At 73.8% G+C, this 56,703-nt stretch carries 52 protein-coding genes (1 of these 52 only partly in view); 15 read left to right on the plus strand and 37 right to left on the minus strand.

Annotated elements, in window-relative coordinates; translation table 11 throughout:
* The 16 genes from MCM47_RS00005 to MCM47_RS00080 form a co-directional block, all read right to left on the minus strand.
* The coding region (locus tag MCM47_RS00005) for a nitroreductase family protein (RefSeq protein WP_238739841.1) at positions 1–2,433 on the minus strand (2,433 nt) is incomplete at its 3' end.
* A 557-nt stretch (positions 2,434–2,990) separates the two neighbouring features.
* Positions 2,991–4,286, minus strand: a complete 1,296-nt coding sequence (gene cbiE / locus MCM47_RS00010; RefSeq protein WP_238739842.1) for a precorrin-6y C5,15-methyltransferase (decarboxylating) subunit CbiE — start codon at positions 4,284–4,286, stop codon at positions 2,991–2,993.
* Between the two features lie 212 nt (positions 4,287–4,498).
* Positions 4,499–5,164, minus strand: coding sequence for a GNAT family N-acetyltransferase (locus MCM47_RS00015; RefSeq protein ID WP_238739843.1), 666 nt, complete (start codon positions 5,162–5,164; stop codon positions 4,499–4,501).
* Positions 5,165–5,370: 206 nt separating this feature from the next.
* Positions 5,371–6,198, minus strand: a complete 828-nt coding sequence (locus MCM47_RS00020) for a MetQ/NlpA family ABC transporter substrate-binding protein (protein WP_238739844.1) — start codon at positions 6,196–6,198, stop codon at positions 5,371–5,373.
* 74 nt (positions 6,199–6,272) lie between these two features.
* Positions 6,273–7,010, minus strand: coding sequence for a methionine ABC transporter permease (locus tag MCM47_RS00025; RefSeq protein WP_238739845.1), 738 nt, complete (start codon positions 7,008–7,010; stop codon positions 6,273–6,275).
* On the minus strand, positions 7,007–8,047 hold the full coding sequence (locus tag MCM47_RS00030) for a methionine ABC transporter ATP-binding protein (protein WP_238739846.1): 1,041 nt from the start codon (positions 8,045–8,047) through the stop codon (positions 7,007–7,009). Before MCM47_RS00030 ends, MCM47_RS00025 begins: the two co-directional genes overlap by 4 nt.
* A gap of 554 nt (positions 8,048–8,601) precedes the next feature.
* The gene (locus MCM47_RS00035) at positions 8,602–9,105 is read right to left on the minus strand and encodes a GNAT family N-acetyltransferase (protein ID WP_238739847.1); all 504 of its coding nucleotides are present in this window, start codon (positions 9,103–9,105) and stop codon (positions 8,602–8,604) included.
* 409 nt (positions 9,106–9,514) lie between these two features.
* Complete coding sequence (locus MCM47_RS00040) at positions 9,515–9,772, minus strand: hypothetical protein (protein WP_308222261.1); 258 nt, start codon at positions 9,770–9,772, stop codon at positions 9,515–9,517.
* Positions 9,773–9,884: 112 nt separating this feature from the next.
* Positions 9,885–11,324 (minus strand): argininosuccinate lyase, encoded by a 1,440-nt coding sequence (gene argH, locus MCM47_RS00045; protein ID WP_238739848.1) that lies wholly within the window; start codon positions 11,322–11,324, stop codon positions 9,885–9,887.
* Positions 11,325–11,408: 84 nt separating this feature from the next.
* The gene (locus tag MCM47_RS00050; RefSeq protein ID WP_238739849.1) at positions 11,409–12,602 is read right to left on the minus strand and encodes an argininosuccinate synthase; all 1,194 of its coding nucleotides are present in this window, start codon (positions 12,600–12,602) and stop codon (positions 11,409–11,411) included.
* A gap of 265 nt (positions 12,603–12,867) precedes the next feature.
* On the minus strand, positions 12,868–13,416 hold the full coding sequence (locus MCM47_RS00055) for an arginine repressor (protein WP_238739850.1): 549 nt from the start codon (positions 13,414–13,416) through the stop codon (positions 12,868–12,870).
* Positions 13,417–13,433: 17 nt separating this feature from the next.
* The gene (locus tag MCM47_RS00060) at positions 13,434–14,642 is read right to left on the minus strand and encodes an acetylornithine transaminase (RefSeq protein ID WP_238739851.1); all 1,209 of its coding nucleotides are present in this window, start codon (positions 14,640–14,642) and stop codon (positions 13,434–13,436) included.
* Complete coding sequence (gene argB, locus MCM47_RS00065) at positions 14,639–15,571, minus strand: acetylglutamate kinase (RefSeq protein ID WP_238739852.1); 933 nt, start codon at positions 15,569–15,571, stop codon at positions 14,639–14,641. The genes MCM47_RS00060 and argB overlap by 4 nt, the downstream gene beginning before the upstream one ends.
* Positions 15,572–15,627: 56 nt before the next feature.
* Positions 15,628–16,800, minus strand: coding sequence for a bifunctional glutamate N-acetyltransferase/amino-acid acetyltransferase ArgJ (argJ, locus tag MCM47_RS00070; RefSeq protein ID WP_238739853.1), 1,173 nt, complete (start codon positions 16,798–16,800; stop codon positions 15,628–15,630).
* Positions 16,797–17,825, minus strand: a complete 1,029-nt coding sequence (gene argC / locus MCM47_RS00075; protein WP_238739854.1) for an N-acetyl-gamma-glutamyl-phosphate reductase — start codon at positions 17,823–17,825, stop codon at positions 16,797–16,799. Before argC ends, argJ begins: the two co-directional genes overlap by 4 nt.
* Positions 17,826–17,967: 142 nt before the next feature.
* Positions 17,968–19,170, minus strand: a complete 1,203-nt coding sequence (locus tag MCM47_RS00080; RefSeq protein ID WP_238739855.1) for a methyltransferase — start codon at positions 19,168–19,170, stop codon at positions 17,968–17,970.
* A 97-nt stretch (positions 19,171–19,267) separates the two neighbouring features.
* On the opposite strand from MCM47_RS00080, the gene MCM47_RS00085 reads away from it, so the two are divergent.
* Positions 19,268–19,669 (plus strand): VOC family protein, encoded by a 402-nt coding sequence (locus MCM47_RS00085; RefSeq protein WP_238739856.1) that lies wholly within the window; start codon positions 19,268–19,270, stop codon positions 19,667–19,669.
* Between the two features lie 111 nt (positions 19,670–19,780).
* Positions 19,781–20,155, plus strand: a complete 375-nt coding sequence (locus MCM47_RS00090) for an RNA-binding S4 domain-containing protein (protein WP_238739857.1) — start codon at positions 19,781–19,783, stop codon at positions 20,153–20,155.
* 179 nt (positions 20,156–20,334) lie between these two features.
* Here the strand turns inward: MCM47_RS00090 and MCM47_RS00095 are convergent, their stop codons facing one another.
* Positions 20,335–20,847, minus strand: a complete 513-nt coding sequence (locus MCM47_RS00095) for an FBP domain-containing protein (protein ID WP_238739858.1) — start codon at positions 20,845–20,847, stop codon at positions 20,335–20,337.
* 254 nt (positions 20,848–21,101) lie between these two features.
* On the minus strand, positions 21,102–21,995 hold the full coding sequence (locus MCM47_RS00100) for an SAM-dependent methyltransferase (RefSeq protein WP_238739859.1): 894 nt from the start codon (positions 21,993–21,995) through the stop codon (positions 21,102–21,104).
* A 562-nt stretch (positions 21,996–22,557) separates the two neighbouring features.
* Here MCM47_RS00100 and MCM47_RS00105 point away from each other — a divergent pair.
* Complete coding sequence (locus tag MCM47_RS00105) at positions 22,558–23,187, plus strand: polysaccharide deacetylase family protein (protein WP_238739860.1); 630 nt, start codon at positions 22,558–22,560, stop codon at positions 23,185–23,187.
* 136 nt (positions 23,188–23,323) lie between these two features.
* Positions 23,324–24,322 carry a ketopantoate reductase family protein gene (locus MCM47_RS00110; protein WP_238739861.1) on the plus strand — a complete coding sequence of 333 codons (999 nt, stop codon included), beginning with the start codon at positions 23,324–23,326 and terminating at the stop codon, positions 24,320–24,322.
* 81 nt (positions 24,323–24,403) lie between these two features.
* Here MCM47_RS00110 and MCM47_RS00115 read toward each other — a convergent pair whose 3' ends face one another.
* The gene (locus tag MCM47_RS00115; RefSeq protein ID WP_238739862.1) at positions 24,404–25,222 is read right to left on the minus strand and encodes an SDR family NAD(P)-dependent oxidoreductase; all 819 of its coding nucleotides are present in this window, start codon (positions 25,220–25,222) and stop codon (positions 24,404–24,406) included.
* A 279-nt stretch (positions 25,223–25,501) separates the two neighbouring features.
* Here MCM47_RS00115 and MCM47_RS00120 point away from each other — a divergent pair, with 279 nt between their 5' ends.
* A complete protein-coding gene (locus MCM47_RS00120) occupies positions 25,502–26,371 on the plus strand; it encodes a 3-hydroxybutyryl-CoA dehydrogenase (RefSeq protein ID WP_238739863.1) in 870 nt (289 codons plus the stop codon).
* Positions 26,372–26,548: 177 nt separating this feature from the next.
* Here the strand turns inward: MCM47_RS00120 and MCM47_RS00125 are convergent, their stop codons facing one another.
* The 9 genes from MCM47_RS00125 to infC form a co-directional block, all read right to left on the minus strand.
* Positions 26,549–27,640: a sugar ABC transporter substrate-binding protein gene (locus MCM47_RS00125; RefSeq protein ID WP_238739864.1), complete on the minus strand. Its 1,092-nt coding sequence runs from the start codon at positions 27,638–27,640 to the stop codon at positions 26,549–26,551.
* A 241-nt stretch (positions 27,641–27,881) separates the two neighbouring features.
* On the minus strand, positions 27,882–28,718 hold the full coding sequence (locus MCM47_RS00130; protein ID WP_238739865.1) for a chitosanase: 837 nt from the start codon (positions 28,716–28,718) through the stop codon (positions 27,882–27,884).
* A 188-nt stretch (positions 28,719–28,906) separates the two neighbouring features.
* On the minus strand, positions 28,907–31,408 hold the full coding sequence (pheT, locus tag MCM47_RS00135; protein WP_238739866.1) for a phenylalanine--tRNA ligase subunit beta: 2,502 nt from the start codon (positions 31,406–31,408) through the stop codon (positions 28,907–28,909).
* Entirely contained in the window at positions 31,408–32,529 is a 1,122-nt protein-coding gene (pheS, locus tag MCM47_RS00140) for a phenylalanine--tRNA ligase subunit alpha (RefSeq protein WP_238739867.1), read from the minus strand. The genes pheT and pheS overlap by 1 nt, the downstream gene beginning before the upstream one ends.
* A gap of 304 nt (positions 32,530–32,833) precedes the next feature.
* A complete protein-coding gene (locus tag MCM47_RS00145) occupies positions 32,834–33,937 on the minus strand; it encodes an ATP-binding protein (RefSeq protein ID WP_238739868.1) in 1,104 nt (367 codons plus the stop codon).
* A 181-nt stretch (positions 33,938–34,118) separates the two neighbouring features.
* Positions 34,119–34,988, minus strand: a complete 870-nt coding sequence (locus tag MCM47_RS00150; RefSeq protein WP_238739869.1) for an RNA methyltransferase — start codon at positions 34,986–34,988, stop codon at positions 34,119–34,121.
* Between the two features lie 153 nt (positions 34,989–35,141).
* A complete protein-coding gene (rplT, locus tag MCM47_RS00155; protein ID WP_030055649.1) occupies positions 35,142–35,537 on the minus strand; it encodes a 50S ribosomal protein L20 in 396 nt (131 codons plus the stop codon).
* A gap of 108 nt (positions 35,538–35,645) precedes the next feature.
* Positions 35,646–35,840, minus strand: a complete 195-nt coding sequence (gene rpmI / locus MCM47_RS00160; protein WP_030286227.1) for a 50S ribosomal protein L35 — start codon at positions 35,838–35,840, stop codon at positions 35,646–35,648.
* A 140-nt stretch (positions 35,841–35,980) separates the two neighbouring features.
* Positions 35,981–36,685 (minus strand): translation initiation factor IF-3, encoded by a 705-nt coding sequence (infC, locus tag MCM47_RS00165; protein ID WP_238741389.1) that lies wholly within the window; start codon positions 36,683–36,685, stop codon positions 35,981–35,983.
* A gap of 448 nt (positions 36,686–37,133) precedes the next feature.
* Here infC and MCM47_RS00170 point away from each other — a divergent pair, with 448 nt between their 5' ends.
* Positions 37,134–37,511, plus strand: coding sequence for a DUF1844 domain-containing protein (locus tag MCM47_RS00170; protein WP_238739870.1), 378 nt, complete (start codon positions 37,134–37,136; stop codon positions 37,509–37,511).
* A gap of 96 nt (positions 37,512–37,607) precedes the next feature.
* Here the strand turns inward: MCM47_RS00170 and MCM47_RS00175 are convergent, their stop codons facing one another.
* Positions 37,608–38,351 (minus strand): SseB family protein, encoded by a 744-nt coding sequence (locus MCM47_RS00175; RefSeq protein ID WP_238739871.1) that lies wholly within the window; start codon positions 38,349–38,351, stop codon positions 37,608–37,610.
* Positions 38,352–38,465: 114 nt separating this feature from the next.
* Here MCM47_RS00175 and MCM47_RS00180 point away from each other — a divergent pair, with 114 nt between their 5' ends.
* The 3 genes from MCM47_RS00180 (at position 38,466) to MCM47_RS00190 (ending at position 41,481) form a co-directional block, all read left to right on the plus strand.
* Positions 38,466–39,692 carry an alanine racemase gene (locus MCM47_RS00180; RefSeq protein WP_238741391.1) on the plus strand — a complete coding sequence of 409 codons (1,227 nt, stop codon included), beginning with the start codon at positions 38,466–38,468 and terminating at the stop codon, positions 39,690–39,692.
* A 161-nt stretch (positions 39,693–39,853) separates the two neighbouring features.
* Positions 39,854–40,282: a hypothetical protein gene (locus MCM47_RS00185; RefSeq protein WP_238739872.1), complete on the plus strand. Its 429-nt coding sequence runs from the start codon at positions 39,854–39,856 to the stop codon at positions 40,280–40,282.
* A 248-nt stretch (positions 40,283–40,530) separates the two neighbouring features.
* Positions 40,531–41,481 (plus strand): lytic polysaccharide monooxygenase, encoded by a 951-nt coding sequence (locus MCM47_RS00190; RefSeq protein ID WP_238739873.1) that lies wholly within the window; start codon positions 40,531–40,533, stop codon positions 41,479–41,481.
* A 170-nt stretch (positions 41,482–41,651) separates the two neighbouring features.
* On the opposite strand, the gene MCM47_RS00195 is transcribed toward MCM47_RS00190, so the two are convergent.
* From MCM47_RS00195 to MCM47_RS00205, 3 genes are all read right to left on the minus strand, one after another.
* Positions 41,652–42,755, minus strand: coding sequence for a DUF2510 domain-containing protein (locus MCM47_RS00195; protein ID WP_238739874.1), 1,104 nt, complete (start codon positions 42,753–42,755; stop codon positions 41,652–41,654).
* A 101-nt stretch (positions 42,756–42,856) separates the two neighbouring features.
* Positions 42,857–43,711: a 3-oxoacyl-ACP reductase gene (locus MCM47_RS00200; RefSeq protein ID WP_238739875.1), complete on the minus strand. Its 855-nt coding sequence runs from the start codon at positions 43,709–43,711 to the stop codon at positions 42,857–42,859.
* Between the two features lie 93 nt (positions 43,712–43,804).
* On the minus strand, positions 43,805–45,250 hold the full coding sequence (locus tag MCM47_RS00205) for a glutamine synthetase family protein (RefSeq protein ID WP_238739876.1): 1,446 nt from the start codon (positions 45,248–45,250) through the stop codon (positions 43,805–43,807).
* Between the two features lie 154 nt (positions 45,251–45,404).
* On the opposite strand from MCM47_RS00205, the gene MCM47_RS00210 reads away from it, so the two are divergent.
* On the plus strand, positions 45,405–46,148 hold the full coding sequence (locus tag MCM47_RS00210) for a gamma-glutamyl-gamma-aminobutyrate hydrolase family protein (RefSeq protein WP_238739877.1): 744 nt from the start codon (positions 45,405–45,407) through the stop codon (positions 46,146–46,148).
* A 110-nt stretch (positions 46,149–46,258) separates the two neighbouring features.
* On the opposite strand, the gene chrA is transcribed toward MCM47_RS00210, so the two are convergent.
* Positions 46,259–47,407: a chromate efflux transporter gene (chrA, locus tag MCM47_RS00215; RefSeq protein ID WP_238739878.1), complete on the minus strand. Its 1,149-nt coding sequence runs from the start codon at positions 47,405–47,407 to the stop codon at positions 46,259–46,261.
* 188 nt (positions 47,408–47,595) lie between these two features.
* On the opposite strand from chrA, the gene MCM47_RS00220 reads away from it, so the two are divergent.
* Entirely contained in the window at positions 47,596–48,714 is a 1,119-nt protein-coding gene (locus MCM47_RS00220; protein ID WP_238739879.1) for a cation diffusion facilitator family transporter, read from the plus strand.
* Between the two features lie 59 nt (positions 48,715–48,773).
* Positions 48,774–49,676, plus strand: coding sequence for a 5'-3' exonuclease (locus MCM47_RS00225; protein WP_238741393.1), 903 nt, complete (start codon positions 48,774–48,776; stop codon positions 49,674–49,676).
* Here the strand turns inward: MCM47_RS00225 and MCM47_RS00230 are convergent.
* Positions 49,663–50,097, minus strand: coding sequence for a hypothetical protein (locus tag MCM47_RS00230; RefSeq protein ID WP_238739880.1), 435 nt, complete (start codon positions 50,095–50,097; stop codon positions 49,663–49,665). The two genes, MCM47_RS00225 and MCM47_RS00230, sit on opposite strands and share 14 nt — an antisense overlap.
* A 142-nt stretch (positions 50,098–50,239) precedes the next feature.
* Between MCM47_RS00230 and MCM47_RS00235 the strand changes: the two genes are divergently transcribed.
* Positions 50,240–50,713 (plus strand): NUDIX hydrolase, encoded by a 474-nt coding sequence (locus tag MCM47_RS00235; RefSeq protein ID WP_238739881.1) that lies wholly within the window; start codon positions 50,240–50,242, stop codon positions 50,711–50,713.
* Positions 50,714–50,798: 85 nt separating this feature from the next.
* Here MCM47_RS00235 and MCM47_RS00240 read toward each other — a convergent pair whose 3' ends face one another.
* A complete protein-coding gene (locus MCM47_RS00240; RefSeq protein WP_238741399.1) occupies positions 50,799–53,654 on the minus strand; it encodes an RNA helicase in 2,856 nt (951 codons plus the stop codon).
* A 270-nt stretch (positions 53,655–53,924) separates the two neighbouring features.
* Between MCM47_RS00240 and MCM47_RS00245 the strand changes: the two genes are divergently transcribed.
* On the plus strand, positions 53,925–54,299 hold the full coding sequence (locus MCM47_RS00245; protein WP_238739882.1) for a hypothetical protein: 375 nt from the start codon (positions 53,925–53,927) through the stop codon (positions 54,297–54,299).
* A 29-nt stretch (positions 54,300–54,328) separates the two neighbouring features.
* The gene (locus tag MCM47_RS00250) at positions 54,329–54,667 is read left to right on the plus strand and encodes a metalloregulator ArsR/SmtB family transcription factor (RefSeq protein WP_238739883.1); all 339 of its coding nucleotides are present in this window, start codon (positions 54,329–54,331) and stop codon (positions 54,665–54,667) included.
* A gap of 75 nt (positions 54,668–54,742) precedes the next feature.
* Here the strand turns inward: MCM47_RS00250 and dacB are convergent, their stop codons facing one another.
* Positions 54,743–56,311, minus strand: a complete 1,569-nt coding sequence (dacB, locus tag MCM47_RS00255) for a D-alanyl-D-alanine carboxypeptidase/D-alanyl-D-alanine-endopeptidase (RefSeq protein WP_238739884.1) — start codon at positions 56,309–56,311, stop codon at positions 54,743–54,745.
* Positions 56,312–56,534: 223 nt separating this feature from the next.
* Positions 56,535–56,703, minus strand: the 3' end of a protein-coding gene (locus MCM47_RS00260) for an aminotransferase class V-fold PLP-dependent enzyme (protein ID WP_238739885.1). Its footprint extends 1,106 nt past the window's final position; only the last 169 of its 1,275 coding nucleotides appear in the window; the start codon falls outside the window, past its right edge — the gene reads right to left on this strand; its stop codon occupies positions 56,535–56,537.

The following is a 56,703-nucleotide window of genomic DNA, read 5'->3' on the forward strand; positions in this document are numbered from 1 at the left end:
GGGGAGCGTGTCCGCGTACGCCTCGCGCTGGCGCTCGGCCAGTTCGTGCATCTTGCGGCGGGTCTTTGCCGAGCGGATCACCACGAAGTCCCACGGCTGGGAGAAGCCGACGCTGGGCGCGGTGTGGGCGGCCTCCAGGACGCGGATCAGCACCTCGTGCGGGATCGGGTCCGGGCGGAAGCCGTTGCGGATGTCGCGGCGCTCGCGGATGACCTGGTGGACGGCCTCGCGGCCGGCGTCGTCGAAGCCGACGGCGGCAGGGCCGCGCGGCTCGGCGGGCTCCTCGGGCGCGGTCTCCTCGGGCGCGGTCTCCTCGCCCGGGGCCTCCTCGGCGGCGGGCTGCTCGGCGGGCGCGTCCGGGCCGGCCTCGGCGGCGACGGCCTCGGCGGCGCTGTCAGGCTCGCCGGCGACGGCCTCGTTCACGGAGGACTCGACGGGGGCACCGGTGCCGGGAGCCTGGTCCGCCGGGGCGGCCTCGGGCTGGGCCTCGGCCCCGGCCTCGGCGACGGGCTCGGTGGCCGGCGTGGGCTCGGGCGCGACGGCCGGCTCGCCGGCCGCCTCGCCGGCCGGTGTCTCGGGCTGACCCGCGGGCTCGATGGTCTCGACGGTCTCCGGTGTCTCCGCGGTCTCCGCGGCCGGGGTGGCGGCGTCGGCCGGAGCCGGCTGGACCTGCTCGGCCTCCGGGCCGGCGACGACCTGGCCGGACGGCATCTCGCCGGTGCCGACAGCCGTCTCGGCGGCGGCCTCCGGCAGGGCCTCGGACTGCTCCGCGGGCTGCTCCACGACCGCAGCGTCCACCGGCTCGGCCACGGGTTCGGCGCCGGGGGCGGACTGCACGGACGGCCCCTCCTGCGCGGCCCCGGCCGGCTGGGCCGCCTCGGCGGTCACGACCTCGTGCTGGTCGGCGGGCGCTATGGGCACGGACTGCTCCACAGCCGCGTCCTCGCCGGACCGGACCGGCTCGGTGGCCTCGACCTGCGGGAGGCCGTGCGGGGTGGGCGCCGCCAGGAAGGCGGAGATCCGACGGGGCTGGCCGGCCTGGCCGGCCTGCTGCTCGGCCTGGGCGGCGGGCTCGGCCGGCGCCGCCTCCGCGGCAGCGGCGGGAGCGCCGTGGGCGTCGCCGGGCACGGCCTCGACGGCGGCGTCGACGGCGGCGGGCTCGCCGGGGACGGTCTCGACGGGGACGGTCTCGACAGGAGCGGCGGACACGTCGACCGCGACCGGCCCGGCCGGCGCGTCGGCGGCCTCCGGGGCCACCGCGAGCTGCTCCACGCCGCCCGACGCGTCGACGACCGGAGCGGCGCCCGGCGCGGCCACGACCGCCTCCGGTGCCACCGGCGACCCGGCGACGGGCACGGCCTCGGCGGCAACCGGCTGCACACCCGGCACGCCCTCGACCGCCTGGCCGCCGTCGACCTGCCCGCCGTCGACCGGCTGGGGGGCCTGCGGAGCGTCCTGGACCGGCTGCTCGACGGGGACCGGCTGGGCGACCGGGGTCGGCTGGGCCTGCACGGGCACGGCGGCCTGCGGCTCAGGCTGGCCGACGACGACCGGGATGCCGTGCGCCGGCGTGCCGCCCAGCGAGGGACCGCGGTCGGCGAGCGAGCGGACCGGCACCTGGCCGGTCATCAGCGACGGGTCCGGGATCGGCGGACCGGCGTGCAGCGGGCGGCGCGGCGGCTGAGCCGCCGTCACCGGTTCCTGACCCTGCGGCTGGACCGGGACGTGGATGCCGTGGCCCTGGGTCTGGAGGGGCTGGACCATCGGCTGGCCGGACACCGGCTGGCCCGGCACCGGCTGGGCGGCCTGGTCGGCGCCGAGCGCCGGGGGGTCCAGCGGCGGCCAGGACGGCTCGACCGGGGTGCCGGGCAGGCCCTGCTCGGGGCTCTGGTCGGCGGGAGCGGCGACGGGCTCGCCCCAGGAGCCCTGCGGGCCGGGCATCAGCAGGACGTCGTCCTCGTCGTCCAGCAGGTCCGGCTGGTCGTCGTCGGGCTGGTCGAGGAAGTGGAAGGCGGGACGCGGCGCGCCCGGGTCGACGGCCCAGCCCTCGCCGGGAACGCCGGCGACTCCGGCCACGCCCGGGGCACCGGGCACGCCGGCGCCGGGCACACCGGGGACCGGGGCGAACTGGCCGGGCACGCCGATCGGCTGGCCGTGGCTCTGGAAGTCCTGCGAGGGCACCCCCCCGGTCAGGCCGCCGTCCGGCACACCCGGGTTCGGCATCAGGGGGCTCTGCATCGCGGGGTTCGGCATCGCCGGATCGGGCATCGCCGGGTTCGGGACCACGCCGCCGTCCACCGCGGCACCCTGCACGGGTACGACGCCCTGCGCGGGGGCGACGGCCGCGACGCCCCCCGGGCCGCCGAGCGGGTCGGGCCCGGCGAGCAGGTGCTCCGGGTGTCCCTCGTTCGGGACGTGGCCGCCATCGGTCATGTCAAAGCTCCTTCCAGGCCGCTGCCGCGCCCTCGGCGACGCGATCACCGACCGCAGCGCCCATCCGCACGGGTCGGGCCTGCACCGGCCCGCCCCTCAACCACACGCGGCCGCCGCGCCGAGGCGCTGCGGCCGAAGTCCTTCCGGCGCGCTGCGGCACCCCGGCCCGCGCACCGCCCGACGGGGCGGCGCGTCAACTGAAACAACGACAGGCCGGGGCAACCGGCACGACCGCACCGGACCCTACGGCATTCTCCCGGTCCGGCGGGCGGCCCGTCGAATCGCCCACACTCCGAGCCGGACGGGGTTGCGTCGCGTCAGGAAAGGCGACAAACCGACCGGATCGGGCGGGCTGCCGGACGCCGCCTGCGTCCCGGACGCCACACTACCGGCCCGGCGGCGCCGCCTCTCGAATCAGTGTCCGGATGCGACCTGGATCACCGCTTCGCGGCGGCCCGGGCCCCGTCCGGACCGGGCCCGGCGCCCCGCCGCCACAGGTCCGGCGGCCGAACCCTCACCGGATTCGCCAGCGGGCCACCACCGGCGGCACCGTGCCTTCACACGATCTGCTCACCCCAGAGCAGCAGCACGCCGGCGGCGCCCGCCCCGAGCCGCAGGCCGGCGCTCGCGCCCGCGCCCGCCGGCTCGGCCGTCGCAGTCTCCAGGGGCTCCAGGGGCGTGGACTGCAGCAGTGCGCCGTCCGCCCGGTAGCCGGCCTCGGCGATGGCGCGGCGGACGTCCTCCGCCTCGGCGAACGTACGGGCCACCGCCACGAAGCGGTCGGGGCGGCGGGCGAGGGCGGCGCGCACCACCGCCGGGCCGCCCGCCTCGACCACGACGGCGTCCGGCTCCGGCAGGCCGCCGAGCACCTCCGGGCCGCCGCCGTGGACGGTCTCCACCTCGACGCCGTAGCGGCGGGCGTTGACGGCCAGCCGGGCGCAGGCCGAGCGGTCGGCCTCGACGGCGACCACGGCCGCGCCGAACCGGGCCGCCTCGACCGCGAGGGCTCCGTTGCCGGCGCCGACCGACCAGACCAGGTCGCCGGGACGGGCACCCAGACGGGCCAGCACGAAGGCACGGACGTGCGCCGGGAGCGTGTCGGATGCGCCCAGCGCGTCCGCCGCGCTCCCGGCGCCCGCGTACGCCTCCGCCGGAAGCGCCCAGCCGCGCTCCGGGCCGGGGTAGCCGACCGGGCGCCCGGCCAGCCAGCCGGCCGCCTCGGAGACCGCGCCGTTCTGCGGGCCGCCGCTGTTGCCGCCGATCACGAGCACCACGTTGGGGTCGCGCCAGTCGTGGTCGGCGACCCGGTCGGAGGTGAGGACGGTGACGTCCTCGTCATCGGTACCGAGCGCCTCGCAGACGACGAAGGTGCGGTGCACCCCCCGGAGCATCAGGGCCAGCTCGCTCGGGCCGGCACCGGGCGCGGTGAGCACGGCGACCTTCTGGTGGGCCCGGCAGATGTTGGCCGCGCGGCGCAGTCGGCCGCCGTGTGCGCTGACCACCTGGGCGTCCTCCCAGGGCATGCCCGCGCGGGCGAAGGCGGCGGCGACCGAGGAGACCGCGGGCAGGACCTCCAGTTCGAGGCCGTACTCGGGGCGGCGCAGGGTGCGGACGACGCCGAAGAAGCCGGGGTCGCCCTCGGCCACGACGACGACGGCGCCGCGGTGTTCGGCGATCCGCCGGGCGGCGAGCTGGACGTTGCCGAGGACGAGCCGTTCGGCGGCGGCGGGGACCGGGAGGGCGCTGAGCTGGTAGGGCGCTCCGGCCACCAGGGTCGCGGCGGCGAGGGCCGCGCCGGCGGCCTCGGTCAGCGGGGTGCCGTCCCACCCGATGACCGTGATCCGGTCAGCCATCTGCGGCCGCTCTCCCTCGCCTCGTGCCCCGACATGCCGCGCCCGCGTTCGGCGCCGGTGGAGAGGTTACCGGGTGTGATCCCCGGTACGCCGACATCTCGCACACCTGTCCGGCGCACGCCGGCGCGCGGGTGGCTCCGCAGGCCCGGCGCCCCCGGTCCGGCGCGCGCGGTGGACCGGCTGCCCGTCGGCTGCAGCCGCGACGGGCGGCGTCAGTCGCGCAGGACGTAGCGGTGGTGGTCGCCGTGCCAGCCGATCTCCCGGTCGGCCGGCTGCTCCAGGTCCTCCGGCAGGAGGCTCCACAGGATGAGGTCGCTGCGGCTCTCTCCCCCGGTCCGGCGGTCGGCCGCCGCGCCGATCGCCTCCCCGGCCTCGCCGCGCACTATCCAGGCGCTGCGCAGCACGCCCTCGCTGATGCCGCCGATCTTCTGGGCGACCTGCTGGGCGGCGGTGTTGCCGGCGGCGGTGCGCATCTCCAGGCGCAGGAAGCCGCGGTCCTCGAAGAGCCACTGGGCGACGCCGAGGACGGCCTCCGGCGCGTAGCCCTCGCCGCGCGCCCAGGCGGCGGTGACGTAGGCGATCTCGGTGGAGCGCAGCCGCCAGTCGGTGTTCCGCAGTTCGACGAGGCCGACCAGACGCTGGGTCAGGTGCTCGACGACGGCGAAGACGATGCCGCGGCCGGCCGCCCGGTGGTCGGGGGCGAGGGTGCGGGCGAGCTCTCGCGCGTGCGCCTCGGTGAAGGGCTGCGGCTGGTCGGTCCAGGCGAGGACGAGGTCGTCGGCCATCATCGCGACCAGGCCGGGGGCGTCGTGCTCCGCAAGGGGGCGCAGCAGCAGCCGCTCGGTGCTGATGGCGGTCTCGGGGAAGCTCGCTGCCATGCCGTCTCTCCTCGCCGGGTCGTGGACACACCGTACGCCTCGCCGGTCCCCCCGGTGTCACGCGGTGCGCGGACCGGACGACGGTACGTCAGAACACGGTCTGTCAGGGCGTCACTCGTGCATACTGCCCGACCGGGCCCCCGCCGAGGTGCGGCGGGGGCCCGGTCGAGAGGTGCGGGTGCCCGTGCGGGGGTCGCGCGTCCCGGTCAGAAGGCCGGGATGACGGAGCCCTGGAAGGTGTCGTCGATGTACTTCTTGACCTCGGCGGAGCGCAGCAGCTCGGCGAGCTTCTTGACCCGCGGGTCGTTCTCCTTGCCCTTCTTCACGGCAAGGATGTTGGCGTACGGGTTGCCCTCGGCCTTCTCCAGGACGATCGCGTCGGTGGCCGGCTTGAGGCCGGAGTCGAGCGCGTAGTTGCCGTTGATGACGGCGGCGTCGAGATCGGCGACGGAGCGGGGCAGCTGGGCGGCCTCCAGCTCCTTCCACTTGAGGTTCTTGGGGTTGGCGGTGATGTCGGCCGGGGTGGCCGCGGTGCCGGCGCCGTCCTTGAGGGTGATCAGCTTGTTGTCGGCGAGCAGCTTGAGCGCGCGGCCCTCGTTGGTGGCGTCGTTGGGCAGGCCGATGGTGGCGCCGTCGGGGATCTCGGTGACGGACTTGACCTTCTTGGAGTAGACGCCCAGCGGCTCCAGGTGCACCGGCGCGACCGAGACGATGGCCGTGCCGTGCTTCTTGTTGAAGTCCTCCAGGTACGGGACGTGCTGGAAGTAGTTGGCGTCGGCCGAGCCGTCCTGGACCGCGGTGTTGGGGGTCACGTAGTCGGTGACCTCCTTGATGTCGAGCTTGAGGCCGGCCTTCTCCGCCAGGTGGTCCTTGACGTACTTGAGGATCTGGCCGTGCGGGGTGGGGCTGGCGGCGACGGTGAGCGGCGCGTTCGGGTCGGAGGAGCCGGACGAGCCGGAGCTGCCGCAGGCGGCCAGGGAGAGGGCGATGCCGGCGGTGGCGAGGACGCTGGTGAACTTCAGGGCGTTGCGCACGAAAAGTGCCTTTCTGCGTGGTGCGGGGAGCCGCGGCCCGGGTCGGGCGCGGGAGGTCCGGGGGGTGCCGAGGTCTAGGAGGTGACCAGGTCCTCGTCGAGGGCCGTCGCGCGGGTGCGGCGCCCGCGGAGCAGCCGGGTGCGGCCGGCGACGCCGCCGCGGTGGGAGAGGCGGCGGACGGCGTAGTCGCCGATCAGCTGGACGGCGGTGACGATGATCGCCAGCTCGGCGACGATGACCCACATGAAGGTGGTCTCGAAGCGCAGGTAGCCGTAGGTGATGGCGAGGTTGCCGAGGCCGCCGCCGCCGACGGTGCCGGCCATCGCGGAGTAGCTGATCAGCGTGATGACGGTGGTGGTCAGCGAGGCGGTGAGGCCGGGCAGGGCCTCCGGGATCATCGTCTTGCGGACGATCGTCCAGGTGTCGCCGCCCATGGCGCGGACCGCTTCGATCAGGCCGCCGTCGACCTCGCGCACGGAGGTCTCGACCAGGCGGGCGAAGAACGGGATGGCGCCGATGGTGAGCGGGACGGTGGCGGCCTGCCAGCCCAGGGAGGTGCCGACGATCAGCTTGGTGAAGGAGAACAGCGCGACCATCAGGACCAGGAACGGCAGCGAGCGCGCGATGTTCACGACGGCGCCGATCACCCGGTTGACCACGACGTTCTCCAGTGCGCCGCCCCTGGCGGTGAGCACCAGCAGGATGCCGAGCGGGAGGCCGAACAGCACGCTGCCGAGGGTGGAGACGCCGACCATCTGGAAGGTCTCCCAGGTGGCGGGCCACAACAGTGTCTGCATCTGGTCCCAGGTCATGCCGCCGCTCCGCTCGCCTCGTCGTCGCCGTTCGCCTCGATCACGTCCACCTGCAGGCCCTGCTCGCGCAGGAAGCCGATCGGCACCACGTTGTCCGCACGGCCGCCGGGAAGCTCGACCCTCATCCGGCCGACCGTCCGGCCGGCGATGGTCTCGACAGCCGCGCCGAGGATGTTGATGTCGATCTGGTAGGTACGGGCCAGCTGGGAGACGAAGGGCCGGGCCGAGGTGTCGCCCTGGAAGGTGATCTCCAGCACGGTGGCGCCCGGGTGGCCGGTGCCGAACTCGCCGAGCGGGAAGAGCTCGCGGGCCAGTTCGGAGTCGGTCCTGGTGAGCAGGTCGGTGAGCTCGCCGGACTCGACCACCTTGCCGCCGCGCATCAGGGCGGCGGAGTCGCAGACGGACTTGATGACGTCCATCTCGTGGGTGATCAGCAGGACGGTGAGGCCGAGCTGCTGGTTGAGATCGCGCAGCAGCTTCAGGATGGAGCGCGTGGTCTCGGGGTCGAGCGCGGAGGTGGCCTCGTCGGAGAGCAGCACCTTGGGGTCGCCGGCGAGGGCGCGGGCGATGCCGACGCGCTGCTTCTGGCCCCCCGAGAGCTGGCTCGGGTAGCTGCGGGCCTTGTCGGCGAGGCCGACGAGGTCGAGCAGTTCCGCGGCCTTGCGGCGGCGCTCGGTGCGGTCCAGGCCGATGATCTCCAGCGGGAGCTCGACGTTGTCCTGCACGGTGCGGGAGGCCAGCAGGTTGAAGTGCTGGAAGACCATGCCGATGCGGCGGCGGGCCTCGCGCAGTTCGCGGCCGGCGCGGTTCTCGCCGCCGGAGAGCGCGGTGAGTTCGACGCCGTCCACCGTGACGGTGCCGGAGCTGGGGCGCTCCAGCATGTTGACGCAGCGGATGAGGGTGGACTTGCCGGCACCGCTGGTGCCGACGACTCCGTAGACCTCGCCGGGTCGGACGTGGAGGTCGACGCCGGCGAGGGCGGTCACCTCGCGGCCGCGGGAGCGGTAGACCTTGGTGAGGTCCGTGGTGGTGATCACAGCTGTTTCCGTTGGTCGGGGGCGGGCGGCGTGCCGCCGCCGGACCGGGTTGCGGTCGACGGCGAGGACGGCGTTGTGCCGGAGGACGGCGTTGTGCCGGGGGGATCCGGACCTGCCACCCCTCGTTCACCACCGCCGGACGGGCGGGCCGCGCGACGGCGCGGCCCCGACGGGTCGTCAGGGAGCGCCACCGGCCCGGGGACGGGCAGGCGGGGGGAGGGGGGTCGGGCTACTGGCAGGCGCGGCGCTCACGCAGGGCGCGGGAGGCGGGGTCTCGCTTCGGGGCGCGAGGAGGGAGGCGGTGGCCCTCAGCAGTGACACATTCGACGACACATGGCACGCTCACCTGCCGGCATGGTGCCGGTGGGGGTGCAGTTCGTCGTCGCAGTCATGTGAGCCAGTAAATCAGATGGGCGTATTTGCGCCCAATTCTTGGCATCCGCTGTCCGCAATGCGGACACACAACGCCCCTACCTGCAACGATACGGCCCGGCACCGCCTCCGGAGCGTCCGGATGGTGGCGGTGCCGGGCCGGATGGGGCGGCCGCGCGAGGTCAGGCGGTGGCGGCGAGCGGGGCCGGGACGGGCTTCTCCAGGTGGACCAGGGTGAGCCGCCCGCTGATCTGCTCGACGGCGGTCTGCCGGTAGCCCTGCCGGGCGTAGAGGCGCAGGTTGCCGAGGCTGCGGTGGCCGGTGAAGAGGCGGAAGGCGGTCACCGGGCGGCCGTCCTCGGCGAGACGGCGCTCCAGCGCCTCCAGCAGGCGTCCGCCGAGGCCGTGCCGCTGCATCCGGGGGTGGACCACCAGACGCCCTATCCGGGCGACGCCGTCGGTGCCGATCCGGCCCCGGACGGTGCCGACCACCTCGTCGCCGAGCCGGGCCACGAGGAACTGCTGCTCGGCCAGTTCGGCGCGCAGGCTCTCCAGCGTCTGCGTCAGCGGGTCCAGGGTCCAGTCGCCGTACAGCTCGGCCTCGCCCTGGTAGCCGAGGTACTGGAGCTTGAGGATCTGCTCGGCGTCCTCGGCGGCGGCCGCCGAGATGATCACGCTCATGCCCATGTGCTGGGGCCTCCCCATCGTCGTGCCCGGCGCGCGGATGTGAGGGTGTCGCACCGGATGCCCTGCCGGAGGTGTCCCGGCCGGGGATCGGCCCTGGCCGGGGTGGCGCACGAACGTACCAGCCGCCCGGGCCCTGGTGGGGCCGACGGGCCGGCAGCGTCGTTCACGCCCGGTGTCCGAGCGCTCGCTCCGCCGTCAGGAGCTACGTTCGCCAGCGCTCTACCCGCGCGTCAGCTGCTCTCAACCTTTCGACCGCCGGACGTGGCGAGGGTCACGTCGCTCGACGGGCGGCTGTCACGTCGCTTGACGGGCGGGGGTCACGTCGGGCCCGCCGGACGGGCGCCGGAGCGGGCCTGCGGCACAGCGGACCAGGCACAGCGGACCAGGCGCAGCGGACCAGGCGCAGCGCTCAGGCGTAGCGCTCGGCGTGGAGGAGGACGCGCAGACAGGCGAGGCAGCGGGCGCGGGTGGGTCCGATGGAACCGCGGGGCATGCCCAGGCGTTCGGCGATCTCCCGGTAGGTGGGCGGCGGGTCGTCGGTGAGGGCCGTGACGAGTTCGGGGCAGCGGCCGGGCAGCGCGGCCACCGCCTCGCGGACGAGGCGGCGCCGGAGCTCGGCGAACACCTCCTCCTCGGCGGAGCGGACGGAGGGAAGGTTGGTGCACATACCGGGGATGACCGGGCGCGGGCGGGACCGGTTACGGGCGGGCGGTGGCGTGCACGCGGGAGGGGCGCGGCGATCGGTCTGCCGCGCCCCTCCCCCGGGTGCTGTCGACGGGTCAGCCCCGGACCCACTCCTGCTGGACGGCCAGGTCGGCCTTGACCTCGGCGAGCTGGACCGCGACCGCCGAGGGGGCGGTGCCGCCGCGCCCGTTGCGCGAGGCGATCGCGCCGTGGACGCTGAGCACCGACCGCACCTCGGGCGTGAGGTGCTCGGAGATGGCGGCGAACTGCTCGTCGGTCAGGTCGCCGAGCTCGATGCCCTGCTGCTCACAGAGCTTGACGCAGGCGCCGGCCACCTCGTGCGCGACGCGGAACGGCACGCCCTGCCTGACCAGCCACTCGGCGATGTCGGTGGCGAGCGAGAAGCCGGCCGGGGCGAGCTCCTCCAGCCGCTCCCGGTGCACGGTGAGGGTGGCCATCATGCCGGTGAAGGCGGGCAGCAGCACCTCCAGCGTGTCGCAGGAGTCGAAGACCGGCTCCTTGTCCTCCTGGAGGTCCCGGTTGTAGGCCAGCGGCAGCGCCTTGAGGGTGGCGAGCAGTCCGGTCAGGTTGCCGATCAGCCGGCCCGACTTGCCGCGGGCCAGCTCGGCGATGTCCGGGTTCTTCTTCTGCGGCATGATCGAGGAGCCGGTGGAGAAGGCGTCGTGCAGCGTGATGAAGCCGAACTCCTTGGTGTTCCAGATGATCACCTCCTCCGCGATCCGGGAGAGGTTGATCCCGATCATGGCGGTGACGAAGGCGAACTCGGCGACGAAGTCGCGCGAGGCCGTGCCGTCGATGGAGTTGCCGACCGAGCCGCCCTCGAAGCCGAGGTCGGCGGCGACGGCCTGCGGGTCGAGGCCGAGCGAGGAGCCGGCCAGGGCCCCGGAGCCGTACGGCGAGACGGCGGTGCGGGCGTCCCACTGGCGCAGCCGCTCGGCGTCCCGGCCGAGGGCCTGCACGTGCGCGAGGACGTGGTGGGCGAAGAGGACCGGCTGGGCGTGCTGGAGGTGGGTGCGGCCCGGCATGGCGGTGTCGGGGTGCGCCTCGGCCAGGCCGACCAGGGCGTGCTGGAGGTCCAGGACCAGGGCGCCGATGATCCTGGCGTGGTCCCGCAGGTACATCCGGAACAGCGTGGCGATCTGGTCGTTGCGCGAGCGGCCGGCCCGGAGCTTGCCGCCGAGGTCGGCGCCGAGCCGCTCCAGCAGGCCGCGCTCCAGCGCGGTGTGGACGTCCTCGTCGGCGACGGTACCGGTGAAGGTGCCGGCCTCGACGTCGGCGAGCAGCTGGTCCAGCCCGGCGAGCATGGCGTCGAGCTCGGCGTCGCCGAGCAGGCCGGCCCGGTGCAGGACGCGGGCGTGGGCCTTGGAGCCGGCGATGTCGTACGGCGCCAGGCGCCAGTCGAAGTGCACCGACGCGGAGAGCCTGGCCAGCGCCTCGGACGGGCCGTCGGCGAAGCGCGCGCCCCAGAGGCGCAGCTCAGGACTGTTACTGGCGGCGGTCCGGTCGGCAGGCATCGCTCGGGCTCCTTGCGCGTGAGGGGGGTGGTGGGGGCGGGCCCCGGCCGGGCGGTGGTGCGGCCGGGGCCCGGGGCGGACCGGTCAGGCCAGGTCGCGCCGGGCGGCGATCTTCGAGGAGAGGCCGAAGATCTCGATGAAGCCCTTGGACATCGACTGGTCGAAGGTGTCGCCCGTGTCGTAGGTGGCGAGGTTGAAGTCGTACAGCGACTGGTCCGACTTGCGGCCGTTGACGACGGCCCGGCCACCGTGCAGGACCATCCGGATGTCGCCGGAGACGTGCTGGTTGGCCTCTTCGACGAAGCCGTCCAGGGCGCGCTTGAGCGGCGAGAACCAGAGGCCGTCGTAGACCAGCTCGGCCCAGCGCTGCTCCACCTGCCGCTTGTAGCGGGCGAGTTCGCGCTCGACGGTGACGTTCTCCAGGGCCTGGTGGGCGGTGATCAGGGCGATCGCGCCGGGGGCCTCGTAGATCTCCCGGGACTTGATGCCGACCAGCCGGTCCTCGACCATGTCGAGGCGGCCGACGCCCTGGGCACCGGCCCGCCGGTTCAGCTCCTCGATGGCCTGCAGGACGGTGACCTTGCGGCCGTCGACGGCGACCGGGACGCCGGCCTCGAAGGTGATGACCACCTCGTCGGCCTCGCGCGGGACGGCCGGGTCCTGGGTGTACTCGTAGACGTCCTCGATCGGGGCGTTCCAGATGTCCTCCAGGAAGCCGGTCTCGACGGCGCGCCCGAAGACGTTCTGGTCGATCGAGTACGGCGACTTCTTGGTGGTGGCGATCGGCAGGCCCTTGGACTCGGCGAAGGCGATCGCCTTGTCCCGGGTCATCGCGTAGTCGCGGACCGGGGCGATGCACTTCAGGCCGGGGGCGAGGGAGTTGATGCCGACCTCGAAGCGGACCTGGTCGTTGCCCTTGCCGGTGCAGCCGTGGGCGACGGTGGTGGCGCCGTGCTTCTGCGCGGCGGCGACCAGGTGCTTGACGATGACCGGCCGGGACAGGGCGGACACCAGGGGGTACTCGCCCTGGTAGAGGGCGTTGGCCTTGAGGGCCGGGAGGCAGTACTCGTCGGCGAACTCCTCCCGGGCGTCCGCGACCTCGGCCTCGACGGCACCGCAGTCCAGCGCACGCTGGCGGATGACGTCCAGGTCCTCGCCGCCCTGGCCGACGTCGACGGCGACGGCGATGACCTCGGCGCCCGTCTCCTCGGCGATCCAGCCGATGCAGACGGACGTGTCCAGACCGCCCGAGTAGGCGAGTACGACGCGCTCGGTCACGGCTTTCTCCTTCACAACTGTGCGAACAGGCTTACGGCGATAGGCATAAGTATGCACTACTCCGTATGAATCTCAAAACCCGGCCCGCTCCGGCCGCCGGAGCGGGCCGGCGACGGCCGCGGGAACGGCCGTGGGCCCGGCTCCGGCCCCCGAGGGGACCGGTTCCGGGCCCACGCGGGGACGGTCTGTACGGTCTGCTGCTCCTTGCGCCTCGGCCGGGGCCGACGCCGCGGCCCCGGCGCCACGAGCACCCGGGGCGAAGGCGCTACTGCGCCTTGGCCTGGGCGAGTTGCATCAGGTGGTCGGCGAGTGCCTGGCCGCCGACCGGGTCACGGCTGATCAGCAGCACGGTGTCGTCGCCGGCGATGGTGCCGATGATCTCGAAGACCTCGGCCTGGTCGATCGCCGAGGCGAGGAACTGCGCCGCACCCGGCGGGGTGCGCAGCACCACGAGGTTGCCGGACGCGGTGGCGGAGACCATGAGCTCGCCGGCCAGCCGGGCCATCCGGCCCTCGGTGGCCGACTCCCCCATCGGTGCCCGCGGCGTGCGGTCGCCGCCCTCGGCGGGGACGGCGTAGATCAGTGCGCCGTCCCGGTTGCGGATCTTCACCGCGCCCAGCTCGTCCAGGTCCCGGGAGAGGGTGGCCTGGGTGACCACCAGTCCGTCATCGGCGAGCAGCTTGGCGAGCTGGCTCTGCGAACGCACGGGCTGGCGGGTGAGCAGGTCCACGATCCGCCGGTGGCGCGCGGTGCGGGTCTGCGGGACCTGCGGCGTCGGGCCGGCGGAGGACTGGCCGGAGTTGGGAACGGTCATGTGATTATTCTCCCGGACTACGCTCGAATCGCATCGGCCGGGGCGTTCTCCCGCACCGTCCGGAGGATGTCCGGCAGCGCGGCCAGGAAGGCGTCCGCCTCCTGCTCGGTGAGCACCAGCGGCGGGGCGAGCCGCACGGCGTCCGGGACGGCGGCGTTCACCAGGAAGCCCGCCTGCTGGGCGACGGCCTGCACCTCGGCCGAGACCGGCTCGGTGAGCACGATGCCGAGCAGCAGCCCGGCGCCGCGCACGTGCGAGACCAGCGGGTCGCCGATCGCCTCGATGCCCTTGCGCAGCCGCTCGCCGAGCTTGCGGGTGTGCTCCAGCAGGCCCTCGGACTCGATGGTGTCGAGCACCGCCAGGGCGGCCGCGGCGACGACCGGGTTGCCGCCGAACGTGGTGCCGTGCTGGCCGGGGGTGAGCAGGTCGGCGGCCTCGCCGAAGGCGAGGACGGCGCCGATCGGCAGCCCGCCGCCGAGCGCCTTGGCGAGGGTGACCACGTCCGGGTCGACGCCCTCGTGGGCCTGGTGGGCGTACCAGTGGCCGGTGCGGCCGATGCCGGTCTGGATCTCGTCCAGGACCAGCAGGGTGCCGGTGGCCCGGGTGATCTCGCGGGCGGCCCGCAGGTAGCCGTCGGGCAGCGGGACCGCGCCGTTCTCGCCCTGGATCGGCTCCAGGAAGACGGCGGCCGTCTCGGTGGTGACCGCGGTGCGCAGCGCCTCGACGTCGCCGAACGGGACGTGCGTGACGTCGCCGGGCAGCGGCAGGAACGGGGCCTGCTTGGCGGGCTGGCCGGTGAGCGCGAGGGCTCCCATGGTCCGGCCGTGGAAGCCGCCCTCCAGCGCCACGAGGTGGGTGCGGCCGGTCCGCCGGCTGATCTTGAACGCGGCTTCGTTGGCCTCGGCGCCGGAGTTGCAGAAGAACACCCGGCCGGGGCGACCGGCGAGCGCGATCAGCCGCTCGGCCAGGGCGATGGTCGGCTCGGCCATGAAGAGGTTGGAGACGTGGCCGAGGCTGGCGATCTGCCGGGTGACGGCCTCGACGACGGCCGGGTGGGCGGTGCCGAGGGCGTTGACGGCGATCCCGCCGAGCAGGTCGGTGTACTCCCTGCCGTCGGCGTCCCACAGCTTCGCGCCCTCACCGCGGACCAGGGGGATCCGCGGGGTGCCGTAGTTGTCGGTGAAGGCGTGCTGCCACCGGTCGGTGAGCTGGTCGTTCGATGTCATGCGAGTCCCCCGGTCACGGTCGGTTCGTCGTCCGGCACGACCATCGTGCCGATGCCCTCGTCGGTGAAGATCTCCAGCAGCAGGCTGTGCTGCACCCGGCCGTCCAGGACGCGGGCGGTGCCGACGCCGGAGCGGACGGCGCGCAGGCAGCCCTCCATCTTGGGGAGCATGCCGCTGGCGAGGCCCGGCAGCAGCTCCTCCAGCTCGCCCGCGCTGAGCTGGCTGATCACGTCGTCGGAGTTCGGCCAGTCCTTGTAGAGACCCTCGACGTCGGTGAGGACCACGAGCATCTCGGCGCCGAGCGCGACCGCGAGGGCGGAGGCGGCCGTGTCGGCGTTGATGTTGTAGACGTGGCCGTCGGCGCCGCGGGCGATCGAGGAGATCACCGGGATGCGCCCGTCGGCGATGAGCGCCTTCACGGCGCCGGCCTCGATGTTGACGATGTCGCCGACCAGGCCGATGTCGACCTGCTCGCCGTCGACGACCGCGTAGCGCTTGATCGCGGTCATGGTGTGGGCGTCCTCGCCGGTCATGCCGACGGCGAACGGGCCGTGCTCGTTGAGCAGGCCGACCAGCTCGCGCTGGACCTGGCCGGCCAGCACCATCCGGACGACGTCCATGGTCTCGGGGGTGGTGACCCGCAGACCGTTGGTGAAGTTGGACTCCAGGCCCAGCTTGTCCAGTTGGGCGCTGATCTGCGGGCCGCCGCCGTGCACGACGACGGGGTGCAGGCCGGCGTAGCGCAGGAAGACCACGTCCTGCGCGAAGGCCGCCTTGAGGCTCTCGTCGACCATGGCGTTGCCGCCGAACTTGATCACGACGGTCTTGCCGTGGAAGCGCTCCAGCCAGGGCAGCGCCTCGATGAGGGTCAGGGCCTTGGGCAACGCGGTGTTGTTGCGGGCCTGTTCGCCCTTGGGTGCGATCTGCACGGGTGTCCCTCGTCGGATCCGGCTCGGTGGAGTGAACGGTCGGGTGGAGTGCGCGCTCAGGTGGAGTAGGCGCTGTTCTCGTGCACGTAGTCGGCGGTGAGGTCGTTGGTCCACAGCGTCGCGGAGGCCTCGCCGGCGTTGAGCCGGGCGGTGATGACGATCTCGCGGCCGGTCATGTCGACCAGGTCGCGGTCCTCCCCCACTCCGCCGTCCCGGCAGACCCAGACGCCGTTGATGGCCACGTCGAGGCGGTTCGGGTCGAACGCGGCGGCGGTGGTGCCGATGGCGGCCAGTACCCGGCCCCAGTTCGGGTCCTCCCCGTGGAGGGCGCACTTGAGCAGGTTGTTGCGGCCGATGACGCGGGCGACGTCGACGGCCTCCTCCTCGGTGGCGGCGTCGGTGACGTCGATCCGGATCTCCTTGCTCGCCCCCTCGGCGTCGCCGATCAGCTGACGGGCGAGGTCGGCGCAGACCGTGCGGACGGCCTCGTCGAACTCCGCCCGGTCGGGGACGGTCCCGGAGGCGCCGGAGGCGAGCAGCAACACCGTGTCGTTGGTGGACATGCAGCCGTCGGAGTCGATCCGGTCGAAGGTCGTGCGGGTGGCGCCGCGCAGGGCCTCGTCGAGCGCCGGGGCGTCCAGGTCGGCGTCGGTGGTGAGGACGACCAGCATGGTGGCGAGGCTCGGCGCCAGCATGCCGGCGCCCTTGGCCATGCCACCGACCGTCCAGCCGGCCGGGCTGGTGACCTGGGCGGTCTTGTGGACGGTGTCGGTGGTCTTGATGGCGATCGCCGCGGCCTCGCCGCCGGTGGCGCTGAGCTCGGCGGCGGCGGTGGCGACGCCGGGCAGCAGGACGTCCATCGGTAGGCGGACGCCGATCAGGCCGGTGGAGGCGACGGCGACCTCGCCGGCGTTGAGCTTCAGCTCCTCGGCGACCTTCTCGGCGGTGGCGTGGGTGTCCTGGAAGCCGAGCGGACCGGTGCAGGCGTTGGCGCCGCCGGAGTTGAGGACGACGGCGGAGACCAGGCCGCCCTTGAGGACCTGCTCGGACCAGAGGACGGGGGCGGCCTTGACCCGGTTGGCGGTGAAGACGCCGGCCGCGGCGAGCGAGGGGCCGTCGTTGACGACCAGCGCGAGGTCGGGGGTACCGGAGGCCTTGATCCCCGCGGTGATCCCGGCGGCGCGGAAGCCCTTGGCGGCCGTCACTCCGAGGTTCTGATCGTCGGTCACGGTGCGACTCCGTTCACGGGAAGGCCGAGCTCCTCGGGGAGGCCGAGGGCGATGTTCATGCTCTGCACCGCGCCGCCCGCGGTGCCCTTGACCAGGTTGTCGATCGCGCTGATCGCCACGATCCGCCCGGCCGTCTCGTCCAGGGCGACCTGGACGAGGGCGACGTTGGAGCCGTAGACGCTGCTGGTCTGCGGCCAGTGCCCCTCGGGCAGCAGGTGGACGAAGGGCTCGCCGGCGAACGCCTCGGCGTATGCGGCGCGCAGGCTCTCGCCGGTCACGCCGGGCTGGGCCTTGGCGGAGCACGTGGCGAGGATGCCGCGCGGCATCGGGACGAGGGTGGGGGTGAAGGAGACGGTGACCGGCTCCCCGGCGAGCGGGGTGAGGTTCTGCGACATCTCCGGGGTGTGCCGGTGGACGCCGCCGACGCCGTAGGCGCTGACGCTGCCCATGACCTCGCTGCCGAGCAGGTGGGTCTTGGCGGCCTTGCCGGCGCCGGAGGTGCCGGAGGCGGCGACGATCACGGCCTCGGGCTCGGCGAGCTGCGCGGCGTAGGCCGGGAAGAGGGCGAGCGAGACGGCGGTCGGGTAGCAGCCGGGGACGGCGATCCGGTTGACGCCCTTGAGCGCGGTGCGGTGGCCGGGCAGTTCGGGCAGGCCGTAGGGCCAGGTCCCGGCGTGCGCCGAGCCGTAGAACTGCTCCCAGTCGGCGGCGGCCCTGAGCCGGAAGTCCGCGCCGCAGTCGACGATCAGCACGTTCTGGCCGAGGGCCTCGGCCACTGCGGCGGACTGGCCGTGCGGCAGCGCGAGGAACACCACGTCGTGATCGGCCAGCACCTCGGGGGTGGTCGGCTCCAGGACGCGGTCGGCCAGCGGGATCAGGTGCGGCTGCAGGGCGCCGAGCCTGGTGCCCGCGTTCGAGGCGCCCGTGAGCGCCCCGATCTCCACCTCCGGGTGGCCGAGCAGCAGTCGCAGCACCTCGCCGCCCGCGTAACCGCTCGCACCGGCGACGGCGACTCGCAATGCCATGGCAGTCCTCCTTGGTCGTGGCATGAATATACGCAGCACGGAACATTCATGCAAGGAGTATGCGGAGAACCTGCCGGGCCCCCGGCGGGCCGAGGGCCGAGGCCGGGGAGGGCCGAGGGCCGAGGACCGGGGAGGGTGGCCCTCAGCGCTTGACGGCCTTGAGGACGACGAACTTGGGGTTTCCGGCCACGAGTCGGCAGTTGCCGAAGAGGCGGCGCAGCTTGACGTGGTAGCCGAGGTGCCGGTTGCCGACCACCCAGAGCTCCCCGCCCGGGCGCAGGGCGCGTCGGGCGCCCGTGAACATCCGCCACGACGTGGCGTCGGTGGTGGCCTGGTGGGAGTGGAACGGCGGGTTGTTGAGCACCAGGTCCACCGAGCCGGGGGCGACGGTGCCCTCCGCGAGCGCGTCGGCGGTGAGGAACTCGGCCGGCACGTCCGGGCCCAGGTTGGCCCGGAAGGTGGCCTCGGCCGAGGCCACCGCCTGGTGGGACTCGTCGATGAAGACCAGTTCCGCGCCGGGGCTCGCCAGCGCCGTGGCGGTGCCGACCACGCCGTTGCCGCAGCCGAGGTCGACCACGCGGGCGCCGGGGGCGGCGGTCGGCAGGTGACCGAGGAAGAAGCGGGTGCCGATGTCGAGGTGCTCGGCGCAGAAGGTGCCGGCGTGGTTGACCACGAGGTGCCCGGAGGCCGGGCCGATGTCGTCGGGGAGGGCGTAGGTGTGCGGCCAGGGGTTGGGGCCGGGGTCGAGCGCCGGGTCGGGCGTGCAGAGGATCAGCCGGGCCTTGCGGACCGCGAGCGAGGTGCGGGTCGGTCCGAGGATGCGCTCGAAGAGCCGGAGCGTGGAGGTGTGGATCTCGGTGACCATGCCGGTGCCGACCACCACGCTGCCCGGGTGGAGCGCCGGGGCCAGCCGGTGCAACTGGTCCTCCAGCAGCGCAAGGCTCTTGGGCACCCGGACCAGCAGGACGTCGATGCGCTCGGGCGGGGTGTCCTGGGTGGTGAGCAGCCGCGCCGCGTCGGGGGCGGCGCCGGCCCGGGCGAGGTTGGCGCGGGTGGCCCGGCGGCCGAGGTGCGAGTCGCTGATCTGGATCGGCCCGTGGGCGGCGAGTGCCGTGGTGAGGGCGCCCCAGCGGTCGCCGAGGACGGCGACGGTACGGCCGGTGAGGTCGGTGGCGGCGCCCGCGGCGCTGTCGGCCTCGCCGGCGAGGTGGCGCAGCAGGTACTCGTCGGCGGCGTCCCAGGCGCGCAGCCGCTCGCGCGGGTCCTCCGGGTAGCGGGTGAGGTCGAAGGTGCCCCACGGGGTCGTGAAGGGGGTGGCGGCGGCGGGCGTGCTGAGGCGGTTCATCGTGATCTCAGGCTAGCCGACCGCCGGGCGCGGGCCGCCCGGGCGGCCGATACTGGAGGGGCCCGACCGGAAGGGACCGACCGGAAGGGGTCTGGGCATGGACTGGAAGCTCGAAGTCGTCGTGGTGCCGGTTTCGGACGTGGACCGGGCCAAGGTGTTCTACGAGGAGCAGACCGGTTTCACGGTGGACCACGACACCCGGATCCGTGACGGGGTCCGGGTGGTGCAGCTGACGCCGCCGGGCTCGGGGTGCTCGATCGTGGTGGGGACCGGGGTCACCGAGGCGCCGCCGGGCTCCTTGAAGGGACTGCAGCTGGTGGTGCCGGACATCGACAAGGCACACGGCGAGCTGGTCGCGCGGGGCGTCGAGGTGAGCCCGGTGCAGCACTTCGAGGCGGGCGCCCGGGTGGACGGGCGCGGCGGGGACTGGAACTCGTTCGTCTTCTTCAACGATCCCGACGGCAACGGCTGGGCGGTCCAGGAGTCGCCGGCCCGCTGAGCCCTGTCCGGCCGAGGCCGCACGCAGGCCCGGAGTGCGTGCGGGCCGGGTCCGCGCCCGGCGTACGCGCCGGGCCGGGTGGGCCGGGAACCGCCTCGGTAGGCTCGGAGGATGGTCGAAGACGAGGGAAGCGTCCGGGTCGACAGCTGGATCTGGTCGGTCCGGCTGGCCAGGACGCGCGCGCTGGCCGCGGCCGCCTGCCGGGCCGGTCACGTGCGGGTGAACGGGGAGCGGGCCAAGCCGGCGCAGGCGCTGAGGCCGGGGGACGAGGTCCGGGTCCGCGAGGAGGGCTACGAGCGGGTGGTCGTGGTGAAACGGCTGATCCGCAAGCGGGTCGGGGCCGGGGTCGCCGCCGAGTGCCTGGTCGACAACAGCCCGCCCAGGCCGCCGCGCGAGCTGACGCCGGCCGCCGGCGTGCGGGACCGGGGCGCCGGGCGCCCCACCAAGCGGGACCGCCGCGAACTGGACCAGCTGCGGCGGTCGTAGCGCGTTGCCGGGTACGGGTGGGCCCGGTGCCCACCCCTGCCGCCGGCGCCCACCCCTGCCGCCGGTGCCCACCCCTGCCGCCGGCGCCCACCCGTACCGCCGGCGCCCACCCGTACCGCCGGCGCCCACCCGCACTGCCTGCCTCCAGCGACGTCCACCGGACCGCAGCCCCGGCCGGTTCAGGCAGCGGCCGCGGAGTCGGTGAGGACCTTGGCCAGGAACGCGTCCAGGTTGCCCGTCATACGGGCGACCTGCTCCTCGACCGACAGCGACTCCTCGGGCCGGCTGACCAGCGCGGACTTCTTCAGCCCGCGCAGGTAGAGCGAGCAGGCGAGGTCCGCGCAGACGTAGGTGCCGACGGTGTTCCCCTCGCGCCCGGCCGCGCCCGCGCGGCGGGCGGCCAGCAGCGCGACGCCGGAGCCGGCGTGGGTGCAGATGCAGAGCGAGCAGACGTTGCTCATCCGCAGGCTGCGGCGCACCGAGGGCACCCGCAGCGTGATGCCGACCAGTTCCCCGCGGTGCTCGGCCACCAGGTATCCCCGGTCGGGCGCGCCCTGGTCCCGCCAGCCGAGGAAGTCCAGGTCATCCCAGGGGAGTTGGTCGAATCCCCGGGGCAGGTTGAGCCGACGGGCCTCACCCTTGGAGCAGTTGACGAAGCAGGCGCGGATCTCGTTCTCGCTCAGGGGTCTCATGCTTCGGACGCTAACACCGGCCCGTGCCGGCCGTCGCGCCGATTTCCGCCCGTCGTACCCGTGTCCACCCCCGGCTGCGCCCCGGCGCTGACCGGTTGTCAGTGGCGGGGGCTAACGTCATGGGTGGACGGGGGCGGCCCGGTCCCGGCGCTCGGAGGGAGGCGCCGGGGCCGGTTCACCGTGCCCCGGCGCCTCTTCACCGGCCGCACGGACAACGAGCGGGCCACTGCCGGGACGAGCGCGCCGCGAGGCCGTCAGCGCTTGACGGCGACGCCGGCGTAGGCGGAGACGTCCTGCCAGCCCTCGGGCAGGTCCGTGGTGGGGACGTGACCGGCTTCCGGCCGCCAGAGCGGGAGTTGGACCAGGCCCGGTCCCGCGAACTCGAAGTCGCCGAAGAACGGCTCCACCGCGGCGCGGGGGCGCAGCACCAGCGGCGCGCTCGCGCTCCTGTAGATCCGGGCACCCTCGGCCGCGCTCTCGCGCGAGGCGAAGTCGGGGCTGCCGTGGGAGAGGATCAGCACGCTGCCGGGCGCGAGCGCGTCGCGCAGGGTGCGGACGATCGCCTCGGCGCCGTCCTCGTCCCGGATGAAGTGCAACACGGCGACGAGCATCAGGGCGACCGGCTGCCCCAGGTCGACGGCGGCGCGCAGGCCGGGGTGGTCGAGGATCGAGGCCGGGTCGCGCAGGTCGGCCTCGACCACCGAGGTGTGGCCGGCCTTGTGGCTCGCCAGCAGGGCGCGGGCGTGGGTGGCGACGATCGGGTCGTTGTCGACGTAGACGACCCGGGCGTCCGGGACGGCCCGCCGGGCCACCTCGCTGGTGGAGCCGACGGAGGGGATCCCGGTGCCGATGTCGATGTACTGGCGGATGCCCCGGCCGGCCGCGTACTGGACGGCGCGGCCGAGGAACTCGCGGTTGGTGCGGGCCAGCAGCGGCAGCGCGGGGTAGGCGGCGATGGCGGCCTCGGCCGCCTTGCGGTCGGCCTCGAAGTTGTCCTTGCCGCCGAGGTAGTAGTCGTACATCCGGGCGGTGTGCGGAACCCCGGTGTCGAGCTCGGTCGGCGGCTCCCAGTCGTCGGCCCTGGCCCAGTCCCAGTCGCTGCCGATGTCCGTACCGGTGGCCGCCGAAGCGGTGCTGTCCTCGTGCATCCTGTTCCGTCCCCCTGTACTCGCTTCCGGTAATCCGTCGCCGGATCGGCTGCCGCCGCGGCCGATTCCCCCGGAGCACGCGGCGCGCCGTGATCGTATCCGACGGCCTGCCGTGGAAACAGCGGTAGTTCGGGTTTGTCCGGTGCTGCAGGGCGCGCGTGTGTGCACGATGTGTGTGCGCGCCGACGGGCGGCCGGGGGGCCGCGCCCTCGAATCGCCCCCGGAGCTGTGCCGTCTCTATGCTGGCTGCCGATGACTGCCGACCGGATGATCGCCGACCGCCGCACCTTGCTGCGCACCACCGCCAGGCTCGCCGTGCTGACCGCCGGGGGCGGGCTGCTCGCCGCGTGCGGCGGCACCGGCCCGCGCCGGGCCGACCCGGGAGCGCTCGCCGTGCACCCCGGCACCGTCGACCCGGCGGGCGGGGACCCGGCCGCGGTGGACCCGGCCTGGTCGGGCGGCGAAGGGCCCGCCCCCCCCCGCCCCGACCGCCTCCCCCTCCGCGGATCCGCAGCCGAGCGTCGCGGCGGCCGCCGCGACGGCCGCGCCGCCGAGCCCGCCGGTGCTGCCGCCGCTGCCCCCGGGCACCCCGCTGGAGGTCGTGTACGGTCCGCGCACCGGCAAGAACGTCGCCCTCACCGTCCACGGCAGCGGGGACCCGAAGCTGGCCACCGCACTGCTGGAGATCGCCGAGCAGCGCGGCGCCGGGCTGACCGTGATGGTCGTCGGCAGCTGGCTGGACCAGCAGCCGCAGATGGCCCGGCGGATCCTGGACGGCGGCCACGAGCTGGGCAACCACACCCAGAACCACCAGAACATCTCGGCGATGAGCCCCGACCAGGCGCGCGCCGAGATCGCCCAGTGCGCGGAGCGGCTGCAGCGCCTGACCGGCTCGATCGGCCGCTGGTTCCGCCCCTCCGCCGCCCAGTACGCCACCCCGATGGTGCGAGAGCAGGCCAAGGCGGTCGGCTACGAGCACGTGCTCTCCTTCGACGTCGACCCGCGCGACTACAGCGACCCGAGCGCCGCGGAGCTGCAGCGCCGGGTGCTGACGTCGGCCAAGGGCGGCTCGGTGGTCGCCCTGCACATGGGCCACCAGTGCACGGTCGACGCGCTGCCCGGCATCCTGGACGGCCTCGCCAAGGCCGGGCTGAAGCCGGTCACGGCCAGCCGGCTCTTCACGCCGGCCTAGGTCCTCCGCCGGCCCGGCCGGGACTCACGCGAGCCCGCGACCCCCCGCCGGGGCCCCCGATCAGGCCGCCGGGGCGGGGCGGCGGGCGTCCCGGGAGTGCCTGCCCCGGCGCCCGCCGCCGTGCCATGCTTCCGCCATGCGCTACATCATCGTCGGGGCGGGTGCGGTGGGCGGCACGATCGGTGCCCGGCTGCACGAGGGCGGCCACGAGGTCGTCCTGGTGGCACGTGGCGCGCAGCTCGCCGCGCTGCGCGAGGACGGTCTGCGGTTCGGCACGCCGGAGGGCCTGCGGACGCTGCGCGTCCCGGTGGCGGACGGCCCCGGGGGTGTGGCGCTGCGCGAGGACGACGCCCTGGTGCTGGCCGTGAAGACGCAGGACAGCGCCGCCGCGCTGGCGGCGTGGGCACCGCGCCCGGTGGCCGGCGGCGGCACGGCCGGCGAGCGGCTGCCGCTGCTCTGCGCGCAGAACGGGGTCGAGAACGAACGCCTCGCGCTGCGGCTCTTCCGCCAGGTGCTGGCGGTGTGCGTCTGGCTGCCGTCGGGGTTCGTGGAACCGGGCCTGGTCACCGCCGCCGGGACGCCGGTGAGCGGGGTCCTGCGGATCGGCGGCTACCCCGCGGGCGACGGTGGCGCGACGGCCGCGGCGGTGGCGGCCGACCTGGCGGCGTCCGCGTTCAGCGCGTCCGTCGACGCCGCCACGATGGACTGGAAGCACACCAAGCTGCTGGGCAACCTCGGCAACGCGCTGGACGCGGTGGCCGGCCCGGTCGAGGGCGACCCGCTCGACGGCCTGCGCCACCGGGCGATGGCGGAGGGGGCCGCGGTGCTGGCCGCGGCGGGCATCGCGCACCACGACCCGCAGGAGCAGGCCGCGCTGGCCGGGAAGGCGATGACGATGGGGCCGGTGCCGGGGGTCGGGCGCAGCGGCAGCTCGTCCTGGCAGAGCCTGGCGCGCGGCACCGGCTCGATCGAGGCGGACCACCTCAACGGCGAGATCGTGCTGCTCGGCCGGCTGCACGGGGTTCCGACGCCGCTCAACGAGGCGCTGCAGCGGCTGGCGAACGCCTTCGCGCGGGCCGGGCGCGCGCCCGGTTCGCTCACCCCCGCGGAGCGGCGGGCGCTGCTGGACCTCTGACGCCGGCCGGCCTGCCGCGACGCCCCCGAAACCCGGGGCTCCCTCCGTGGCTCCCGTACCGCCCCGCCCGTCCCCCCGCCGTCAGCCCATCGGGTCCTCCGGCCCGTACGGGCGCAGCCGCAGGGTGCGGGCGTCCGCCTCGCGGATGCCCTCGGCACGCCCGACCAGCTCCTCCAGGTTGTCCCGCCCGGCGTGGATGAACCGGCCGTGCAGCGCGTCGAAGCGTCCGCGGGCGGCGTCGACGGCGACCGCGACCACGTACGGGACGGAGCCCCAGGACTTCATGTCGCGGAACATCGGCATCCCCGCGGTCATGTCGGTGGCGACGGCACCCGGGCTGATGTCCAGGACGACCACGTGGTGCTCGGCGAGCGAGTCGGCGATGTTGTCGGAGAGCCGCAGCAGCGCGGCCTTGGAGGTGGCGTACGCGGTGTAGTGCGGGTCGGGGCGCAGCGCGAAGCCGGAGTTGAGGTTGACCACCCGCCCGCGGCCGCGTTCGACCATGCCGGGCAGGACGGAGCGCAGCAGGTTGTAGGGGCCGCGCAGGTTGGTCTCGACGACCTGCCACCACTGGTTCGCGTCGGTCTCCCAGAGCGGGGCCTCGCTCGCGTCGACCTGGCCGGCGTTGTTGACCAGCAGGTCGATCGGGCCGAGGTCGTGCCGGACGACGCGGACCGCCTCGCGCACGGCTGCGGGGCGGGTGACGTCGGCGGCGACGGCGACGCCCCGGGCGCCGTGCCGGGCGCACTCCCGGAGGGTCTCGGCGAGGGTCTGGTGGGTACGGCCGACAAGGCCGACGGCCATGCCCTCGGCGGCGAGGCCGATGGCGATCTCCCGCCCGATCCCGCGGCCGGCACCGGTGACCAGGGCGACCTGTCCCGTGAGCGATCCCGTCGGCATCCCGTGCTCCCTTCGCCTGCCGTCCGGCCGCCGCGGGCGGCCGTCCCGCATTCTGTCCGGCCGGGGGCGGGGCGGGACCCGGGCGCACGGGCGGGAACGGCCGCCTCACCCGTCCGGCCCATCCGGGGAGGGGATGACCTACCGGCCGGTACGGAGTAGTAACGTCGTCGAGGCGGTTCACGGGTGCCCGGATTCCGGTGCTCCCCACCGCTGAACAGCAGCTTGCTGGGCCACCTGTCGCTGGGGCCGCACACCCCAGCACCATCGAAGGGCAACTGAGTGAGTGACATCGCGCGCGTCGGAGTGATCGGCTGCGGTCTGATGGGGTCGGGCATCGCGGAGGTGTTCGCCCGGGCCGGGCTGGACGTCCTGGTGTCGGAGGCCAGCGGGGAGGCCCTGGAGTTCGGCCGCAGCCGGGTGACCAACTCCCTGGAGACGGCCGTCAAGCGGGGCAAGCTGACCGTGGAGCAGCGCGACGAGGCGCTCGCCCGGCTGACCTTCACCACCGACCTGGCCGACTTCGCCGACCGTGACCTGGTCGTGGAGGCGGTCGCCGAGCGCGAGGACGTCAAGGTCCAGATCTTCCAGACGCTGGACCAGGTGATCGAGCGCCGGGACGCGATCCTCGCCTCCAACACCTCGTCGATCCCGATCGTGAAGCTGGCCGCCGCCACCACGCGCCCGGAGCAGGTCGTCGGCCTGCACTTCTTCAACCCGGCGCCGGTGCAGAAGCTGGTCGAGGTGATCCCCACCCTGACCACCTCGGCCACCACCACCGAGCGGGTCGAGGCGTTCGCCACCGAGGTGCTGGGCAAGGAGCCGATCCGTGCCCGCGACCGCGCCGGCTTCGTGGTGAACGCCCTGCTGGTGCCGTACCTGCTCTCGGCGGTGCGGATGTTCGAGTCGGGCGTGGCCACCGCCTCCGACATCGACAAGGGCATGGAGGCCGGCTGCGCCCACCCGATGGGCCCGCTGCGCCTGTGCGACCTGATCGGCCTGGACACCATCGTGTCGATCGCCGAGTCGATGTACGACGAGTACAAGGAGCCGCTGTACGCCGCTCCCCCGCTGCTGTCCCGGATGGTCGACGCGGGCCTGCTGGGCCGGAAGTCCGGCCGCGGCTTCTACGACTACACCGCGAGCGCCTGACCGGCTGCGGCGCCCCTCCCGGATCGACCGGGAGGGGCACCGGCCACGCGGCACCGGGCACCGGCCACGCGGCCCCGGGCACGGCCACTCGACGCCGGGCACGGCCACGCGGCACCGGACACGGCCACTCGACGCCGGCGGCCGGCACCGGCCAGGGCCGGGCGGCGCCGGCCGCGGCTACTTGACGCCGGCCGCCGCGCAGGCGTCCGCGTACTCCGCGGTGCAGATGTCGGCCGCCTTGTAGAGGCCGCCGCCGACCACGGTCACCTGGACCTTCGGCTTGGTCACCACGATCGGCGTCAGCAGCAGCGAGGGGATGCGCTGCCCGCCGCTCTCGGTGAGCGAGCTCGCGGAGGAGCTGATGTCCATGCCCTCCAGCAGCTGGACGGCGATGCTGCCCGCCGCTTCGGCCTCGGGCTTGTAGGGCTTGTAGATCGTGTAGGTCTGCTCGCCGGTGAGCACCCGGCGCACCGCGTCGATGGACGCGTCCTGGCCGCCCACCGGCACGTTCTTGAGGCCGGCCGCCTTGAGGGCGTCGACGACCGCGGCGGCCATGCCGTCGTTGGCCGCGTAGACCGCCTGGATGCCGTCCTTGCCGAGGGCCTTGATGGCCTCGTTCATCTTCGCGGTGGCCACCTCCGGCTTCCACTCGCCGGACTGCTCGTAGGCGATCTTCTTGACCCGCCCGTCCAGCGCCCGGTGCGCGCCGGCCTTGAACATCGCGGCGTTGGGGTCCGTCTCGGCGCCGTTGATCATCACCACGTTGGCCGCGGCGGCCTTCGGCCCGAGGGCGTCCAGCAGGGCCTGGCCCTGGAGCTCGCCGGTGCGCTGGTTGTCGAAGGAGACGTACGCCGCGACCTTGCCCTCGGCGAGCCGGTCGTAGGCGACGACCTGCACGCCCTTGGCGGCGGCGGCCTCGACCCACGGGGCGGTGACCTTGGCGTTGACCGGGTCGAGCAGGATCACCTTGACGCCCTTGGCCAGCAGCTGGTCGAACTGGCTCTTCTGGGCGGTCTCGCTGCCGTTCGCGTTGGCGTAGTCGACCGTGCACTTGGGGCAGAGGCCGGTGACGGTGGACTCGATCAGCGGCCGGTCGAAGGCCTCGTACCGGGTGGAGGAGGCGTTCTCCGGCAGCAGCAGGCCGATGGTCTTGTTGCCGCCGGCGGACGGCTTCTGCGCGCCGTCGTCCTGGCCGCAGGCCGCGAGGGTGAGCGCCAGCGACAGCGCGACCGCCGTGCCGGCGACCGCTCGACGGGTGGGTCTGTTCATGGTGGGTGATGCCTCCTGTACTGCGCCGCGTCATACGGCAGAGGACGGAGTCTCCGTGCCACTACACCGCGCCGTCAATAAGTGAAGGCTTCTTCGAGATCTGTTCTGCCCGATTCGTTATGGAGTGAAGGAAGCGTGCACATCCTCCCAGCTCGGCGTCCAGCCCTTGCCGTCCCGTTCTCCACATGCCGAAGGGGTGGGAGGGCCCGCGCCCTCCCACCCCTTCGCCGGCCGCCCGGCCTCAGCTGTTGATGGCGTAACTGTCGCCGTAGACCTTCCACTTCAGCGGCGGGTTGAGGTCGAAGTTCTTCGCGTTCAGGAAGACCGCCTGCTCGGTGTCGACCCGGCTGGTGTCGGCGTGGGCCTCCTCCTGCTTCATGATCACCTTGCGGGCCTCCAGGAACGCCTTCAGGTAGGTGGCCTCGTCGCCGCCCTGGGCCGGGGTCTTGGCCTTCTTCATGGCCGCCTTGCGGATGCCGCCGAAGCTGTCCGAGCTGCTGCCGGGGCCGTGCATGACGATGGCGTCGTAGTAGACGAACTGGCCGAGCGCGCGCAGCCCGTCGGCCTTGGCCTGGCTGACCGCCGGGTTGAAGTAGACGCGGTCGCGCTCGTCGTCCTGCGCCTTCTGGAACACGCCGTCCTTGGCGGCGGCGGCCCAGTCGCGCTCGAAGGCGGAGCCGAGGCCGGCGTGCGAGTCGGTACCGTTGACCTTGCGGAGCGCCGGGAGGTACTTGGCCAGGACGTTGCCGGGCTTGAGGTCGGTGTAGTGCTCGACCAGCTCCAGCATGTCGCCGGTGCCGGAACAGAAGCCTATGATGCCGGCCGTGTAGCCGCGGCCGTCCTTGATGTCCTCGATGTACTTGTACTGGGCCTTCCAGTCCAGCGAGGAGTTCTCGGCGCTGGACACCAGCTGCATCGCGATGTCCTTCTTGTGCGGGTCGTCGAGGCCGACGGCCTTGACCTGGACGGCGGCCGGGGCGGGGGCGGCGGTCGCGACGTTGGCCGCCGCCAGGGCGGTGGGGGCGGCGATCAGCAGGGCCGCCAGGGCGACGCGGACGGTGCGGTGCTTGAGTTGCATCTGACGCTCCGTGGTTTCCGTGGGCACGCGGGCAGGGGGTACCCGGCGCCGGGGTGTTAGGAAACTTTCCTAACGAGATTGAAGCGAACACGCCCAGCCCCGCGCAAGGGGTCTGCCCCTTAAGGCATGCGAAAGGCCCCGACCGGACTCACCGGTCGGGGCCCTTCGAGGCCGTGTCGGAGGCTGCGTCAGGCGCCGCGCAGCACCGCGCCCGTACGGGCCACCGCCTCGGCGACTGCGGCCTCGCGGGCACCACTGGCCTCGTCGGCGGTCAGCGTCCGGTCGGCGGCGCGGAAGCGCAGCGCGTACGCCAGCGACTTCTTGCCCTCGCCGACCTGCTCACCGGTGAAGACGTCGAACAGCCGGATGTCCTCCAGCAGTTCGCCGGCGCCGGCCTTCAGCGCGGCCTCGACCTGGGCGGCCGGGACGGCGGCGTCCACGATCAGTGCGACGTCCTGGGTGGCCACCGGGAAGGCGGACACCGACGGGCCGGAGACCCGCTCGGCGCCGTCCTCGGTGAGCAGGTCCAGGTCGATCTCCATCGCAGCGGTGCGCTCCGGCAGACCCAGCGCCTTGACCACGCGCGGGTGCAGCTCACCGGCGTGACCGACCACGCGGTCGGTGCCGGCCACCACCAGCTCGGCGCAGCGGCCCGGGTGCCACGGGGCCAGCTGGCCCTGGCGCACGGTCAGCTCCACGCCGGCCGCGCGGGCCACCGTCCGGCCGGCCTCGACGGCGTCGGCCCAGCTCGCCTGAGCGCCCTTGCCCCACCAGCCGGACGGCAGCCGCTCGCCCGCGAGGGCGACGGCGACCCGGCGCGGCTGGTGCGGCAGCGCGGCGTCCAGCGCGGCCAGCTCCTCGGCGCTCGGCCGCCGGTCCACCGCCGGGCGCGGCGCGACCGACAGCTCGTCCTTCGGCAGGAAGACCGTGCCGGTCTCGAAGACCGCCAGGTCCGTGTTGCCGCGGCCGACGTTGCGGCGCAGCGCCCCGAGCAGGCCCGGCAGCAGCGTGGTCCGCAGCGCCGGCTCCTCGTCGTTCAGCGGGTTGACCAGCTTGACCGTGCGGCGGCGGCGGTCGTCGGCCTCCAGGCCCAGCCCGTCGAAGGCGGCCTCGCCGACGAACGGGTAGTTGTTGACCTCGACGTAGCCGGCGCCGGCCAGCGCCACGCCCACCCGGCGGTGGGTGCGCTGGGCGTCGGTCAGGCCCTTGCCCGGCGGAACGGTGGGCATCCGGGCGGGGACGTTGTCGTAGCCCTCCAGCCGGATGACCTCCTCGGCGAGGTCGTACGGGTCGGTGAGGTCGGGGCGCCAGGTCGGCGGGGTGACCTCCAGGACGTCGGCGCCCGCGACCGAGCAGCCGATCTCCTGGAGGCGCCGGGTGACGGTCTCGCGTCCGTACTCGGTGCCGGCCACCCGGTCGGGCAGGTCGGCGGCGATGGTGATGGTGCGCACCGGGTGCGGGGCGGCGATGTCGGTGACGCCCGCCTCGGCGGTGCCGCCGGCGATCAGCACGAGCAGGTCGACGGCGCGCTGCGCGGCGGCGCGCGCGGCCTCGGGGTCGACGCCGCGCTCGAAGCGCTTGGACGCCTCGGACGGCAGCTTGTGCCGCTTGGCGCCGCGGGCGATGACGACCGGGTCGAAGTGCGCCGCCTCGATGATCACCTCGGTGGTGCCCGGGCCGGCGGCCGGGTCGAGGATCTCGGTGGAGGCGCCGCCCATGACACCGGCCAGGCCGATCGGGCCGCTGTTGTCGCAGATCAGCAGGTCCTCGGGGGACAGCTTGCGCTGCACGCCGTCGAGGGTGGTGAGGGTCTCGCCCTCCTCCGCCCGGCGGACGGTGATCGGGCCGTCGACGCGCTGCTTGTCGTACGCGTGCAGCGGCTGGCCGACCTCCAGCATCACGTAGTTGGTGATGTCGACGGCCAGCGAGATCGGGCGGATGCCCGCCTTCTGGAGGCGGCGCTGCAGCCAGATCGGCGACTTGGCGTTCGGGTCCAGGCCGACCACGGTGCGGGCGACGAAACGGTCGCAGCCGGCCGGGTCGTTGACCTTGACCAGGTAGCCGAAGGAGTTGGCCGGCGGGACGTCGAGCAGCGCCGGGTCGGCCAGCGGCAGCCCGTACGCGGCGGCGGCCTCGCGGGCGACGCCGCGCATGGAGAGGCAGTAGCCGCGGTCCGGGGTGACGGCGATGTCCAGCACCTCGTCGACCAGCTGCAGCAGCTCGATCGCGTCGGTTCCGGGCTCGTACTCGGGCGGGAGCACGATGATGCCGTTGTGGTCGTCGCCCATGCCCAGCTCGCGCGCCGAGCAGATCATGCCGGCCGAGGTCTGGCCGTAGGTCTTCCGTGCGGAGATGGGGAACGGGCCGGGCAGCACGGCGCCGGGGAGCACCACGACGACCTTGTCGCCGACGGCGAAGTTGGTCGCGCCGCAGACGATCTCCTGCGGCTCGCCGGTGCCGTTGGCGTCGCCGACGTTGACGAAGCAGTGCCGGATCGGCTTCTTGAAGCCACTCAGCTCCTCGATCGAGAGCACCTCGCCGACCACCAGCGGACCCTTGAGGTCTCCGCCGAGCTGCTCGACCGTCTCGACCTCCAGGCCGGCGCGCACCAGGCGCTCGGCCACGTCGCGACCGGTCTCACCGGCCGGCAGGTCGACGTACTCGCGCAGCCAGGAAAGCGGGACGCGCATCAGATCTCCATCCCGAACGGGAGGGTGAAGCGGACGTCACCCTCGACCATGTCGCGCATGTCGGCGACGTTGTGACGGTTCATCAGGATTCGCTCCAGACCCAGGCCGAAGGCGAACCCGCTGTAGCGGTTGGGGTCGACACCGCAGGCGACCAGCACCCGCGGGTTGACGACGCCGCAGCCGCCGAGCTCGATCCAGCCCTCCGAGGAGCAGGTGCGGCAGGGCTTGTCCGGGTTGCCGACGGACTCGCCGCGGCAGACGAAGCACTGCAGGTCGATCTCGGCGCTCGGCTCGGTGAACGGGAAGTACGAGGGCCGCCAGCGCAGCTCCAGGCCGTCGCCGATCAGCTTGGAGACCAGCAGCTCGATGGTGCCCTTGAGGTCGGCGAAGGTGATGCCCTCGTCCACGGCCAGGCCCTCGACCTGCCGGAAGACCGGGGTGTGGGTGGCGTCCAGCTCGTCGGTCCGGTAGACCCGGCCGGGGCAGACGACGTAGACGGGGGGCTCGCGGTCGAGCATCGTGCGGGCCTGGACCGGGGAGGTCTGGGTGCGCAGCACCACGCCGGAGTCAGCGGTGCCGTCCGGGGCCTGGACGAAGAAGGTGTCCTGCATCGAGCGGGCCGGGTGGTCCGGGCCCAGGTTGAGGGCGTCGAAGTTCAGCCACTCGGCCTCGACCTCGGGGCCCTCGGCGACCTGGTAGCCCATCGCGACGAAGGTGTCCTCGATGCGCTCGGCCAGCGTGGTCAGCGGGTGGCGGGCGCCGCGCGGTGCGCGGTCGTAGGGCAGCGTGACGTCCACCGCCTCCTCGACCAGCACGCGGGCGTCCCGCTCCGCCTCCAGCTCGGCCTGGCGCTTGGCGAGGGCCTGGTTGACGGCGCCGCGGGCCTGGCCGATCAGCTTGCCGGCGGCGGCCTTGGCGTGCGGGGGCAGGGCGCCGATCTCGCGGTTGGCGAGGGAGAGCGCGGAACGGTCGCCGGTGTGGGCGACCTTGGCCTGCTTCAGCTCGTCGAGGGAGCCGGCGGCGGCGAACGCGGCGATCGCCTCGTCCCGGGCCTGCTCCACCGCCTCGGGCTTGAGGGCCTCGACCTCGACCGGGTCGTACGACTTGTTGGGTGCCGACATCTCTATCTTTCCCGTGCTCCTGCTCGTCCGTGCTCAGGTGAAGGGGGGCCAACGCCTTTCGCGTCACACCCTGCGTGGCCGGGGCACGGGCAGCCCCCGCCTCGACGGCCAGGGGGGTTGTCCGCGGCACGGCCGCGCAGGGCGTTGCGCAACGCCAAAGGTCGAGTGTAGTCGCAGCGCGTAGCGCGACCGTCGTCAAGCCCGTCGGGCGACGACTGCGGAAGACCGCAAGGGGGCGGTCGGACGGTGCTCCGCCCGCCGGTCCCGGGCTCGGCAGCGTGCGCTGCCGGCCGTTCCTGCTCGCTCAGAGCATGAAGTCGGGCACCCCGGCGGGCAGGATAAATCGGAACCGGGCGCCGCCGCCGGGCGCGCGGTCGACGCGGATCGAGCCGCCGTGGGCCTCGACGATGCCCTTGACGATGTAGAGGCCCAGACCGGTGCCGCCGCGCTTGGAGCCCCGCCAGAAGCGGGTGAAGACGCGCGGCATCGACTCCTCGGGGATGCCGCTTCCTTCGTCGCTCACGGTGACCGCTGTGCCTTCCACGATGCGGGGCGGGGTGCCGGAGCGCTCCCAGACGGGTGCCTCGACGACCTCCTTGGCCGGTGCCACCTCGATCGTGACAGTTCCCTCCCCGTGGCGCACGGCATTTTCCAGCAGGTTGGCCAGCACCTGGTCGACCTTGTCCGGGTCGGCCCAGAGCACCGTGAGCGGCTCGCCGATCCGGATGTCGAAGCGCTCCTCGGGGATGCCGGTGGCGACCGTGCGCTCCACGTGCCGGCGCACCGCCGCCGCGAGGTCGACCACCTGTTTGCGCAGCTCCAGCCGCCCGGCGTCGATCCGGGAGATGTCCAGCAGCTCGGCGATCAGCCGGGTGACCCGGTCGGCGTCCGCGTCGACGGTCTCCAGCATCAGCCGCTTCTGACCGTCGGTGAACCGCTCCCACTTGGCCAGCAGCGTCGCCGTGAACCCCTTGACGCTGGTGAGCGGCGAGCGCAGCTCGTGCGCGACGGTGGCGATCAGCTCGGCGTGGCTGCGCTCGGTGCGGCGCCGCGCCTCGGTGCCGCGCAGCGCGATGACCAGCCGCTCCAGCGGCCCCTGCGGGTAGGGACGGACGTACCGCGCGGACACCAGCACCTCGATGCCGCCCGGCAGCAGCAGGTTGCGCTCCGGCTGGCTGGTGCGGATCGCCAGGCCGCCGTACGGGTCGGTCAGCTGCCACCAGCGGCGGCCGTCGAGGTCCTCCAGCGGCAGCGCGTCCGCTAACCGGCTGCCGAGGACGGCCGCCGGGCGGATGCCGGTCAGCCGCGCGGCGGCGCGGTTGAAGCAGACCACCCGGCCCAGCCCGTCGGCGACCACCAGGCCGTCCGGCAGGTCGTCCGGGTCGAGCTCTGGCCCGCTGCCGACCATGGGTGTCCTCCCCGATTACCCACCGTGTCTTTCCCCCCACCGAGGCAGACCCTAGCGTCTCGCAGCCCCCCGCAGTAGGGCCCACGGCGTGGCGAACGCGACTTCCGGGGGCCTCCGGGGCGTGTCCGGCCGCCCCTTGGGGCCTGGGGCGCGAACGCCCGGACCGGCGCGGGACCCGCGCCTACGGCCGCGCCGCGCGGCAGCCGCCGGGCGAGCGCTGCGCCCGGGCGGAGGCGTAGAGGCAGACCGCGGCGGCCGTGGCCAGGTTGAGGCTCTCGGCGTGTCCGTGGATCGGCACGCGCACGACCTCGTCGGCGAGTGCGCGGGTCTCCTCCGGAAGCCCCCACGCCTCGTTACCGAACACCCAGGCGCCGGGCGCGCCGAGGGTGCCCTCGTCCAGCTCCTGGTCGAGGTCGCGCTCGCCCGCACCGTCCGCGGCCAGCACCCGTACCCCGGCCTCGCGCAGCCGGGCGACGGCCTCCTCGACCGGGACGCCGACGGCGACCGGGAGGTGGAACAGGCTGCCGACGGAGGCCCGGACCGCCTTCGGGTTGTAGAGGTCCACCGAGGCGTCGGTGAGCACCACGGCGTCCGCGCCGGCCGCGTCGGCGGTGCGCAGCACGGTGCCGGCGTTGCCGGGGTCGCGGACGTGCGCCAGCACGGCGACCAGCTTGGGCCTGGCTTCGAGCACCTCGTCGAACGGGGTGTCGATGAAGCGGCAGAGCGCCACGATGCCCTGCGGGGTCACGGTGTCGCAGATCTCCGCGATGACCTCGTCGGTGGCGGTGAGCACCACGATCCCCTCGGCCCGGGCGGCGGCCACGATGCCGGCGTGCCGCTCGGCGGCCTCCGGGGTGGCGTACACCTCGACCACGGCGTGGTCGGCCGAGCCCGGCAGCTTCCCGAAGGCGACGGCCTCGCGGACGGCCTGCGGGCCCTCGGCGAGGAAGCGGCGCTCCTTGGTGCGCTGGTTCCGCTTGGCGAGCCGACGGGCGGCGACGACGCGCGGCGAGCGCAGGGAGGTGAGCAGGGGGGTGTCGGTGCTCTGCATGGTCTCGTCTCTGGGCGGGGTGCCGGGTGGCGGGGTGCCGGGGGCGGGAGCCGGGTGGCGGGGTGCCGAGTGCCGGGAGGTTGCCGCGGGAAACACACGGACCCGCAGGCAATCCTGCGGGTCCGTGTCAGATCAACTGATCCGGGGAGTGGATCAGGCGGCGTCGGCGGCGGCCTTCGGGGCGTTCACGTCGGCCGGCAGCGCCTTCTGCGCCACCTCGACCAGGGAGGCGAAGGCACCCGGGTCGTTGACGGCGAGGTCGGCCAGCATCTTGCGGTCGATCTCGACGCTCGCGGCCTTCAGACCCTGCACGAAGCGGTTGTAGGTGATGCCGTTGGCACGGGCCGCAGCGTTGATGCGCTGGATCCACAGCTGACGGAAGTCGCCCTTGCGCTTCTTGCGGTCGTTGAAGTTGTAGACCAGCGAGTGGGTGACCTGCTCCTTGGCCTTGCGGTACAGGCGCGAGCGCTGGCCGCGGTAGCCGCTGGCGCGCTCCAGGATGACCCGGCGCTTCTTGTGGGCGTTGACTGCCCGCTTGACGCGTGCCACTTGATTACTCCTTGGGTAGGACCACGGACTACTTCACGTGGTCCGTCATTCGAATGGGTCGGGAAGGATCAGCTGCCCCGCCGCGGCTCGCGCCGGGCGGGAGGGCGATCACTTGCCGAGAAGCTTCTTGATCTTCTTGGCGTCGGCGGGGGCCATCTCGACGGTGCCGGCCAGCTTGCGGGTCAGCGTCGAGGGCTTGTGCTCCAGGAGGTGGCGGCGGCCGGCGCGCTCGCGCAGCACCTTGCCAGAGCCACTGATCTTGAAGCGCTTGCTGGCGCCACTGTGCGTCTTCTGCTTCGGCATTTCGCCGTATCTCCTCGTCGGTCCGTCCACGCCCGCGCGGTGTTCGCCGCGCGGGCGTGAAGGATGGATCTGCGATGACCGGGCAGGACGCCCCGTCACCTTGGTGGCCGGTCTCCCGGACCGCCCTCGCCCGTACGGGCTCAGGCGTCCTGGGAGGCCTCGGCCGGCTGCTCGACCTCGGCGGCCTCGGCGGCCGGGGCCTCGGGGGCCTCCGTCGCCTCGACGGCCTGCTCGGCCGCGGGCTCCTCGGCGGCGTCCGGGCCGGTGGTCCGGCCCTGGCGCTCGGCCTTGCGGGCGTCGGCGGCGGCGCGGGCCTCGGCCATCGCCTCGGTCTTCTTCTTGTGCGGGCCGAGAACCATGATCATGTTCCGGCCGTCCTGCTTGGCCGAGGACTCCACGAAGCCCAGGTCCTGGACGTCGTTCGCCAGCCGCTGCAGCAGTCGGAAACCCAGCTCGGGGCGGGACTGCTCACGACCGCGGAACATGATCGTGATCTTGACCTTGTCGCCCTGCTTGAGGAACCGGACGACGTGACCCTTCTTGGTGTCATAGTCGTGCGGGTCGATCTTCGGCCGGAGCTTCATCTCCTTGATGACCGTGTGCGCCTGGTTCTTGCGCGCCTCACGGGCCTTCATGGCCGACTCGTACTTGAACTTGCCGTAGTCCATGAGCTTGCACACCGGCGGCCGGGCGGTCGCCGCGACCTCGACCAGGTCGAGGTCGTACTCCTGCGCGAGCTCCAGCGCCTTGGCAAGCGGCACGATGCCGACCTGCTCGCCGCTGGGACCGACGAGTCGCACCTCGGGGACGCGAATCCGGTCGTTGATGCGGGGCTCGGTGCTGATGGGGCCTCCTCGGTTGCACCTTCTGCGATGCGGCCGTCGGACGGCGGTCGCACGTAGTGGACTCGACCACTGGGCGGGGCTTCATTCGTGCTGCGCTGCCTGCGGCGGCCTGCACCGCGACACGAAAAAAGCCCCGCTCGGTACAAGCGGGGCTCCACACAACCGGGGGCGGCACCCGGTGAGGGGTGCTGCGGGCGACTCGGCGCTGGGCGCCCGTCGCGGACCGGACCCGTCGACCGCGAGGCCGATCAGGTGGGAGACTTTCGCGGTTGCCCTCTCGGGCCTCCTTGGTGGAGCCTCCTCTTGCTGGCCGGGCACCCTCACAGGCACCTGGCCGGTCAGTCTCGAAGCATACAGGCTCCCCGGGGTCGAACGCCATTCCGCCCCGCCGCTCACCCCCTTGTACGCTCCCTGTGTACGGACACCGGCACGACGGAACGAGCCCCCCTTGAGCAGCGAGCCCACCCAGAACCCCGCCGCGGACGACGAGGCGATCGGTTTCGACGACCTCACCCGGGACATCGCCGAGGTCCCGGCCGTCGAGGTGATCACCACCGTCGCGGTGCACCTGATGAGCGCCGCCGCCGTGAAGTGCGGCCTGGCCGAGGGCGGCGAGGCGGACAAGGACCTGGACGAGGCGCGCAAGCTGATCACCGCGCTGGCCGGGCTGGTCACCGCCGGCGCCCCGGAGATCAGCAACTTCCACGCCGCCCCGCTGCGGGACGGCCTGCGCTCGCTCCAGCTGGCCTTCCGCGAGGCCTCCCTCGTCCCGGACGCGCCGGGCGCCGGCCCGGGCGAGAAGTTCACCGGCCCGGTCTACGCCTGAGAACCCTCCGGGACCCCTCGCGCCGGACGCCTCCGCGCGTCCGATGAACGCCCGGGTGCCCCCGCGGATCGGCGATCCGCGGGGCCACCCGGGCGTTCAGCGCCGGTAGAGCGGCTCGCCGGGCAGCTGCGCACCGGCCGGCAGCACGGCCAGGCTCAGTCCCCGGTCGAGCCGGACCCGCAGCACCGGGTCGGCGGCGACCGCCTGCCCCACGCGCTGGACGGCCGCCTGCAGGCCCGCCTGGTCCAGCTCCGGGTCCAGCACCACCGCGAGCAGTCCGTCGCCGTCCTGGTAGGGCGCCAGCAGGCCGGCCACCACCTGCGGCTCGGCCGCCAGCAGCGCCCGCACGGCCCCCTGCACGTCGGGATCGGCCAGCAGCGGCAGGTACGGCCGGTTCTCCGCCAGCGCCCGCAGCCGGGCGCCGGCCAGCTGGTAGGCGACCGGGCCGGCCGGGTCGATCAACAGGGTGTCGGCGCGCTCGGAGAAGGCGACCATCGCGGCCTGCGGGGCGGCCACCGGCGCCGGGCGGGCGTCGGCGCGCCAGCGGGCCAGCGTCTCCAGGGAGGTGAAGGCCGGCAGGGCGCGACGGCCGTCGGCGGCCTCGACCACCGGGACGGCCATGTCGCTGGTCTTCTCGTGCTTGTGCCCGTGCTCGTCCACCTCGACCTCGCCGAGGACGGCGACGATCGGGACCATCAGCCGGGACGGCCTCAGCGCCGCCAGCACCTCCGGTTCGGCGCCGCGGTCCTGCGACCAGCGGTCGAGTGCCGCGGCGAGTGCCGGGTCGGCGGTGCCGTCGTCGCCGGCGAATCCTGGGTCGGGAATGTTCTTGCGCTCCACCCGGCCGACCCTATGCCACGCCCGGCCGCCGCCACACGGACCGAAGGTCCCCAGAAGGTGGCGACCGATGCCTTACCGACCGGTAGTGCGGTGTGGCAGTCTGCGGCCATGGCCATGCTCGAAGCTGCTGCCCGTACCGCCGCCGCCCCCTCGCCGGCGGCCGACCGCGCCCGGTACGACCGGGCCACCGCCCACCTGGACGGTCCGGTGGCCGTCGTCGACCTCGCCGCCTTCGACGCCAACGCCGCCGACCTGGTGCGCCGCGCGGCCGGCAAGCCGGTCCGGGTGGCCAGCAAGTCGGTGCGCTGCCGGGCGCTGCTGGAGCGGGCGCTGGCGACGGACGGCTTCGCCGGGGTGATGAGCTTCACGCTGGACGAGTCGATCTGGCTGGCCCGCACGGGCCTGCGCGACATCCTGCTCGCCTACCCCTCGGCCGACCGGGCCGGCTTCGCCGAACTCACCGCCGACCCGGAGCTCGCGGCCGGCGTCACCGTGCTGCTGGACGACCCGGCCCAGCTCGACCTGATCGACGCGGCCCGGGCCGGCTCCGCGGAGGTCCGGGTCTGCCTGGAGCTGGACACCTCGCTGCACCTGCTCGGCGGGCGGGTGCGGGTCGGCGCCCGGCGCTCGCCGCTGCGCACCCCCGAGGACCTCGGCGCCTTCGCCGAACTGGTCCAGCGCCGCCGGGGCTTCCGGGTGGTCGGGCTCATGGCGTACGAGGGCCACGTCGCCGGGGTGGGCGACGACGTGCCCGGCCGGCCGGTCCGCTCCCGGATGATCCGGCTGATGCAGGCGAAGGCCAGGGCCGAGCTGGCCGAGCGGCGCGCCGCCGTGGTGCGCCGGCTGCGGCAGGTGGCCGAGCTGGAGTTCGTCAACGGCGGGGGCACCGGCAGCGTCGAGTCCACCGCGGCGGAGCGGGTGGTCACCGAGGTGGCGGCCGGCTCCGGTCTCTACCTGCCCCGGCTCTTCGACAACTACCGGGCGTTCCGGGGCCGCCCGGCCGCGCTCTTCGGACAGCCGGTGGTGCGCCGTCCCGGGGTCGGCGTGGTCACGGTGCTCGGCGGCGGCTACCCCGCCTCGGGCGCGGCCGGGCAGGACCGCTCGCCGGTGCCGTACCTGCCGCCGGGCCTGCGCTACGACCCGATGGAGGGCGCCGGTGAGGTGCAGACGCCGCTGCTCGGCTCGGCCGCGGACGACCTGCTGATCGGCGACCGGGTCTGGTTCCGGCACGCCAAGGCCGGGGAGCTGTGCGAGCGCTTCGCCGAGCTGCACCTGATCGAGGGCGACGCGGTGGTGCGCACCGTCCCGACCTACCGGGGCGAGCGGAAGACCTTCCTCTGACGGCCTCGGGGGCTTCGGGCCCCCGGGTCCCCGGGCCCTCGGAGGCCGCGGCGCCGGCGGCGGCCCGACGGCCCGGTCCCTGCGCCGCTTCCGCCCGCCACCGCACCCGGGTGCTCTAGCGTGGTGAACGGAAGGCTTCGCAACGAACGTGAGGGGGCGCCGTGGAGGGCGAGATCGTGCAGCAGGTGATGGCGTCGGGCGCCACCACCGTGGTCGGGCTGATGGCGACCGACGCCTGGACGCAGGTCCGGACGCGCCTCGCGGCGCTGTTCGGACGGGGTCGCAACGCCGAGGAGGTGTCCGCCGAGCTGGAGGAGATCCGGGTCGAGGTGGTCCGGGCCGGCGACGACGCCGAGGTGATCGAGGACAGCACCGCCGAGGTGCGCGGCCGGATCCGCCGGCTGGTCCGGCAGGACCCGGCCGCTGCGGCCGAACTCCACGCGATCCTGACGGAGTTCGGGCACCATCTGCCGCAGCAGCACATCGTGGTGCACAACACCGTGAACGGCGGGACGCACCACGGGTTCGTGGTCCAGGCGTACCAGTCCACCGTGAACGGCGTCAGTCCGGGGGAGCCGACGTCGCGCTGACCCGGCTGTCCGGGGCGGAACCTCAAGCAGGCCTGATGGGAAGCCTAACTCCGGCTTCCCGTCAGGCCTTTGTGCTGCGCTTACGGCTACTGTCCGTCAGAAAGTACGCCGGGAACGGCTATTGCCAGCTGGTCTAGTCCAATCATACGCTCTGGCCGGGGTCCGCGCGCCGGGTCGGCGGCCCCCCGGGCAGGCGTGCCCGTCCCCCACGTTCTCGGCCCGGCACACGGCCAAGGAGTCCCCACCCCATGTCCATCAAACGAAGTGCCCTGTCCGTCGGCGTGATCGGCGCCGCGGTCCTCGCCGTGGCGGCCACCACCGCCGGCACCGCCGCCGCCCACGGCACCATGACCAACCCGGTGAGCCGGGTCGCGGCCTGCTACGCCGAAGGGCCGGAGAACCCCAGGTCCCAGATCTGCAAGGACCTGGTGGCGATGAGCGGCACCCAGCCGCTGTACGACTGGAACGAGGTCAACATCGCCAACGCGGACGGCCACCACCAGGCGCTGATCCCGGACGGCAAGCTCTGCTCCGCCAACCGCGACAAGTACAAGGCGCTCGACCTCCCCCGCGCCGACTGGCCGGCGACCCCGGTGAGCGCCGGTTCGTTCACCTTCAAGTTCCGCACCACCGCGCCGCACCTCGGCACCCAGACCGTCTACATCACCAAGCAGAGCTGGGACCCGACCCAGCCACTGAAGTGGTCGGACCTGGACCCGGCCCCGGTCGCCCAGGTGCCGGTCACCCGGACGGCCACGGACGGCTACTACACCTACGCCGGCACGCTGCCGCAACGCACCGGCCGCCAGCTGCTCTACACGATCTGGCAGCGCAGCGACAGCCCCGAGGCCTTCTACAGCTGCTCGGACATCGACTTCGGGAAGGCCTCCGCCGCCCAGCCCGCCGCGGCGCCGGCCGCGGCCGCGCTCGCCGCACCGGAGCCTGCCGCGCAGGCGCCGGCCGCGCCGAGCGAGGAGCAGATCACCGCGGGCCTGTCCAAGTCGACCGTGGCCCACCACGGCCACGGCGGCAACGCCAACGAGCCGGCCGGCGCCGTGGTGCCGACCGCCAGCGCCGCCGTCGGCGGCGGCTCGCCCACCGGCCCGCTGCTGCTGGCCGGCGCTGCCGCGATCGGCGCGGGCTGGGCCGGCATGGTGCTCCGGCGCCGTCGCGTCGAGGCTGTTCGACGCGACTCCTGAGCGCCGGAGGCCGGGGCCGGACCGAGCACCGACCCCCGTTTCGGTCCGGCCCCGGAACACCCGCGCAATGGCACGCCACGCCTGCCCCGGGGCCGGGGCGGGAGCGACACGTACGGCGGGCCACCCGGAATCGCTCCAGGTGGCCCGCCGCAGGTGAGCGGAGCAGCGCGTCAGGTGTTCGACGTCCCGCCGTCCGGGCCGTCGGGGGCACCGGGGATCGGCGGCAGCTTCCCCTTGTAGTCGGCCACGCCCTTGACGATGGTGTCCATCACGGCGAGGTCAGGAGCCTTGTCGGCGATGTCGAAGCCCAGGTGCAGGGAGATCAGCGACTTGCCGTCGGCGGAGGGGAAGACCACGGTCTGCACGTAGCCGTCGTTGCCCTTGGCCGCGTCGACCTTCCAGCGGACCAGGTAGCCGTCCCGGCCGTCGACCTTGACCGCCTCCGACTTCAGCTCCTGGTGGGAGTTGATGTCGTTGTAGGAGGCCTTGGCCGCCTTCTCGATGTCGGCCTTGGCGGCCGCCTGGACGTCGGTGCCGGCGCCGGTGATCCGGCCGGTGTTGGCGCCGCCGAGCGAGCAGTCGCCGCCGCCCTCGCACTCGTACGAGCCCACGGTGAGCCCGGCGAAGCCGTCCTGGGTGGTGCCGCCCTTCCAGCCGGCCGGGATGGGCAGGGTGATCCGGTTCACCAGGTCGGCCGCGGTGCCGCTGTTCCTGCCGTTGCCGCGACCGCCGTTGCCCGGCCCGTTGCCGTTGCCGCCGCCGTTCTTGCCGTTGCCGTCGCCGTTGCCGCCGTCCGGGCCGCCGAGGTCGGGCAGGCCGCCCCAGGGGCCGTTCTCGCCGTACGGCGGGGCCTTGGGGGCGGCGCGGCGCGAAGCCCGCTTCTCCCCGTGGCCGTCCATGGCGAGGTAGGTGACGCCGGAGCCGACGAGCAGCCCGGCCAGGGCGGCCACGGTGGCCGCGACCACCAGCCGGGACGGCCGGCGCCGCTGCTTGGGCGCCGGCGGCACGGGCGAGCCGTAGGCGGTGCCGAACGGGGGCGGCTCGGGGTAGCGGACCGTCGGACCGTTCTCCAGCACCTCCCCCTCCAGCACCCGGGTCTCGCCGGTCGCGTCCGGCCCCGGAGCCTGCGCCGGCGGAAGCTCCGGCGGCGGGGCGTCCAGGGGTGCGGGCCGGGTGCTGGCCGTCCAGCCCTTGCCGTCCCACCAGCGCTGCGGTCTCGGCTCGCTGGTGTCCTTGGGGTCCGGGTACCACCCGGCGGGAATCTGCTCACTCACACCAGTGAATCTAAGGGCACTCGGATAAACGCGATATCAGCGGAGCCCACAATTCCCGGCATTCTCCATGAGATTACGGTGAGAAGCCGCGGGCGCCCCCGTCAGCGCCCTTCCTGGAGCGGTGTCACGTACGCCCCCGAGATGCCGCCGTCGACCAGGAATTCGCTCGCCGTGATGAAGGAGGAGTCGTCGGAGGCGAGGAACGCGACCGCGGCGGCGATCTCCTCGGGCCGGGCGAAGCGGCCGAGCGGGACGTGCACCAGGCGGCGGGCGGCCCGCTCCGGGTCCGCGGCGAACAGCTCCCGCAGCAGCGGGGTGTCCACCGGCCCGGGCGAGAGGGCGTTGACCCGGATGCCCTCGCGGGCGAACTGCACGCCCAGCTCGCGCGACATCGCCAGCACGCCGCCCTTGGAGGCGGTGTAGGAGATCTGCGAGGTGGCCGCGCCCATCCGGGCCACGAAGGACGCGGTGTTGATGATCGACCCCCGCCCGTGCCGGCGCATGTACGGCAGGGCCGCCTTGCAGCAGAGGTAGACCGAGGTCAGGTTGACCTCCTGGACGCGCTTCCAGGCCTCCAGCCCGGTGGTCAGGATGGAGTCGTCGTCGGGCGGCGAGATGCCGGCGTTGTTGAAGGCGACGTCCACACTGCCGTACGTCTCGTAGGCCTCGTCGAACAGCGCCTCGACCATGTACGGGTCGGTGACGTCGGTGTGCACGAAGAGCCCGCCGACCTCCTCGGCGGCCGCCGTGCCGGTGGTCTCGTCGAGGTCGGCGCAGACCACCTCGGCGCCCTCGGACGCCAGCCGGCGGGCGGCGGCCAGGCCGATGCCGCTGCCCGCGCCGGTGACCACGGCGGTGCGGCCGACCAGGCGGCGGCAGACCGGGCCGCCGTGCTCCCGGGCCGGGGCCTTCTCGCGGGTCGAGGGCCTCTCCCGGGCCGGGGGCGTCTCTGTCATGGCCGGCTCCTGCTCCTCGCTCTGCGTGTGACGGCGTGTGACGGCGTGTGACGGCGGGTGACGGCGGTCCCGGTCGCGGACCGGCGGCCGGGCTCACATCCGCTCGAAGGAGCGGTAGCGCTCCCAGTCGGTGACTGCGCTGTCATACGCGGCCTGCTCGATCCGGGCCGTGTGCAGGTAGTGCTCGACCACGTCGGCGCCGAAGGCCTCGCGCGCCAGCTCGCTCCCGGCCCAGAGCTCGGCGGCCTCGCGCAAGGAGCCGGGCACCCGGGCGTACTCGTCGGCCGCGTAGGCGTTGCCGAGGCAGGGCGCGGGCAGCTCCAGCTTCTGCTGGAGGCCGTGCAGCCCGGCCGCGATCATGCCGGCCACGGCGAGGTACGGGTTGACGTCGCCGCCGGGCATCCGGTTCTCCATCCGCAGCCCGGGGCCGCGGCCGACCACGCGGTAGGCACAGGTGCGGTTGTCCCGCCCCCAGGCGACGGCGGTCGGCGCGAAGGAGCCGGGGCGGAAGCGCTTGTAGGAGTTGATGTTCGGCGCGTAGAGCAGGCTGAACTCGCGCAGCGCGACCAGCTGACCGGCCAGGAAGTGCCGCATGGTGTCGGTCATCCGGCCGCCGTGGTCGGCGAAGGCAGGGGTGCCGAGGGGCCCGGCCGAGCGGTCCCGCAGGTCGCGCAGCGAGAGGTGGATGTGGCAGCTGTTGCCCTCGCGCTCGTTGTACTTGGCCATGAACGTGAGCGCGCAGCCCTGCTGGGCGGCGATCTCCTTCGCCCCGGTCTTGTAGACGCTGTGCTGGTCGCAGGTGGTGAGCGCGTCGGCGTAGCGGAAGGCGATCTCGTGCTGGCCGAGGTTGCACTCCCCCTTGGCCGACTCCACGACCAGGCCGGCGCCGGCCATCTCCAGGCGGATCCGGGAGAGCAGGGGCTCGACCCGGGCGGTGCCGAGCATGGAGTAGTCGACGTTGTACTGGTTGGCCGGGGTGAGCCCGCGGTAGCCGCCCGACCAGGCCTGCTCGTAGGTGTCGCGGAAGACCAGGAACTCCAGCTCGGTGCCGATGTCGGCGGCGAAGCCGTACTCGGCGAGGCGCTCGATCTGGCGGCGCAGCAGCTGCCGCGGCGCGGCGTCCACCGGGCGGCCGCCGTGCCGGGTCAGGTCGGCGGTGACCTGGGCGGTGCCGGGCTGCCAAGGGGTGAGCCGGAGGGTGGCGAGGTCGGGGCGCATGGCGAAGTCGCCGTACCCGGTCTGCCAGGACGAGAGGGCGTAGCCGTCCACGGTGTTGAGGTCGACGTCGACGGCGAGCAGGTAGTCGCACGCCTCCGCGCCGTGCTCGGCCACCTCGTCGAGGAAGAACCGGGCGGCGAAGCGCTTGCCCTGGAGCCGCCCCTGCATGTCCGTGAAGGCGAGTGCGACGGTGTGGATCTCGCCGGCGTCGACCAGGGTGCGGAGCTCGTCCAGGGTGAGCGGTGCGCGCCGCGGCGGGCCGGCGTCGTCGGGCGCGGCGGCACCGGGCGGCGTGGCGTCGGGCGGCGTGGCGTCGGGCATGGCGGAGCCTCCTCCTCGATCACGCAGCGAGATCAAGCGGTCACAGCGAACCGTACGGCCTGCCACCGACAGCGCGGAAGAGGGCGGGCGGGTGTGGCGCGCCGAGAGGCGTGATTGACGGGGTATCAGGTGGGACGGGAGGAGAATGCCCGCCATGGATCGCAGGCCTTTCATCGGCGTCAGCACCTACCAGGTGGACGCGAGTTGGAGTGACTGGCGTGCCCGCCGGGTGGCACTGGTGCCCGAGCGGTACACCGCCTACGTGCGGGACTCGGGCGGGATCGCGGTGCTGCTGCCGCCGGACGCCCCGGAGCGCGCGCCCGAGGTGCTGGCCCGGCTGGACGCACTGGTGATCGCGGGCGGGCCGGACCTCGACCCGGCCTACTACGGACAGCCGCCGCACCCGCTGACCGACGCGAGCTGCCCGGAGCGGGACCACTGGGAGTCCGCGCTGATCCGGGCGGCGCTGGCCGCGGGCATCCCGTTGCTGGGGATCTGCCGCGGCATGCAGGTCCTGAACGTGGTCTGCGGCGGCACGCTGATCCAGCACCTGCCGGACGTGGTCGACCCGGACGTCCACGCCGGCACCCCCGGCAGCTACGGCCGGCACGTGGTGCGGCCGGTGCCCGGGACGCTGCTCGGCGGGCTGCTGCCGGAGAGCGAACTGACGGTGCCGACCTTCCACCACCAGGCGGTGGACCGGCTCGGCGCGGGCCTGCGGGTGAGCGCCCACGCACCGGACGGCACGGTGGAGGCGGTGGAGGGGCCCGGCTTCACCCTCGGGGTGCAGTGGCACCCGGAGCAGGGCGACGACCTGCGGGTCATGCAGGCCCTGGTCCGCGCGGCGACGGCGGCCCGCGCCGTCCCGCTGGAGGCGGTCGAGGCGGCCCTGGGCTGATCCCGACCTCCGGCCGGCGGGCCGGGACCCCGCGGGCCGTCCACCGGGGCGCCCCTGCGCGGGCCGTCCACCCGGGCGGGCCGGCCGCCGGCCCTGGGCCACGGCCGGCCTCAGGCCACCGGCAGCCCGGCCACCGCGGCGATCGCGCCGGCTGTGCCGGCCGCGAGCAGGGCGAGCACGACGCCACGGCGGGCCGCGACCAGCCAGAGCAGGGCGGCGGCCAGCACGCCCCACTGCCAGCCCTGCGCCAGCGAGGCGGCGAGTGGCACGGCCGAGCCGGCGATGGCGCCGACCACCGCCGGACCGGCGCCGGTGAGGAAGTCCTGCACCCGCTGGTTCGCCCGGAGCCGGTCGAAGTGGCGGGCGCCGAGGACGACGAACAGGAAGGACGGCGCGAAGGCGACCGCGGCCGCCAGCAGCCCGCCGCCGAGCCCGGCCGCCGCATAGCCGACCGCGGCGACGGTGTGCACCACCGGGCCGGGGGTGACCTGCCCGAGGGCGACGGCGTTGAGGAACTGTCCGTCCGTCATCCAGTGGTAGCGGTGCACCGCGTCGTCCTGCATCAGCGGGATGATCACGAAGCCGCCCCCGTACGAGAGCGCCCCCACCTTGAACGCCACCCACGCCACCGCCCCCAGCCCGCCGAGGACGGGCAGGGCGGGCAGCGCGGCGGCCGCCGGCAGCGCGGCATGCCGGCCGCGGGCCCGGACGGCGATCTCGGCCGCCCCGGCCGCGACCAGGACCAGTACCAGCCACGGGCCGGTGAGGATCGCGGCGACCGCACCGGCCAGCGCGTACCCGACCCAGCGGGCCCGGGCGGTACGCTCCCGCCCCACCCGGGCGAAGCTGCCGGGGACCAGCGAGGTCGCGGCCTGCACGGCGACCGCCGGAACGGCCGCGCCCGCACCCGCCGCCGCGCCGAGCACCCAGAGCGGCGGGTCGCCGGCCAGGAACAGCACCGAGAGGGCGAGGATCAGCACCAGCCCGGGCGAGATGAAGCAGGCGCCGCCGACCAGCGCGCCGGCGGTGCCGCGCAGCCGCCACGCGGTGAAGATCGCCAGCTGGGTGGAGGCGGGGCCGGGCAGCAGGTTCGTCGCCGCGATGCCGTCCTCGAACTCGCCGGGCTCCATCCACTTGCGCCGCTCCACGCAGAGCCGGCGCAGCAGCAGGATGTGCGCGGGCGGCCCGCCGAAGCCGAGCAGCCCGATCCGGCCCCACTCGCGGGCGATCTCACCCAGTCCGACCCGCTGCTCCACCACGGCTGCTCCCCAGTTCGACGGCGGCGCGACGATACCGGAGCCGGGTGTCGCTTCGGCAATGACAACGGTCTCCAGTGCAGCCTTTGGATCTTCCTTCGATCTGAGGTTCACTTCGGGTGCAGGGGCGGTTGCGCCCCTTCCGCGATCCCCGTACGTCCAGACCCCCGCGCGTCCAGGAGAGGACAACGATGGCCGGGCACGAGCACTCGCACGATGATCATGCGCATGACCGGCAGCACGGGCCCAGTCGCCACGGCCGCGGCGGCCACGGGCATGGCAGCCACGGGCATGGCAGCCACGGCGGGCACGGCCACGGGCCCGGCGGGCACAGCCACGGCGTCGCCGCCGACGCCGACCGCCGGTGGCTGCTGAGCGCGCTCGCGCTGATCGTGGTGTTCATGGCGGGCGAGGGCGTGGTCGGCTTCGCCGCCCGGTCGCTGGCCCTGATCTCCGACGCCGCACACATGCTCACCGACGCCGCCTCGATCGTGCTGGCGCTGGTCGCCATGCGCCTCGCCGCCCGCCCGGCCCGCGGCGGCTACACCTACGGCCTCAAGCGCGCCGAGATCCTCTCCGCCCAGGCCAACGGGGTGACGCTGCTGGTGCTCTCGGCCTGGCTCGCCTACGAGGCGGTCACCCGGCTGATCGAGCCGCCGGACGTGACCGGCTCCCTGGTGCTGGTCACCGCGCTGGTCGGGATCGTGGTCAACCTGGCCGCCGCCTGGTGCATGTCCAGGGCCAACCGCAGCTCGCTGAACGTGGAGGGCGCGTTCCAACACGTCGTGACCGACCTCTACGCGTTCATCGCCACCGCCGTGGCCGGTCTGATCATCCTGCTCACCGGCTTCGCCCAGGCCGATGCGATCGCCTCGCTGATCGTGGTGGTGCTGATGCTGAGGGCCGGCATCGGCCTGGTCCGCGACTCCGGGCGGATCTTCCTGGAGGCGGCGCCGGCCGGCATCGACCCGGACGAGGTGGCGGACCGGCTGGTCGCCCAGCCGCTGGTCGAGGAGATCCACGATCTGCACATCTGGGAGATCACCTCGAACCAGCCGGCGCTGTCGGCCCACATCCTGGTGACCCCGGGCGGCGACTGCCACGCCGTCCGCCGGGAGCTGCAGCGCAAGCTGGCCGGCGAGTACGGGATCACCCACAGCACCCTGCAGGTCGACCACGTCGGTGAGGACCCGGCGGGCACCCTGCTGCAGATCACCGCCCCGGAGTTCGCCGCCCCGTCCGGCAACGGCCCCGACCACTGCGCCGACGCCCACGGCCCCGTCCACCGCGCCGGCCCCCACGACCACTGAGAACCGGGTGTCCGTCGGCGCGGTGCGGCATGATCTGACTCGTGACCGCACCGCGACTGATGCTGCTCGACTCCGCCAGCCTCTACTTCCGGGCCTACTTCGGCGTGCCGGACACCCTGCGCTCCCCGCAGGGCGAGCCGGTCAACGCCGTCCGGGGCCTGCTCGACTTCATCGCCCGGCTGGTCCACGACCACCGGCCCGACCAGCTGGTCGCCTGCATGGACGCCGACTGGCGCCCGCAGTGGCGGGTCGACCTGATCCCCACCTACAAGACGCACCGGGTCGCCGAGGCGGCCGTCGACGGCGAGGAGGAGGTGCCGGACACGCTGGCCCCGCAGGTACCGGTGATCGAGCAGGTGCTCGACGCGCTGGGCATCGCCCGGGTCGGCTCGCCCGGCTACGAGGCCGACGACGTGATCGGCACCCTCACCGCCCGGGCGAGCGGCCCGGTGCAGATCGTCACCGGGGACCGCGACCTCTTCCAGCTGGTCGACGACGCCCGGGGGGTCACCGTGCTCTACCCGGTGAAGGGCATGGGCAACCTGCAGGTCACCGACGACGCGCTGCTGCTGGAGAAGTACGGGGTGCGCGGCGCCCAGTACGCCGACATGGCCGCCCTGCGCGGGGACCCGAGCGACGGCCTCCCCGGCGTCAAGGGCATCGGCGAGAAGACGGCCGCCCAGCTGATCAACGAGTACGGCGACCTGCCCGGCATCCGCGCCGCCGCACTCGACATCGGCTCGAAGCTCACCCCGGCCCGCCGCCGCAACATCATCGAGGGCTCCGCCTACCTGGACGTGGCCCCGAAGGTCGTCCGGGTCGCCGACGACGTGCCCCTGCCCGACTTCGACCCCACCCTCCCCGACGAGCCCGCCGACCCGATGCTCCTGGAAGACCTCTCCACCCGCTGGGGCCTCGGCACCTCCCTCGACCGCCTCCTCCACACCCTCACCTCCCCCTGACCCTGCGCGGGGCCACCTCACTCCGGGCTCGGGCAGCGATCACATTGGCCAGCGGCTGCTTGATCGTGACCCATTCCGGGTCACCGACGGAGACCGAGTGTCGTACGACTTCGATGACGGCCTCGTCGGCCGTAGCAGGCCTGGTCAGGTTCGCCCGCATGTAGTGCTTGAGGAGCGCCGGGAGCTGATCGGCCCGAGTCACGGTCTTGGCCCTGAGGGAGAACAGGGGGAGGAACCACTGCTCGAATCCGTCCCTGGTCGCCCGGGTGGCTCGGTACGCGTCGTGCAGCGGCTGCAGGGTTGCCGTGTGGTCGTACGGAAGGTGGCCGTGCAGGGCGTACTGAAGCCGGATGCCGTCGTGTTCGCGGAAGTACCGGCCGTGGGCGGCTATGTGGTTGGCGGCGTTCTCGGTGACGGTCATGACGGCCACATCCGTCTGGCTCGGATGGGTCCGGCAGCAGCGAGGCCGACCGGGCCACCTCCTTGCCGGCGTCGCCCGCCGGCTCGCGATCGTCGGCTGACAGGGACGGGCGGCTACGGACGGGACGACTACAGTCGTCGCCATGAACGACTCCCAGTTCGACGAGGTCGTGGCACGGCCACGCAGTGCCGCCGGCGTGCTGTTCTTCGACGAGGGCGACCGTGTGCTGCTCGTGAAGCCGACCTACAAGCCTGGCTGGGAGATCCCCGGTGGATACCTGCACGCGGGCGAGACCCCGAGTGAGGGAGCAGCACGGGAGGTGGAGGAGGAGCTCGGCATCACGCCGCCGATCGGCCGGTTGCTGGTGGCCGACTGGGCGCCCCACCCCACCGAGGGGGACAAGGTCCTCTTCGTCTTCGACGGAGGAGTCCTCGGGACTGCGCAACTCGACCGGATCGCTCCCGACCAGATGGAGATCAGCGAGCACGCCTTCCACTCCCGCGACCGGCTCGACGCACTCCTCGTCCCGCGCCTCGCCCGCCGAGTCCATGCTGCCTGTGTCGCTCGGGCTCGTACCGAGACCGCGTACCTCGAACACGGCCTTCCCTTCGCGTAGCCCCACACCCGAGCCGCCGCCCCCGGAGGGTCCGGGAACGGTGAAGGGCCCGTCCTCGTGGGACGGGCCCTTCGGGGTCGCGGGGTCAGGCTACGGAGGAGTAGGCGATGATGCCGCGGCGCAGGCCGTCGATCGCCTTGCGGGCGGTCTTGCGCAGTTCGGCGTCCTCGCCGGCCGCGTCCTGGATCTGGCCGAGGACGTCGATCAGCTGCTTGGTCCAGCGGACGAAGTCGCCGGCCGGCATGTCGGCGTCGCGCAGGACCTGGTCCAGGTTGTGGCCGAGTGCCCAGCGGTAGGCGACCCAGGCGAAGCCGAGGTCGGGCTCGCGCTGGCCGACGCCCTCCGCGGTGTTGATCCGGTGCTGTTCCTCCAGGGCGTCGAGGTGGCCCCAGATCCGGACCATCTGGCCGAGCGCCTCCTTGGCCTTGCCCTCGGGCACCCGGGGGGCGGCCGCGTCGTCGGACTGCCGGGCTTCGTACACCAGCGCCGAGGCGCAGGCGGCCAGTTCGGCCGCGGCCAGGCCGTTCCAGACGCCCTCGCGGATGCACTCCGAGGCGAGCAGGTCGAGCTCGCCGTAGAGGTGGCCGAGGCGCTTCCCGTCGTCGGTGACGGTGTCGCCGTGCAGGTACCCGAGGTCGGTGAGCAGGGCGCAGACCCGGTCGAAGGTGCGGGCGATGGTGTGGGTGCGGGAGCGCATCCGGCGCTCCAGCAGCTCGGTGTCACGGTGCAGGCGGTGGTAGCGCTCGGCCCAGCGGGCGTGGTCCTCGCGCTCGTCGCAGCCGTGGCACGGGTGCTGGCGCAGCTCGGCGCGGAGCCGGGTGATCTCCGGGTCGTCGGCGGCGGCCGCGCGGCCGCGGCGGAACCGCTCGGGCTCCAGGTGCCCGGCCTTGGTGCGCAGGGCCGAGGCGAGGTCGCGCCGGGACTGCGGACTGCGCGGGTTGAAGGACTTCGGGATGCGCACCCGCTCGATGGCGGCGACCGGGTGGGGGAAGTCGATCATGGCGAGCCGCTTGACCTGCCGCTCGGCGGTGAGCACCACCGGGCGCGGCCCGTCCTGGTAGTCCGGGTGGCGCGTGCCGGCCCGGCCGTTGCGGCTGACCGGCGGCAGGCCCGGGTCGAGGACGAGGGCGAGGCCGGCGAACTTGCCGGTGGGGACGTGGATGACGTCGCCCGGCTTGAGCTGCTCGATGGACTCGACGGCCGCGGCCCGACGCTGGCTGGTGCCCTCGCGGGCGAGCTCGTTCTCGCGGTCCTTGAGCCGGCGCCGCAGCTCCATGTACCCGTCGAAGTCGCCGAGGTGGCAGGTCATCGACGCGCGGTACCCCTCCAGCCCCTCCTCGTTGCGCTGGACCTGGCGCGCGATGCCGACCACCGAGCGGTCGGCCTGGAACTGCGCGAACGACGTCTCCAGCAGCTCGCGGGAGCGGTGCCGGCCGAACTGCGAAACGAGGTTGACGGCCATGTTGTACGACGGCCGGAACGAGGACCGCAGCGGGTAGGTGCGGGTTCCGGCCAGTCCGGCCAGCGCCTCCGGGTCGAGGCCGCGCTGCCAGAGCACCACGGCGTGGCCCTCGACGTCGATGCCGCGCCGCCCGGCCCGGCCGGTGAGCTGGGTGTACTCGCCGGGGGTGACGTCGGCGTGGGTCTCGCCGTTCCACTTGACCAGCTTCTCCATGACCACCGAGCGGGCGGGCATGTTGATGCCGAGCGCCAGGGTCTCGGTCGCGAAGACGGCCTTGACCAGCCCCTTCACGAAGAGCTCCTCGACCACCTCCTTGAACCGCGGCAGCATGCCGGCGTGGTGGGCGGCGATGCCGCGCTCCAGCCCGTCGAGCCACTCGAAGTAGCCGAGGACGTGCAGGTCCTCGTCCGGGATGTCGGCGCAGCGCTCCTCGACGATCGCGCGCACCTTGGCGCGGTCCTCCTCCTTATTGAGCCGCAGGCCGGAGGAGAGGCACTGCTGGACGGCGGCCTCGCAGCCGGCCCGGCTGAAGATGAAGGTGATCGCGGGCAGCAGGCCCTCGGCGTCCAGGCGGTCGATGACGTCCACCCGGCCCGGCGTCCAGACCCGGCCGGGGCGGCCGTTGGGCATGGAGCGGCCTCGGCCGCGGCCGAACCTGTCGCGCGGGTTGCGGTCCAGCTCGGAGCGGGCCAGCCGGACCAGCTCCGGGTTCACCAACTTGGCCGGGTTGCGCGGGGCGTCCTTGGGGCGGCCGTCGCGGTCGGGGTTGGCGAACAGGTCGTACATCCGGTTGCCGGCCATCACGTGCTGCCAGAGCGGCACCGGCCGGTGCTCGGAGACGATCACCTTGGTGCCGCCGCGCACGGTGTCCAGCCAGTCGCCGAACTCCTCGGCGTTGGAGACGGTGGCGGAGAGCGAGACCAGGGTGACGGACTCCGGGAGGTGGATGATGACCTCCTCCCAGACGGCGCCGCGGAAGCGGTCGGCGAGGTAGTGCACCTCGTCCATGACCACGTAGCCGAGGCCGTTCAGGGTGCTGGAGCCCGCGTAGAGCATGTTGCGCAGCACCTCGGTGGTCATCACCACCACGGGCGCGTCACCGTTGACCGTGTTGTCACCGGTCAGCAGGCCGACCTTGGCGGCGCCGTAGCGCTTGACCAGGTCGCCGTACTTCTGGTTGGAGAGCGCCTTGATCGGCGTGGTGTAGAAGCACTTCCGCCCGGACTGGAGGGCCAGGTGGACGGCGAACTCGCCGACGATGGTCTTGCCGGAGCCGGTCGGAGCGGCGACCAGCACGCCCTCGCCCGCCTCCAGCGCCTGGCAGGCCTCCATCTGGAACTCGTCCAGCGGGAAGTCGTAGAGCTGCTGGAAGCCGTAGAGGGCGGTGGCCTGCTCCTTGGCCCGGCGGCGGAAGGCCGCGTACGCCTCGGCGGGGTTGAGCTCCCGCTCCTCGGGGTGCTCGGGCAGAGGGGTGTTCATCGCCGTCCGGGTGTGGTTGGTGTGATCTCGCATCTCAGCGAGAGGTTACCCGGGAGGACCGACATCGATAGCACCGTTTTCCGCGCCAACGGATCGGTTCTCTCTCATATCCATAGTTGCAAATATCTTCAACCAGTCGCGAAACGGGCAGATTTGATCAACTCCGGTCAAGCTCAGTGGATCGCCGCGCGTTCTCCCTACATTCGGTGCCGAAGCCACCACTCACGGAAGCCGCCGGCCTCTCGGCGGCCACGACAGGAGGAGACGACGATGGCGAACCTGGAGACCTCGCTCAAGGAGGCCATGGCGATCGACGGCGCGATCGGCGTCGCGCTGGTCGACTACGGCAGCGGCATGGCACTCGGCACGCTCGGTGACGGAGGGGAACTCGACCTGAACGTGGCGGCGGCCGGCAACACCGACGTGGTGCGGGCCAAGATGAGGGCGATGGAACTGCTCAACCTCCACGACAACGAGATCGAGGACATCCTGGTCACCCTGACCAGCCAGTACCACCTGGTCCGGCCCCTCACCATGCCGAACGGCCGCGGGCTCTTCCTCTTCCTCGCCCTCAACCGCACCCGTTCCAACCTGGCGATGGCCCGGCACCAGCTGAAGCGGATCGAGCTCAAGCTGGAGATCTGAACGGACCGGGCGCCAGGGAAGGGGACGTCGTGGGGGTCGCGCTGTACCAGGCCAAGGCCGAGTTCTTCCGGATGCTCGGCCACCCGATCCGGATCCGCGTACTGGAGCTCTTACAGGCCGGACCGACGCCGGTCCGCGAACTGCTGGCCGAGCTGGAGATCGAGCCGTCCAGCCTCTCCCAGCAGCTCGCCGTCCTGCGCCGGTCCGGCATCGTCACCGCCACCCGGGAGGGCAGCACGGTGGTGTACGCACTCGCCGGCGGCGAGGTCGCCGACCTGCTCCGGGCCGCCCGGCGGATCCTCACCGAGCTGATCGACGACCGGAACACCCTGCTCGCCGAGCTGCGCGCCGGCGCCGACCAGCCGTGACCCCGCCGGCCGGGCGAGCCGATCAGGCCCGGATCGGCGACCGGGTCCGGTCACCGATCCGGGCCGGCCGCCCGATCAGGTCCAGTCCAGGGCCGCCTTCCCACCGGTCCGGACCGCCGGGCGCAGGGGCGACGACGACGGCGGGGGCGGCGGAGCCACCGCGGGGCCGCCGGCCAGTCGGACGACGAGCGCGTCGATCACCGGGCGCGGGCTCTCACCGGCGAAGTTGTTGAACAGCACGGTGAAGGCCAGGGTCCGCCCGTCGCCCTCGACGTACCCGGTCAGGGCGTCCACCCCGGTCATCGAACCGGTCTTCGCGTGCACCCGGCCCTCGGCGGCGGTGCCGACCATCCGGCGGGTGAGCGTCCCGCCCACCATCCGGCGCGGGTCGCCGGCCACCGGCAGGGCGTCGTACCAGGTCCGGAACCACGGGCGGCTACGGGCGAATCCCAGCAGGGCCGCGTACCGGCGGGCGGTCATCAGGTTGTGCCGGGACAGCCCCGAGCCGTCGCTCTGCCGGGCGGCGGTCACGTCCAGGCCGTTGCGCGAGAGGAACGCGACGACCTCGGCGAGACCGGCGGACCAGCTGCCGGAGCCGGCCCGGACGAGGCCGATCTCCTTCACCAGGTGCTCGGCGATGCCGTTGTTGCTCAGCTTGAGGAAGGGCACCAGCAGCTCGCCGACCGGCGCCGACTCGTGCCGGGCCAGCGTGGCGGCGCCCGCCGCGGCAGGGCCGGCCGCCACGCCCCGGGCCACCGTCACGCCGTGGCGCTGCAGGGCCGCCGCGAACACCGTGGCGGCCACCGCGGCCGGATCGTCGACGGTGACCCACTCGTCGGTGGGGGCGGCGCCCGCCGGCACGCTGCCGGCCAGCACGATCTCGTTGCCGCCGAGCCGGCGGGTGACGTCCGGGGCCGGTGCGCCGCCACCCGGCCCGGTGTCGATCCGGCCGGTCAGCCGGACCGGGGCGTCGGCGGGGGTGAGCCGCACGGCCGCCGGGCGGCCCGGCACGGCGGCCGGCGTGACGGTCAGCCGGACAGTGCCGGGGTCGTAGTCGGTGTCGGTGGTGAGGGTCAGCGCCGAGATCTGCGGGCTGTAGTAGTACGGCTGGTCGTCCCAGGCCCAGTTCGGGCCGAGCCGGACGTCGTCCCAACGGGTGGCGTCGGCCCGGACGGCGCCGTCGACCTCGGTGACGCCGGCCGCGGCGACCTGGCCGGCCAGCTCGTCGAGGTCGGACGGCAGCAGGCTCGGGTCCCCGCCGCCGCGCAGCACCAGGTCGCCGTCCAGGACGCCGTCGCCGCCGCGTCGGCCGTCGGCCAGCACCTCGGTGGCGAAGCGGTGGTCCGGGCCGAGCAGTTCCAGCGCGGCGGCGGCCGTCACGGTCTTGAGGGTGGAGGCCGGCAGCAGCAGCGCATCGCCGGCGTGCTGGTAGACCACCTCGCCGGTGGCGGCATCGTTGACCTGCACCGACACCTGGGCACCGGCCAGCCGCCGGTCGGTGAGCAGCCGGTCCAGGTCGGCGGCGAGCTCCGTGGCGGCCCGTGCCCCGGCGTTCGGGCGGCCCGCCACCGGGCCGGCCACGAAGAGCACGGTGAGGAGCGCGGCCAGCGGCACGCACCACCGCCGGGCGGGAAGGGAACGCACGGGACCTCCGTGGGGTGCTGCGACAGGGCGCTTCGACGGACGGGGCGCCACCACAGGTGGGGCGTCACGACGGGCGGGGAGCCACGACGGACGCGAACCCGTGCGGGGACGGCCCCGGGCAGCCGGACGCCGCGGCGGCGGGACCACTCTCGGGCACCCGGCCCGCCGCCACCGCGGCGACACGCGCCCGGCCCGCCCGGTCGGCGGAGCGTGCGGCGCGCCGTCAGCGCTCCTTCAGCAGCTCCGCGAGCCCCGTCGCAAGCCGCTCGTAGTCCCGCGGCCGGTTGTAGAGCTGCCCGCTGACCCGCAGCACCCCGCCACCCGGCCAGGGCCGCACCACCGTCCGGACGGCGTGCCGCCGCCACACGTCCGCCATCAGGGCCGGGGCCGCC

Origin of the sequence: Kitasatospora sp. A2-31, assembly GCF_022288725.1 — a bacterium.
Lineage (GTDB): Bacteria > Actinomycetota > Actinomycetes > Streptomycetales > Streptomycetaceae > Kitasatospora.

Bases quoted from the DNA above. Each gene is read 5' to 3' on its own strand.
- MCM47_RS00100 (WP_238739859.1), bottom strand. From the start codon at position 21,995: ATGCACGAGGACAGCACCGCTTCGGCGGCCACCGGTACGGACATCGGC.
- MCM47_RS00240 (WP_238741399.1), bottom strand. From the start codon at position 53,654: ATGAACACCCCTCTGCCCGAGCACCCCGAGGAGCGGGAGCTCAACCCC.
- MCM47_RS00095 (WP_238739858.1), bottom strand. From the start codon at position 20,847: ATGAGACCCCTGAGCGAGAACGAGATCCGCGCCTGCTTCGTCAACTGC.
- MCM47_RS00205 (WP_238739876.1), bottom strand. From the start codon at position 45,250: ATGCCCGACGCCACGCCGCCCGACGCCACGCCGCCCGGTGCCGCCGCG.
- argH (WP_238739848.1), bottom strand. From the start codon at position 11,324: ATGCCTGCCGACCGGACCGCCGCCAGTAACAGTCCTGAGCTGCGCCTC.
- MCM47_RS00210 (WP_238739877.1), top strand. From the start codon at position 45,405: ATGGATCGCAGGCCTTTCATCGGCGTCAGCACCTACCAGGTGGACGCG.
- MCM47_RS00230 (WP_238739880.1), bottom strand. From the start codon at position 50,097: ATGACCGTCACCGAGAACGCCGCCAACCACATAGCCGCCCACGGCCGG.
- MCM47_RS00040 (WP_308222261.1), bottom strand. From the start codon at position 9,772: ATGTGCACCAACCTTCCCTCCGTCCGCTCCGCCGAGGAGGAGGTGTTC.
- MCM47_RS00060 (WP_238739851.1), bottom strand. From the start codon at position 14,642: ATGACATCGAACGACCAGCTCACCGACCGGTGGCAGCACGCCTTCACC.
- MCM47_RS00085 (WP_238739856.1), top strand. From the start codon at position 19,268: ATGGACTGGAAGCTCGAAGTCGTCGTGGTGCCGGTTTCGGACGTGGAC.
- rpmI (WP_030286227.1), bottom strand. From the start codon at position 35,840: ATGCCGAAGCAGAAGACGCACAGTGGCGCCAGCAAGCGCTTCAAGATC.
- MCM47_RS00015 (WP_238739843.1), bottom strand. From the start codon at position 5,164: ATGGCAGCGAGCTTCCCCGAGACCGCCATCAGCACCGAGCGGCTGCTG.
- cbiE (WP_238739842.1), bottom strand. From the start codon at position 4,286: ATGGCTGACCGGATCACGGTCATCGGGTGGGACGGCACCCCGCTGACC.
- MCM47_RS00130 (WP_238739865.1), bottom strand. From the start codon at position 28,718: ATGCAACTCAAGCACCGCACCGTCCGCGTCGCCCTGGCGGCCCTGCTG.
- MCM47_RS00115 (WP_238739862.1), bottom strand. From the start codon at position 25,222: ATGCCGACGGGATCGCTCACGGGACAGGTCGCCCTGGTCACCGGTGCC.
- pheS (WP_238739867.1), bottom strand. From the start codon at position 32,529: ATGTCGGCACCCAACAAGTCGTACGACCCGGTCGAGGTCGAGGCCCTC.
- MCM47_RS00125 (WP_238739864.1), bottom strand. From the start codon at position 27,640: ATGAACAGACCCACCCGTCGAGCGGTCGCCGGCACGGCGGTCGCGCTG.
- MCM47_RS00180 (WP_238741391.1), top strand. From the start codon at position 38,466: ATGCTCGAAGCTGCTGCCCGTACCGCCGCCGCCCCCTCGCCGGCGGCC.
- argC (WP_238739854.1), bottom strand. From the start codon at position 17,825: ATGGCATTGCGAGTCGCCGTCGCCGGTGCGAGCGGTTACGCGGGCGGC.
- MCM47_RS00090 (WP_238739857.1), top strand. From the start codon at position 19,781: ATGGTCGAAGACGAGGGAAGCGTCCGGGTCGACAGCTGGATCTGGTCG.
- pheT (WP_238739866.1), bottom strand. From the start codon at position 31,408: ATGCGCGTCCCGCTTTCCTGGCTGCGCGAGTACGTCGACCTGCCGGCC.
- MCM47_RS00220 (WP_238739879.1), top strand. From the start codon at position 47,596: ATGGCCGGGCACGAGCACTCGCACGATGATCATGCGCATGACCGGCAG.
- MCM47_RS00150 (WP_238739869.1), bottom strand. From the start codon at position 34,988: ATGCAGAGCACCGACACCCCCCTGCTCACCTCCCTGCGCTCGCCGCGC.
- MCM47_RS00025 (WP_238739845.1), bottom strand. From the start codon at position 7,010: ATGACCTGGGACCAGATGCAGACACTGTTGTGGCCCGCCACCTGGGAG.
- MCM47_RS00235 (WP_238739881.1), top strand. From the start codon at position 50,240: ATGAACGACTCCCAGTTCGACGAGGTCGTGGCACGGCCACGCAGTGCC.
- MCM47_RS00245 (WP_238739882.1), top strand. From the start codon at position 53,925: ATGGCGAACCTGGAGACCTCGCTCAAGGAGGCCATGGCGATCGACGGC.
- MCM47_RS00145 (WP_238739868.1), bottom strand. From the start codon at position 33,937: ATGGTCGGCAGCGGGCCAGAGCTCGACCCGGACGACCTGCCGGACGGC.
- MCM47_RS00225 (WP_238741393.1), top strand. From the start codon at position 48,774: ATGCTGCTCGACTCCGCCAGCCTCTACTTCCGGGCCTACTTCGGCGTG.
- MCM47_RS00080 (WP_238739855.1), bottom strand. From the start codon at position 19,170: ATGAACCGCCTCAGCACGCCCGCCGCCGCCACCCCCTTCACGACCCCG.
- MCM47_RS00035 (WP_238739847.1), bottom strand. From the start codon at position 9,105: ATGGGCATGAGCGTGATCATCTCGGCGGCCGCCGCCGAGGACGCCGAG.
- MCM47_RS00190 (WP_238739873.1), top strand. From the start codon at position 40,531: ATGTCCATCAAACGAAGTGCCCTGTCCGTCGGCGTGATCGGCGCCGCG.
- MCM47_RS00055 (WP_238739850.1), bottom strand. From the start codon at position 13,416: ATGACCGTTCCCAACTCCGGCCAGTCCTCCGCCGGCCCGACGCCGCAG.
- MCM47_RS00110 (WP_238739861.1), top strand. From the start codon at position 23,324: ATGCGCTACATCATCGTCGGGGCGGGTGCGGTGGGCGGCACGATCGGT.
- MCM47_RS00200 (WP_238739875.1), bottom strand. From the start codon at position 43,711: ATGACAGAGACGCCCCCGGCCCGGGAGAGGCCCTCGACCCGCGAGAAG.